56 protein-coding genes and 1 tRNA gene are annotated in these 56,587 nt (G+C 63.4%); 37 read left to right on the top strand and 20 right to left on the bottom strand.

The features are described from left to right. Window positions 1-230 precede the first annotated feature (230 nt). From ACX3OZ_RS15630 to ACX3OZ_RS15615, 4 genes are read left to right on the top strand one after another with little or no spacing between them, the layout of a single operon-like run. Window positions 231-2,102 carry an ABC-F family ATP-binding cassette domain-containing protein gene (locus ACX3OZ_RS15630; protein ID WP_459096831.1) on the top strand — a complete coding sequence of 624 codons (1,872 nt, stop codon included), beginning with the start codon at window positions 231-233 and terminating at the stop codon, window positions 2,100-2,102. Further along, window positions 2,099-2,530, top strand: coding sequence for a cupin domain-containing protein (locus tag ACX3OZ_RS15625; RefSeq protein ID WP_459096832.1), 432 nt, complete (start codon window positions 2,099-2,101; stop codon window positions 2,528-2,530). The genes ACX3OZ_RS15630 and ACX3OZ_RS15625 overlap by 4 nt, the downstream gene beginning before the upstream one ends. Window positions 2,531-2,586: 56 nt before the next feature. Beyond that, window positions 2,587-3,420 (top strand): DUF4344 domain-containing metallopeptidase, encoded by an 834-nt coding sequence (locus ACX3OZ_RS15620; protein ID WP_459104845.1) that lies wholly within the window; start codon window positions 2,587-2,589, stop codon window positions 3,418-3,420. A gap of 57 nt (window positions 3,421-3,477) precedes the next feature. Next, on the top strand, window positions 3,478-4,368 hold the full coding sequence (locus ACX3OZ_RS15615; protein ID WP_459096834.1) for a DUF4344 domain-containing metallopeptidase: 891 nt from the start codon (window positions 3,478-3,480) through the stop codon (window positions 4,366-4,368). 114 nt (window positions 4,369-4,482) lie between these two features. Here ACX3OZ_RS15615 and ACX3OZ_RS15610 read toward each other — a convergent pair whose 3' ends face one another. Further along, complete coding sequence (locus tag ACX3OZ_RS15610; protein ID WP_459104844.1) at window positions 4,483-4,929, bottom strand: DNA polymerase III subunit chi; 447 nt, start codon at window positions 4,927-4,929, stop codon at window positions 4,483-4,485. Between the two features lie 153 nt (window positions 4,930-5,082). Then, window positions 5,083-6,564, bottom strand: coding sequence for a leucyl aminopeptidase (locus ACX3OZ_RS15605; protein WP_459096836.1), 1,482 nt, complete (start codon window positions 6,562-6,564; stop codon window positions 5,083-5,085). 211 nt (window positions 6,565-6,775) lie between these two features. Between ACX3OZ_RS15605 and ACX3OZ_RS15600 the strand changes: the two genes are divergently transcribed. From ACX3OZ_RS15600 to rsmA, 6 genes are all read left to right on the top strand, one after another. Further along, window positions 6,776-7,846, top strand: coding sequence for an LptF/LptG family permease (locus ACX3OZ_RS15600; RefSeq protein WP_459096837.1), 1,071 nt, complete (start codon window positions 6,776-6,778; stop codon window positions 7,844-7,846). Continuing rightward, window positions 7,843-8,913, top strand: a complete 1,071-nt coding sequence (locus ACX3OZ_RS15595) for an LptF/LptG family permease (protein WP_459096838.1) — start codon at window positions 7,843-7,845, stop codon at window positions 8,911-8,913. The genes ACX3OZ_RS15600 and ACX3OZ_RS15595 overlap by 4 nt, the downstream gene beginning before the upstream one ends. A gap of 59 nt (window positions 8,914-8,972) precedes the next feature. Then, entirely contained in the window at window positions 8,973-11,234 is a 2,262-nt protein-coding gene (locus ACX3OZ_RS15590; protein ID WP_459104843.1) for an LPS-assembly protein LptD, read from the top strand. 96 nt (window positions 11,235-11,330) lie between these two features. Continuing rightward, window positions 11,331-12,230, top strand: coding sequence for a peptidylprolyl isomerase (locus tag ACX3OZ_RS15585; protein WP_459096840.1), 900 nt, complete (start codon window positions 11,331-11,333; stop codon window positions 12,228-12,230). Between the two features lie 52 nt (window positions 12,231-12,282). Then, the gene (gene pdxA / locus ACX3OZ_RS15580) at window positions 12,283-13,281 is read left to right on the top strand and encodes a 4-hydroxythreonine-4-phosphate dehydrogenase PdxA (protein ID WP_459096841.1); all 999 of its coding nucleotides are present in this window, start codon (window positions 12,283-12,285) and stop codon (window positions 13,279-13,281) included. Next, complete coding sequence (gene rsmA / locus ACX3OZ_RS15575) at window positions 13,278-14,126, top strand: 16S rRNA (adenine(1518)-N(6)/adenine(1519)-N(6))-dimethyltransferase RsmA (protein WP_459096842.1); 849 nt, start codon at window positions 13,278-13,280, stop codon at window positions 14,124-14,126. The genes pdxA and rsmA overlap by 4 nt, the downstream gene beginning before the upstream one ends. 158 nt (window positions 14,127-14,284) lie before the next feature. Here the strand turns inward: rsmA and ACX3OZ_RS15570 are convergent, their stop codons facing one another. The 8 genes from ACX3OZ_RS15570 to fabD all read right to left on the bottom strand — a co-directional run bounded on the left by ACX3OZ_RS15570 (window position 14,285) and on the right by fabD (window position 22,076). Next, window positions 14,285-15,517 (bottom strand): MFS transporter, encoded by a 1,233-nt coding sequence (locus ACX3OZ_RS15570; RefSeq protein ID WP_459096843.1) that lies wholly within the window; start codon window positions 15,515-15,517, stop codon window positions 14,285-14,287. A 187-nt stretch (window positions 15,518-15,704) separates the two neighbouring features. Continuing rightward, on the bottom strand, window positions 15,705-16,343 hold the full coding sequence (gene gmk / locus ACX3OZ_RS15565; RefSeq protein ID WP_459104842.1) for a guanylate kinase: 639 nt from the start codon (window positions 16,341-16,343) through the stop codon (window positions 15,705-15,707). A gap of 10 nt (window positions 16,344-16,353) precedes the next feature. Next, the gene (locus ACX3OZ_RS15560) at window positions 16,354-17,244 is read right to left on the bottom strand and encodes a YicC/YloC family endoribonuclease (protein ID WP_459096845.1); all 891 of its coding nucleotides are present in this window, start codon (window positions 17,242-17,244) and stop codon (window positions 16,354-16,356) included. Continuing rightward, entirely contained in the window at window positions 17,241-18,362 is a 1,122-nt protein-coding gene (mltG, locus tag ACX3OZ_RS15555; RefSeq protein WP_459104841.1) for an endolytic transglycosylase MltG, read from the bottom strand. The genes ACX3OZ_RS15560 and mltG overlap by 4 nt, the downstream gene beginning before the upstream one ends. A 158-nt stretch (window positions 18,363-18,520) precedes the next feature. Beyond that, on the bottom strand, window positions 18,521-19,783 hold the full coding sequence (gene fabF / locus ACX3OZ_RS15550) for a beta-ketoacyl-ACP synthase II (protein ID WP_459097023.1): 1,263 nt from the start codon (window positions 19,781-19,783) through the stop codon (window positions 18,521-18,523). Window positions 19,784-19,822: 39 nt separating this feature from the next. After that, window positions 19,823-20,059 (bottom strand): acyl carrier protein, encoded by a 237-nt coding sequence (locus tag ACX3OZ_RS15545; protein WP_046138081.1) that lies wholly within the window; start codon window positions 20,057-20,059, stop codon window positions 19,823-19,825. Between the two features lie 275 nt (window positions 20,060-20,334). Next, window positions 20,335-21,072 (bottom strand): 3-oxoacyl-[acyl-carrier-protein] reductase, encoded by a 738-nt coding sequence (fabG, locus tag ACX3OZ_RS15540; protein WP_459096847.1) that lies wholly within the window; start codon window positions 21,070-21,072, stop codon window positions 20,335-20,337. 53 nt (window positions 21,073-21,125) lie between these two features. Then, window positions 21,126-22,076 carry an ACP S-malonyltransferase gene (gene fabD / locus ACX3OZ_RS15535; protein ID WP_459104840.1) on the bottom strand — a complete coding sequence of 317 codons (951 nt, stop codon included), beginning with the start codon at window positions 22,074-22,076 and terminating at the stop codon, window positions 21,126-21,128. A gap of 234 nt (window positions 22,077-22,310) precedes the next feature. On the opposite strand from fabD, the gene ACX3OZ_RS15530 reads away from it, so the two are divergent. From ACX3OZ_RS15530 to ACX3OZ_RS15470, 13 genes are all read left to right on the top strand, one after another. Then, complete coding sequence (locus tag ACX3OZ_RS15530; protein ID WP_459096849.1) at window positions 22,311-22,691, top strand: VOC family protein; 381 nt, start codon at window positions 22,311-22,313, stop codon at window positions 22,689-22,691. 141 nt (window positions 22,692-22,832) lie between these two features. Further along, complete coding sequence (locus tag ACX3OZ_RS15525; RefSeq protein WP_459096850.1) at window positions 22,833-24,281, top strand: GGDEF domain-containing protein; 1,449 nt, start codon at window positions 22,833-22,835, stop codon at window positions 24,279-24,281. Between the two features lie 234 nt (window positions 24,282-24,515). Continuing rightward, window positions 24,516-24,917 (top strand): 30S ribosomal protein S6, encoded by a 402-nt coding sequence (rpsF, locus tag ACX3OZ_RS15520; protein ID WP_459096851.1) that lies wholly within the window; start codon window positions 24,516-24,518, stop codon window positions 24,915-24,917. Between the two features lie 18 nt (window positions 24,918-24,935). Next, a complete protein-coding gene (gene rpsR / locus ACX3OZ_RS15515; protein WP_046169334.1) occupies window positions 24,936-25,190 on the top strand; it encodes a 30S ribosomal protein S18 in 255 nt (84 codons plus the stop codon). Window positions 25,191-25,395: 205 nt separating this feature from the next. After that, entirely contained in the window at window positions 25,396-25,968 is a 573-nt protein-coding gene (rplI, locus tag ACX3OZ_RS15510; protein ID WP_459096852.1) for a 50S ribosomal protein L9, read from the top strand. A 352-nt stretch (window positions 25,969-26,320) separates the two neighbouring features. Further along, window positions 26,321-27,805 (top strand): replicative DNA helicase, encoded by a 1,485-nt coding sequence (locus ACX3OZ_RS15505; RefSeq protein WP_459096853.1) that lies wholly within the window; start codon window positions 26,321-26,323, stop codon window positions 27,803-27,805. A 2-nt stretch (window positions 27,806-27,807) separates the two neighbouring features. Continuing rightward, a complete protein-coding gene (gene alr / locus ACX3OZ_RS15500; protein WP_459096854.1) occupies window positions 27,808-28,938 on the top strand; it encodes an alanine racemase in 1,131 nt (376 codons plus the stop codon). A gap of 3 nt (window positions 28,939-28,941) precedes the next feature. Next, window positions 28,942-29,484, top strand: a complete 543-nt coding sequence (locus tag ACX3OZ_RS15495; protein WP_459096855.1) for a DUF1697 domain-containing protein — start codon at window positions 28,942-28,944, stop codon at window positions 29,482-29,484. A 76-nt stretch (window positions 29,485-29,560) separates the two neighbouring features. Beyond that, window positions 29,561-30,961: a DNA repair protein RadA gene (radA, locus tag ACX3OZ_RS15490; protein WP_459096856.1), complete on the top strand. Its 1,401-nt coding sequence runs from the start codon at window positions 29,561-29,563 to the stop codon at window positions 30,959-30,961. A gap of 133 nt (window positions 30,962-31,094) precedes the next feature. Next, entirely contained in the window at window positions 31,095-31,703 is a 609-nt protein-coding gene (locus ACX3OZ_RS15485) for a CvpA family protein (RefSeq protein WP_459096857.1), read from the top strand. Window positions 31,704-31,868: 165 nt separating this feature from the next. Then, window positions 31,869-33,359: an amidophosphoribosyltransferase gene (gene purF / locus ACX3OZ_RS15480; RefSeq protein ID WP_459096858.1), complete on the top strand. Its 1,491-nt coding sequence runs from the start codon at window positions 31,869-31,871 to the stop codon at window positions 33,357-33,359. Next, window positions 33,359-34,108, top strand: a complete 750-nt coding sequence (locus tag ACX3OZ_RS15475; protein ID WP_459096859.1) for an SDR family NAD(P)-dependent oxidoreductase — start codon at window positions 33,359-33,361, stop codon at window positions 34,106-34,108. The genes purF and ACX3OZ_RS15475 overlap by 1 nt, the downstream gene beginning before the upstream one ends. After that, window positions 34,108-34,707, top strand: coding sequence for a GNAT family N-acetyltransferase (locus ACX3OZ_RS15470; RefSeq protein ID WP_459096860.1), 600 nt, complete (start codon window positions 34,108-34,110; stop codon window positions 34,705-34,707). The genes ACX3OZ_RS15475 and ACX3OZ_RS15470 overlap by 1 nt, the downstream gene beginning before the upstream one ends. Window positions 34,708-34,833: 126 nt before the next feature. On the opposite strand, the gene ACX3OZ_RS15465 is transcribed toward ACX3OZ_RS15470, so the two are convergent. Then, window positions 34,834-36,096: a hemolysin family protein gene (locus ACX3OZ_RS15465; RefSeq protein WP_459097024.1), complete on the bottom strand. Its 1,263-nt coding sequence runs from the start codon at window positions 36,094-36,096 to the stop codon at window positions 34,834-34,836. 235 nt (window positions 36,097-36,331) lie between these two features. Between ACX3OZ_RS15465 and ACX3OZ_RS15460 the strand changes: the two genes are divergently transcribed. The 5 genes from ACX3OZ_RS15460 to ACX3OZ_RS15440 all read left to right on the top strand — a co-directional run bounded on the left by ACX3OZ_RS15460 (window position 36,332) and on the right by ACX3OZ_RS15440 (window position 41,001). Further along, window positions 36,332-37,624 (top strand): RsmB/NOP family class I SAM-dependent RNA methyltransferase, encoded by a 1,293-nt coding sequence (locus tag ACX3OZ_RS15460; protein WP_459104839.1) that lies wholly within the window; start codon window positions 36,332-36,334, stop codon window positions 37,622-37,624. After that, complete coding sequence (locus tag ACX3OZ_RS15455) at window positions 37,621-38,007, top strand: hypothetical protein (protein WP_459096862.1); 387 nt, start codon at window positions 37,621-37,623, stop codon at window positions 38,005-38,007. Before ACX3OZ_RS15460 ends, ACX3OZ_RS15455 begins: the two co-directional genes overlap by 4 nt. A gap of 62 nt (window positions 38,008-38,069) precedes the next feature. After that, a complete protein-coding gene (locus ACX3OZ_RS15450) occupies window positions 38,070-38,555 on the top strand; it encodes a TspO/MBR family protein (RefSeq protein ID WP_459096863.1) in 486 nt (161 codons plus the stop codon). A gap of 85 nt (window positions 38,556-38,640) precedes the next feature. Next, window positions 38,641-40,212 (top strand): glutamine-hydrolyzing GMP synthase, encoded by a 1,572-nt coding sequence (gene guaA / locus ACX3OZ_RS15445; RefSeq protein WP_459096864.1) that lies wholly within the window; start codon window positions 38,641-38,643, stop codon window positions 40,210-40,212. A 174-nt stretch (window positions 40,213-40,386) separates the two neighbouring features. Then, window positions 40,387-41,001 (top strand): 2'-5' RNA ligase family protein, encoded by a 615-nt coding sequence (locus tag ACX3OZ_RS15440; protein WP_459096865.1) that lies wholly within the window; start codon window positions 40,387-40,389, stop codon window positions 40,999-41,001. 3 nt (window positions 41,002-41,004) lie between these two features. On the opposite strand, the gene ACX3OZ_RS15435 is transcribed toward ACX3OZ_RS15440, so the two are convergent. Beyond that, on the bottom strand, window positions 41,005-42,168 hold the full coding sequence (locus ACX3OZ_RS15435) for an acyltransferase family protein (protein WP_459104838.1): 1,164 nt from the start codon (window positions 42,166-42,168) through the stop codon (window positions 41,005-41,007). Window positions 42,169-42,362: 194 nt separating this feature from the next. Between ACX3OZ_RS15435 and ACX3OZ_RS15430 the strand changes: the two genes are divergently transcribed. After that, on the top strand, window positions 42,363-43,160 hold the full coding sequence (locus tag ACX3OZ_RS15430) for a tetratricopeptide repeat protein (protein WP_459096867.1): 798 nt from the start codon (window positions 42,363-42,365) through the stop codon (window positions 43,158-43,160). Window positions 43,161-43,199: 39 nt separating this feature from the next. Next, window positions 43,200-44,654, top strand: coding sequence for a ribosome biogenesis GTPase Der (der, locus tag ACX3OZ_RS15425; RefSeq protein ID WP_459096868.1), 1,455 nt, complete (start codon window positions 43,200-43,202; stop codon window positions 44,652-44,654). Between the two features lie 186 nt (window positions 44,655-44,840). Here der and guaB read toward each other — a convergent pair whose 3' ends face one another. Beyond that, complete coding sequence (guaB, locus tag ACX3OZ_RS15420; protein WP_459096869.1) at window positions 44,841-46,343, bottom strand: IMP dehydrogenase; 1,503 nt, start codon at window positions 46,341-46,343, stop codon at window positions 44,841-44,843. Window positions 46,344-46,637: 294 nt separating this feature from the next. Here guaB and ACX3OZ_RS15415 point away from each other — a divergent pair, with 294 nt between their 5' ends. Together ACX3OZ_RS15415 and ACX3OZ_RS15410 are read left to right on the top strand one after the other, a co-directional pair. Then, on the top strand, window positions 46,638-48,032 hold the full coding sequence (locus ACX3OZ_RS15415) for an MFS transporter (protein WP_459097025.1): 1,395 nt from the start codon (window positions 46,638-46,640) through the stop codon (window positions 48,030-48,032). 19 nt (window positions 48,033-48,051) lie between these two features. Next, window positions 48,052-49,443, top strand: a complete 1,392-nt coding sequence (locus ACX3OZ_RS15410; RefSeq protein WP_459104837.1) for an MFS transporter — start codon at window positions 48,052-48,054, stop codon at window positions 49,441-49,443. Window positions 49,444-49,532: 89 nt separating this feature from the next. On the opposite strand, the gene ACX3OZ_RS15405 is transcribed toward ACX3OZ_RS15410, so the two are convergent. Together ACX3OZ_RS15405 and ACX3OZ_RS15400 are read right to left on the bottom strand one after the other, a co-directional pair. Next, window positions 49,533-50,273, bottom strand: a complete 741-nt coding sequence (locus ACX3OZ_RS15405; protein ID WP_459096871.1) for an RlmE family RNA methyltransferase — start codon at window positions 50,271-50,273, stop codon at window positions 49,533-49,535. Further along, complete coding sequence (locus ACX3OZ_RS15400) at window positions 50,263-51,447, bottom strand: Ppx/GppA phosphatase family protein (protein ID WP_459096872.1); 1,185 nt, start codon at window positions 51,445-51,447, stop codon at window positions 50,263-50,265. Before ACX3OZ_RS15400 ends, ACX3OZ_RS15405 begins: the two co-directional genes overlap by 11 nt. 241 nt (window positions 51,448-51,688) lie before the next feature. Here ACX3OZ_RS15400 and ACX3OZ_RS15395 point away from each other — a divergent pair. After that, window positions 51,689-51,762 (top strand) — tRNA-Gln (locus ACX3OZ_RS15395). 248 nt (window positions 51,763-52,010) lie between these two features. Here ACX3OZ_RS15395 and ACX3OZ_RS15390 read toward each other — a convergent pair. The 3 genes from ACX3OZ_RS15390 to ACX3OZ_RS15380 are packed head-to-tail and all read right to left on the bottom strand — an operon-like array spanning window position 52,011 to window position 53,312. Then, the gene (locus tag ACX3OZ_RS15390) at window positions 52,011-52,376 is read right to left on the bottom strand and encodes a hypothetical protein (RefSeq protein WP_459104836.1); all 366 of its coding nucleotides are present in this window, start codon (window positions 52,374-52,376) and stop codon (window positions 52,011-52,013) included. After that, window positions 52,373-53,113 (bottom strand): phage antirepressor KilAC domain-containing protein, encoded by a 741-nt coding sequence (locus ACX3OZ_RS15385; protein WP_459104835.1) that lies wholly within the window; start codon window positions 53,111-53,113, stop codon window positions 52,373-52,375. Before ACX3OZ_RS15385 ends, ACX3OZ_RS15390 begins: the two co-directional genes overlap by 4 nt. 10 nt (window positions 53,114-53,123) lie before the next feature. Next, on the bottom strand, window positions 53,124-53,312 hold the full coding sequence (locus tag ACX3OZ_RS15380; RefSeq protein WP_459104834.1) for a hypothetical protein: 189 nt from the start codon (window positions 53,310-53,312) through the stop codon (window positions 53,124-53,126). A gap of 152 nt (window positions 53,313-53,464) precedes the next feature. Here ACX3OZ_RS15380 and ACX3OZ_RS15375 point away from each other — a divergent pair, with 152 nt between their 5' ends. The 4 genes from ACX3OZ_RS15375 to ACX3OZ_RS15360 all read left to right on the top strand — a co-directional run bounded on the left by ACX3OZ_RS15375 (window position 53,465) and on the right by ACX3OZ_RS15360 (window position 55,564). Then, window positions 53,465-53,968, top strand: coding sequence for a hypothetical protein (locus ACX3OZ_RS15375; RefSeq protein ID WP_459104833.1), 504 nt, complete (start codon window positions 53,465-53,467; stop codon window positions 53,966-53,968). 154 nt (window positions 53,969-54,122) lie between these two features. After that, the gene (locus ACX3OZ_RS15370; RefSeq protein ID WP_459104832.1) at window positions 54,123-54,329 is read left to right on the top strand and encodes a hypothetical protein; all 207 of its coding nucleotides are present in this window, start codon (window positions 54,123-54,125) and stop codon (window positions 54,327-54,329) included. A 172-nt stretch (window positions 54,330-54,501) separates the two neighbouring features. Next, window positions 54,502-54,933, top strand: a complete 432-nt coding sequence (locus ACX3OZ_RS15365) for a hypothetical protein (RefSeq protein WP_459104831.1) — start codon at window positions 54,502-54,504, stop codon at window positions 54,931-54,933. 427 nt (window positions 54,934-55,360) lie between these two features. Then, window positions 55,361-55,564 (top strand): CsbD family protein, encoded by a 204-nt coding sequence (locus ACX3OZ_RS15360; protein ID WP_459095451.1) that lies wholly within the window; start codon window positions 55,361-55,363, stop codon window positions 55,562-55,564. A 63-nt stretch (window positions 55,565-55,627) separates the two neighbouring features. Here the strand turns inward: ACX3OZ_RS15360 and ACX3OZ_RS15355 are convergent, their stop codons facing one another. Both ACX3OZ_RS15355 and ACX3OZ_RS15350 read right to left on the bottom strand, forming a co-directional pair. Continuing rightward, window positions 55,628-56,068, bottom strand: coding sequence for a CBS domain-containing protein (locus tag ACX3OZ_RS15355; RefSeq protein ID WP_459104830.1), 441 nt, complete (start codon window positions 56,066-56,068; stop codon window positions 55,628-55,630). A gap of 89 nt (window positions 56,069-56,157) precedes the next feature. Continuing rightward, window positions 56,158-56,587: hypothetical protein (locus ACX3OZ_RS15350; RefSeq protein WP_459104829.1), on the bottom strand; the 430-nt coding region annotated here is incomplete at its 5' end.

Genomic DNA, 56,587 nt, shown 5'->3' with positions numbered 1-56,587 from the left:
GAATGGGTCTGTTGGACAGGTGGCGCCTTGTAACGTCAGAGTTTGACGGAGGCAAGACGGGGCTTTGTCGTGCCTGCCATGCGCCAAAGGGTCCCCTGGCCCGCGCGCAAAGCCGGTTGCCATGCGGACGGCTTAACTCTATCCAACCAGCAACACATTTTCGCAGTGCGTTTGCCGCGCCGGCCCGGTGTCGCCGCAGGCACCCTGCCCTCTCCAAAGATTGCCGCATCATGCTGACCATTAACAACCTTACCTATCGCATCCAGGGCCGCGAACTGTTCGAGGATGCCTCGGTGGTGCTGCCGACCGGCTCCAAGACTGGCTTTGTCGGCAAGAACGGCACCGGCAAGACCACGCTGTTCCACCTGATTCAGGGCCATATCAGCGCCGATGCCGGCTCGATGGAGCTGAACAAGAAGGCGCGCATCGGCGCGGTGGCGCAGGAAGCCCCCGCCGGCAATGAAAGCGTGCTGGAGGTGGTGATGGCCGCCGACAAGGAGCGCACGGCGCTGATGGCGGAAGCCGAAACCGCCGATGATCCAGATCGCATCAGCGAGATCTATACGCGCCTGGCCGACATCGACGCCTATTCCGCCGAGGGTCGCGCCTCATCCATTCTGAAAGGGCTGGGCTTCGAGCAGGATCGACAGAACGCGCCGACGCATGAGCTGTCGGGCGGCTGGCGCATGCGCGTGGCGCTGGCGGGCGTGCTGTTCAGCCAGCCTGACCTGCTGCTGCTGGACGAGCCAACCAACTATCTCGATCTGGAAGGCACGCTGTGGCTGGAGAAATATCTCGCCACCTATCCCTATACCGTCTTCATGATCAGCCACGACCGTGACCTGCTCAACAAGTCGGTCAGCTCGATCATCCATCTCGAGCACCGCAAGTTCACCTTCTACAAGGGCAATTACGACACGTTCGAAAGCACGCGTCGCATGCAGATGGAGCTGAACAACAAGGGCCGCGACAAGGCGCTGGACCAGGTCGCGCATATGCAGAAGTTCGTCGATCGCTTCCGCGCCTCCGCCACTAAGGCCAAGCAGGCCCAGGCGCGCATCAAGATGATCGAAAAGCTGAAGCCGCCGGCGGCGATGTTCGATGAATATTCCGCGCCCTTCACCTTCCAGCAGCCCAAGGCCGACCAGTCCACCCCGATGATCACGCTGGATGGCGTGTCGGCCGGCTATGGCGACAAGACCATTTTGCGCAATATCAATATGCGTATCGACCCGGAAGACCGCATCGCGCTGATCGGCGTCAACGGCAACGGCAAGTCGACCTTTGCCAAGCTGCTGGCCGGCGATATCGCGCCGTTGAGCGGCACTATGCGCAAGGGCAAGAAGCTCGAAATCGCCCACTTTGCCCAGCACCAGATGGACAAGCTCAAGCCCGAATGGACCCCGTTCGAGCATATCGTCGACCTTATGCCGACGGATGGCGAAGCCAAGCGCCGGTCGCGGCTCAGCCAGATGGGCCTGACCAAATCGCGCATGGATACCAAGGCCAAGAACCTGTCTGGTGGCGAGCGGGCGCGCCTGTTGATGGGGCTGATCACCTTTGGCGGGCCGGGGATGATGATCCTCGACGAGCCGACCAACCATCTCGACATCGACAGCCGCGATGCGCTGGTGCATGCGCTCAACGATTATGAAGGCGCGGTGCTGATCATCAGCCACGACCGCCATCTGATCGAGGCGACCTGCGACACGCTGTGGATCGCCGACGGCGGCGGCATCCGCGTGCTGGACGAGGATCTGGACAGCTACCAGCGCAGCATCACTTCCTCCAAGGAAGGCAAGGGCGGCGGTGGTGGTTCGAAGGCGGATCGCAAGGCCAACAAGGCTGAAGCGGCGGCCCGTCGCGCCGAGATCGCGCCGCTCAAGGCGTCGATCAAGGATGCCGAAACCAAGATTGCGCGCTTGAAGACCGAGATCAGCAAGGTCGATGCGCAGCTGGAAGACCCCAAGGTTTACAACGGCGCGCCCGACCGGGTGATTGCGCTTGGCAAGGACAAGGCGCGCTTTGCCGCCGAGCTCGAGACCACCGAGGAACAGTGGCTGGCGCTGAGTGCCGAGCTGGAGCAAGCGGAGCGCGCATGAGCAAGCTCACCGCCAAGGACGTGATCTTCACGCTCGGGATGCAGCGCCATCCCGAGGGCGGCTGGTATGCGCAAACCTTTGAGGATGAAGCGAAATCTGACGACCGCCCCCGTTCCACCGCGATTTATTACCTGCTCGAAGCCGGCGATGCGTCGCATTGGCACCGGGTTGATGCGGTTGAGGTGTGGCACTTTTACACCGGGGCGCCGCTTAAATTGCGCATCTCGGATGGCCAGTCCGTTGTTGAACATGTGCTCGGTGCGGACCTCGACAAGGCCGAGCGGCCGCAGGTGGTGGTGCCGCGCGGAGCCTGGCAAGCGGCGGCCAGCACGGGGGATTGGACGCTGGTGGGCTGCACGGTGGCGCCGGGATTTCAGTTCTCCGGCTTCGAGCTGGCGGACCCTGACTGGACACCGGGCGGCCGTTGACAGCAAGGCAGCATTGCCATTTCCTGCTGCCACGACACGCCTGGCGAAAGGGCACCATGCGCCTCCCCGGTTTCAAGCTGATATGCCTGCTATTGCTGGGCTTTTTGTGCGTTCCTGGCGCTCTGCAAGCGCAGGAGCCGGGCAAGAAACGTCTTGCAGCAAGCTGGCAGTTTTCTTCCAATAACAGCCTGTTTGCCCTCTATCACGAGATGGCGCACCTGTTGTTCCACAAACTCGACCTGCCGGTGCTGGGCAAGGAGGAGGATGCGGCCGACAATATGGCGACCTGGCTGCTGCTCAACAAGCGGACCGAGGCGGCCGATCGGGCGCTGGCGGATGCGGCGGAGGGCTGGGTGCTGTCGGGCACGGCTTACGACAGCGGCGGCGCCGAGAGCGACTATGCCGACGGCTATAGCCTCGACAAGCAACGAGCCTATCAGATCGTCTGCCTGATGGTGGGCAAGGACAAGACGGCCTATCGGCCGCTGGCCAATGAGTATCGGCTGGAGCGCGACCGGCAGGAGAGCTGCGTCTGGGACTACGATACGGTCAACCGGGCGTTCCGCGGCTTGCTGAATGAGCATGGCAAGAAGAAGAGCCGGGGCACCAAGGTGGTGGTGACCTATCACCCGGTCGGCGGGCGGCTGAAAGCGGCGGCGGATGCCTTCAAGTCGAGTGGGGTATTCGAGCAGGTGGCCGATGAGCTGCGCAAGAATTATACCCTGCGCGGGCCGGTGCAGTTCAACGCCAAGCGCTGCGGCGAGGCCAATGCCTTCTATGATCCCGAAACGGTGGAAATCATCTTCTGCTACGAGTTGATGGCCGGTTATATGGCGCTGTTCGAGGCCAATATGCCCCCGCCCGGCAAGGAAAAACCTGCAAAATTTTGACGATTGCGTGATCTAGTGGGATGAGGCGACTTCTCGCCAATATTCCCGGAGACCGTCTTGCGTGCAGTTTTTTCTGTGCCTGCCGCCCTGATCTGCGGCCTGGGCCTTGTGTGTTCCGCGACGGCGCAGGACTTGTCCGAGGCGGATGCCGAAGCGGCCATCGCCTTTGCCATGCATGACGCCAGTTTCACCATGTATCACGAGATCGGGCACCTGCTGGTCGGGGAGCTGGGCTTGCCGGTGCTGGGCAAGGAGGAGGACGCCGCCGATGCGCTGGCCGTCATCATGCTGCTCAACGATGACAGCGACGATGATAGCTATAACGCGCTCGTCGACAGTGCCGATGGCTGGTATTTCAACGCGGTGAAATCGACCGGCTCGGGCGTCGAGGATTTTTCCTATTACGACGAGCATAGCCTCGATATCCAGCGCGCCTATGCCATGGTGTGCATGATGGTCGGCAAGGACCCCGAGGCCTTTTCCGACACCGCCGATGCCTATGAACTCGATCAGGATCAGCGCGACGCATGCGCTGTTACCTATGAGCAGGCCAATGTCAGCTGGACGACGCTGCTGGAGCCGCATGCGGTCAGCGAGGCGGAAGGCGCTGCCATCTCCATCAGCTACGAAGATGCTGGCGACTATACCGAATTCGCCAATGCGCTGGAAAGCTGGCAGGTGCTGGAGCGGGCGGCGGCGCTGGTGACCAGCCGCTATGTATTGCCGGGACCGGTGACGTTCCGGGCCACATTATGCGGCGAGGCCAATGCCTATTACAGCCCCGGCGACAGCGAAATCACCTATTGCTACGAATTGGCGGCGGACATGTTCGGGCTGTATGTGAACGACATTCTGGGCGCCGGTGACGAGGGCGCGGAAGGCGACGGCGAGAGCAATTATTTCACCAAGGATGCTGATGAGGCGCCGGTGCGGCAGCGCGCCGAGTAGCCCCATCGTCACCACCCGGTTTATCCGGGTGGTCCATACAACGCTCCCGAAGATGGATTGCCGGGACAAGCCCGGCAATGACGAAGGAGGGGTTGAAGCGCTCTCGCTGATGCCTCAGGCCTTTTTGACCCAGCGGCCGCCGGCTTCCTGCTGCCAGTAGGTTATGGCATTGCTGCCTTTGAGGGCGGTCCAGGCCAGGCGGGCTTCGGCGACGGCGTCGGGGTCGTGGCCGGAAAACAGATAGACGACGCGCTCATAGCCCTCGGCCGATTGCGGCACGGCGCGATCGACGAAGAAGCGCACATTGGCAGCATTGGGATTGTCGGTGCCGGTGGTGAGCAGCACCGGCTGGTCGGCGTCCGTCTCGGCGCCGGCCAGCGCGTGGGGAATGAAGCTGTCGTCGCGCCAGGTCCAGAGCTGTCCATCGAGCAGTTCGGTCCGCTCGCTGGAGCCGATTTCGACCACGGCACGCCAGCCGCGCTCAAGCGTCTTCTCCAGCAATTGGGGAAGCACCATTTCGAGCGGTTGGGTTTCGAGGTGGTAGAAGAAGACGTCGGGCATGGGGACACTTAACCGCGTTGTGGGCTGGGGCGGAAGGGGGGATCGGCGTGCCCACGACTATAGAGCGCGCGGAGAGAACCCCTCACCCTCGCAAATCCGCTGAACGCGGATTTTCTATCCCTCTCCCGCAAGGGGAGAGGGGAAGAAAATGGGTTAGCCCTGATAGTGGTCGCGGACCAGGCGGTCGAGGAGGGCGACGCCGAAGCCGGGGGCCCAGGAGGTGTTGATTTCGGTGGTGCCGGCGCCGAAGGCGGTGCCGGCGATGTCGAGATGGGCCCAGGGCACGTCATTGACGAAGCGCTGCAGGAATTGGGCGGCCAGGATCGAGCCCCCCGGGCGGCCGGCCGAGTTGCGGATATCGGCGAATTTGGATTCGATGATCTTGTCGTAGGCCGGGCTCAGCGGCAGGCGCCACAGCTTCTCATTGGCAGTGAGGCCGGCACTGAGCAGCTGGGTCGACAGCTCGTCATTGTTGGAGAACAGGCCCGCATGCTCGTGGCCGAGGGCGACGACGATGGCGCCGGTCAGCGTTGCCAGATTGATCATGAAGCGGGGCTTGAAGCGGTCCTGCGTGTACCAGAGCGCGTCGGCCAGCACGAGGCGGCCTTCGGCGTCGGTATTGATCACTTCGATGGTGGTGCCGCTCATCGCCTTGACGATATCGCCGGGGCGGACGGCCTTGGCCGAGGGCATGTTTTCCACCAGGCCGATGACGCCGACGACATTGACCGGAGCCTTGCGGGTGGCCAGGGCCAGCATCAGGCCGGTAACGGCGGCCGCGCCGCCCATGTCGCCCTTCATGTCTTCCATGGAGGCGGCAGGCTTGATGGAAATGCCGCCGGTATCGAACACCACGCCCTTGCCGACAAAGGCCAGCGGCGCGTCATCGGCCTTGCCGCCGCGCCATTGCATGACGACGAGGCGCGCCGGACGGTCAGAGCCCTGCGCGACGCAGAGCAAGGAGGCCATGCCAAGCTGTTCCAGCGCCTCGGGTTCGAGAATTTCGATCTCGACGCCCAGCTTGGCCAGTTCGGCGGCGCGGGCGGCGAATTCGACCGGGCCGAGCACATTGGCCGGCTCGTTGATCAGGTCGCGGGCCAGCAGGGTGCCGGCGACGGTGGCGCCACGGTCGGCGATGGCAAGTTCGGCGGCAGCCGGATCGGCAACGTGGAGGGTTACGGTGAGCGCGCCGGGGGCGTCTTCGGCGCGGACGGACTTGTATTTGTCGAAGCGATAATGGCGCAGGCGCAGGCCGGCGGCGACCTCGCCAATGGCAGCGGGGCTGGCCCCGGCCTCATCAATCACCACGGCCACGGTTTCGGCGCGGGTGGCGGCGATCTTGGCCAGCAGCGAGCCGCCACGATCAGTCCAGCCATTGAGCGGCGCGTCGGCACCGGCCTTGCCGCTGCCCAGCACCAGCAGGCGCTTGCCCCCTACCCCCAGCACGTCGAGCGTCTGGCCCTGCTTGCCCTTGAAGGCGTTGCTGGCGGCGCTCTCGGCCCAATCAAGTCCGGTGGCGGCCCAGATCGCTGCCGCAGCCCCGGCAGGTGCGGCGCTTTCAGCGGCATAGATGATGGTCAGGGGGGCGGACACGCCGGAGAGCGGGGCAGTGCGAATGGTGATGGATTGGGACATTGAACAGCCTTAGTGGGCAGAGGCCGACAGGAACGGTCGGGCGGAAGGATTGGTCTTACATTGAAGGCTTTGCCGGCCGCGTCAATCCCGCAACAGGACGCTGGACAATTCCCCGCACCGGCGGTTGCGCGCTTGTGCCTGAGCACAAACTGCACCAAGGTTCGGCTTGCGGGCGGGGTGGCCCGCTCCCCGGAGACGCTGGCAAAACGGCATGAAGAGACTGACGGCCTATCTTGCACGCCTGTTTGTGACGGACGCGCTGATTCTGTTTGGCGTGGTCTGCTTTTTGCTCTGGCTGGTCAATTGCCTGCGCTCGTTCGACGTGGTGTCGGTGAAGGGGCAAAGCGTGCTCGTGCTGGGGGTGCAGGCGCTTTACACCATGCCGCCGCTGGCCATCTCCTTCTTCTATATCTGCATCGGCATCGGGCTGGCGCGGGCGCTGATCTCGTTGCAGGCCAATAAGGAACTGCACATCATCCACACCAGCTACGGGCTGGGGTCGCTGTGGCGCGCCACCGGGGTGGTGACCGGCGCCGGCGTGCTGGGCGTGCTGCTGCTGTCCAATTTCATCGAGCCCTATGCCAATCAGCGGCTCAATACGCTGAGCGCCAGCATCGCCGCGGATCTGGTGAGTTCGACGCTGCGGCCGGGGCGGTTCACCCAGGTGACGCCGGGGGTGATTCTGCTGATCGGCGGCCGTTCGGGCAGCGGCGAAATCGAGGAATTCTTTGCCGATGACCGGCGCCAACCCGGCCGGCGGCGCACCTATATTGCCGACACGGCGCGGGTTTCGACGGATGGCGAGACCTATGTCATCGAGCTGCGTGACGGCGCGATGCAATATGTCGAGGCCGATGGCCGGTTCTCGGAGATTTCCTTTGCCCGCTACGACATCAGCGTCGAAGGCCTGTCGCAGCCTTATGGCGTGACCGATCCGCTGCAGGAGCATGACAGTATCCAACTGGTGCGCGACGCCATCGCCAATGACGACTGGAGCCAGCAGCGGGTGATGCTGCTGACCAACCGGCTGGCCGAGGGGCTGCGGGTGATCGGCATGGCGATGATGGTGTTGGCGATGATGGCGTTTCCCAGTGGGCGGCGGTCGCGCATCCCCGTGCCGATGGAAGCGGCGGTGTTACTGATCGCCTTTGGCGAGCGGGGACTGAGCGCCTATAGCCCGCTGGGCACGGCGACCGGGGCGCTGGTGCTGGTGATCATCGCCGGCAGCGTGCTGCTGTGGCGGGTGCGACCGCGCCGCATTCCCGAGGCGGTGACGCCATGAGCAGGATCGACTGGCTGGTGCTCAACCGGCTCGGCAGCCGCATCGGGGTGACGGTGTTCGTGTTTTACGGGCTGATCGCGCTGGTGGAATCGCTCGACACCTGGCGCTTCAATTTCGTCGCCGAGGCGCATGGCGTGCCGATGGCCATCGTCATGGTGCTGATGAGCGCCGTGCGCTGGACCATCAAGACGCTGCCGGTGACGGTGCTGATGGGGGCGATCCTGGGGTTTATCGACCTCAAGAGCCGGCAGGAACTGACGGTGATCCATGCCAGCGGGATTTCGATCTGGCGGGCGGTGCGCGCGCCGGTGATCGTGCTGGCGCTGTTGAGTCTGGTGATCTCGCTGGGGCTGGAGACGGCCAGCACCCAGATCAACCGCGACCTGTATCCCACCCCGCCCGGACAGGCGGCGATGCTGACCCCGGCCGACGAAGTCTGGCTCGAGCAGCGCAGCGGCGAGCTGCATTATGTGCTGATGGCCAGCGGCATGCAGGGCGGCGGCGCGACGCTGGGCAATGTGACGGTGTTCCAGCTGGGTGACAGCCCGGCGCCGCGCATCGAGGCGCCGACCGCGCGGCTGGAGGATGGGCAATGGGTGTTTCCGACCGCCACCATCCTGACGCCGGAAAAGCCGCCGCAGCAGGTGACGGACTATGCCATCGCCACCAGTTCCTCCGCGGCCGAGCTGGAGCTCAAGCTGATGTCGACCGAGGACATGACTTTTTTTGAACTGGCGGACCTGTTGCGGGCCGGCGTGAGCGACCCCGCCATCCGCAATGCGGCGGCCATGCGGCTGGTTAAACTATTGGCGCTGCCGCTGGTTTTGACCGGCTCGCTGTTCATTGCTTTTGCGTTTACCGCAGGTTATCGAAGAGCCTCTAATTATGGACCTGCGGTTCTGTACGGGATCGTGCTCGGGTTTGTTGTATTCGTGATTACCGAGATGGCCGACCGTGCCGGGTCGACCGGGGTTCTCGATCCCACGTTTGCGGCAGTTGGCCCGGCATTCGTAGCCATCGTCATCGGCGTGACGGTGTTGCTGCATAGGGAAGACGGGCGCGTTTGAGGATGATGGCCAAGGCCAAGAGGGGGACACCGTCGTGGCGACTGGCCTGTGCCAGCGCAGTGTTGACGCTCGCCCTCAGCTCCGGCGCCATGGCCCAGGGGATTTTGCCCGCCAGCCTGTTCAGCGCCCCGATCGACAGCAGCGCCCCCTCGGCCATCGAGGCCGATACGCTCAGCTTCAACAGCGTCTCCAATGTCATCACCGCCGATGGCGATGTGGTGCTCAGCCAGAGCGGCTATACCCTGACCGGCCAGCATCTGGTGTATGACCGCAATACCGGAAATCTGAAATTCGTCGGCGCGGTGACGGTGCGCGATCCGTCCGGCAATCTGGCGGAAATGACCGATCTCGATGTGACCGGCGGGTTGAAGCAGGCCTTCATCAATTCGCTGACGATCACCACTTTCGACGGCTCGCGCGTCACCGCCGACAGCGCCGATTATGACGTGGCGCTGCGCACGATTCTCGAAAACGCCACCTATGCGCCGTGCGGCGACTGCATCGACGACAAGGGACGGCGCATCGGCTGGTCGATCAGCGCGGCGCGCGTGACCCAGAATGCCGAGGACGGCTCGCTCTATCTGGAGCAGCCGAGCCTGGCGCTGCTGGGGATTCCGGTGGCGTGGCTGCCGTTTTTCTGGATGCCCGACACCAGCGAGGGAGCGCTGGCCAAGCTGCGCATGCCCACCTACGACTATGGCGAGCAGACCGGGCATCGGCTGGAAGTGCCGTATTACGCCTATTCGAGCCGCTGGACCGATGTCATCCTGACCCCGACGCTGATGACACGGCAGGGCTTTTTGATGGGCGCGGAATGGCTGCAGCGGTTTGACGCCGGCTCGTTCCAGATCAAGGCTTCGGGGCTGTATCAGCTCGACCAGGATGCCTTCACCTTCACCGAAGCCCGGCGCGACTGGCGCGGCGCGGTGCAGACCTCCGGGGAATTTGTCCCGGTCAAGGACTGGAAAGCCGGCTGGAGCTATACCGCCTTTACCGATGCGGCCTATCTGACCGATTACCGGCTGACGGTGGGCAAATCCTCGATCAACGAGGTCTATGCGACGCATCTGACCGAGGACACCTATATCGACGCGCGGGTGCAGCAGTTCACTCTGCTGGGCAATTACACCATGGAATCGCAGGGCCGGCAGGGTCAGACCGTGCCAACAGTGCGGTTCGAGCATGTCGAAGAGCTGGGGCCGGGCAATGGCCGGATCGAGATCAGCGGCAAGCTGCTCGGCGTCAGGCGCGAGCTGGATGCGACCGGGCCGGTACTGACCGACGGATCCGGCAATCCGGTGCCGTATAATTTCGGCTATGCCGGCAACAAGCAGCATTTGAGCCTGCAGGCGGGCTGGCAGACGCAGTGGATCGGGGCTGGTGGCTTTGTCGCGACGCCTTATCTCGGCGGGCGCGGCGATGTGGCTTATTATGATGGCACCAGCGCCCTGTTGCCCGGGGCGACCACTTTGTGGAGCGCCACGCCGATCGCGGCGATGGATGTGCGCTTCCCGGTGGCGGCCAATGACGGCTCCACCGTGCATCTGATCGAGCCGGTGGCGCAGCTGGTCTATCGCGGCTCGAGCAGCACGGCCGTCGGCATCACCAATGACGATGCGCAGAGCTTCGTCTTCGATGACACAAATTTGTTCAGCTATAACCGCTTCTCGGGCAGTGACCGGCAGGAGACCGGGCTGCGCGCCAATATCGGTGGCCGCTATCAGGCCAGTTTCGACAATGGCGGCTATGTGGAAGTGATTGCCGGGCAGTCGTTCCAGCTGGCGGGTGACAATGCGTTTGCCGCAGCGGACCCGGCCAATACGGCGCTGGGCGCGGGACTGGGCGCCACGGCGTCCTATGCCGTGCTGGGGGTTTATGGCTCCTTCGTGCCGTGGCTGACCATAGGCGGCAAGCTGCAGCTCGATAGCGGCACCGGCGAAGTCTCCCGCGCCGGACTGGGCGCCAATGCCAGCCTGGCGGGCTATACCGGCGGCGTCGACTACACCTATCTCGCGGCCAATCCGGATGCCGGCGTGCTGAAGGACCAGCATGAGATCGGCGGGCGGATCGGCGTGCCGATTGCCGATTACTGGACCCTGTCGGGCAGCACCTATTGGGATATTGCCGGCAATAGCTGGCTGCAGGTCGGCGGCGGCGTGACCTATGATGACGGCTATCTGCAGATCGGCGCCAGTGCGACGCGGAACGGGCCGACCCACGCCACGCCCAACGAAACACGGGTCACCGCGACCTTCCGCATCAAGGCGCCGGCGGGGCTGAATGTCGGCTATAGTGGCGACGTGCCGGTGCCCGCGTTCTGAGCGATATCGGATTTTGGCCTCAATCATGGGGCAATTGACAGCGCGCCGTTCCCGCCGCATTGAGGGCGGGCAGTTGACGTGAGGCGGATGAAGATAATGGCCAAGAATTTCTGGATGCGCGCGGCGAGCGCGATGATCGTGGGTGTGGTGCTGAGCTTTGGCGCTGCCCTGCCGGCTGCTGCGCAGAATGTCGTTGCCACCGTCAATGGCACCAATGTCACCGATATGCAGGTGCAGGCGCGCCTCAAGCTGTTCGCCATCGAAGGCAACAAGACCGGGCGCAAAGGGGCGACCGAGCAGCTGATCGACGAAGCCATCCAGTTGAGCGAAGCCAAGCGGCTCGGCATCACGGTCTCGAATGCGCAGATCGATGAGGCGCTGCTGCAGATCGCCCGTAACATGAAGGTGAGCCAGGACCGCCTGGTGGCCATGCTGCAGCAGGGCGGCGTCAGCACCGAGACGCTGAAGGACCGGCTGCGCGCGGCGATTGCCTGGAATGCCGTGACCGAGCGGGCGATCATGCCGCAGGTGCAGATTTCCGAACTCGATCTCGACCAGAAGGCCGCCACGCAGGTCAAGGAATTCCAGACCTTCGATTATATCCTCAAGGAAATCATCTTTGTCGGCGCCGGCTCGAGCAACCGGTCGGGCCAGGCCAACAAGTACCGCGCCAATTTTGCCGGCTGCGATACTGCCGTGGATCTGTCGCTGGCCTATACCGATGCCGCCGTGCTCGATATCGGCCGCCGCCACGCCACCCAGATCCCCGAGGCCATCGCCAAGGAACTGGCCGGGCTCAATGTCGGCGGCATCACCAAGCCGCGCGTCGTTGAATCGGGCGTGTCGATGCTCGCCGTATGCGAGAAGACCCAGGCGGAAGACCTGACCTTCATCAAGGGCGATTTGCGTGCTACGGCCGGCAATGACGCGCTGGGTACCCAGGTGAAGGACTATTTCGCCAACCTGCGCAAGACCGCCAAGATCATCTACAACTGACACGAACGGGTCCGCTAGCCGGACCCGTTGCCTGTTGTCCGACGGGGGCGAGATGGACAAGCCGCTGGCCATCAGCATGGGCGAACCCGCCGGGGTTGGCCCCGATATCATTTTAGCACTGTATGCGCGCCGGGCCGAACTGGGGCTGGCGCCATTCTGCGTGTTCGGCCATGCCGAATTTCTCAAGGCGCGGGCGCAACGGCTGGGGCTGGACATTGAATTTGCCGATGTCGGCGCCGAGGGCGCCAACGCAGCCTTTGCCACCGCCCTGCCCGTCGCGGCGGTGGAGGGGCTGGTGCCCGACCATCCGGGGCAGATTTCGCCGGTTTCGGGCGGGGCGGTGATCCGTTCCATCGAAGCGGCGGTCGCGGCGACGCTGACCGGCGCCTGCCGGGCGCTGGTGACGGCGCCGATCCACAAGGGCGCGCTCTACAATGCCGGCTTCCGGCATCCGGGGCATACCGAATTTCTGGCCGAACTCTGCGCCAATGGCGGCACGCCACGCCTGCCGGTGATGATGCTGGCGCATGGCGGGCTGCGCGCCGTGCCGGTGACCATCCATGTGCCGCTGCGCGATGTGCCGGTGCTGCTGACCAAGGCACTGATCGTCGAGACCGTCCGCATCGTGGCCTATGACCTCAAGCACCGCTTCGGCATCGCCAATCCGCAGATCGGGCTGGCGGGGCTCAATCCGCATGCGGGTGAAGGCGGGGCCATCGGGCGGGAGGAACTCGACATTATCGGGCCGGCCGTGGCGCAATTGCAGGCGGAGGGCATCGGGGTGGACGGGCCCCTGCCCGCCGATACGCTATTTTATCCGACGCATTGGGCGCGCTATGACGCCGTGGTGGCGATGTATCACGACCAGGCGCTGATCCCGATCAAGACCGTGGCGTTTGACAGCGCCGTCAACGTAACGCTGGGCCTGCCCATCGTGCGAACCTCGCCGGATCACGGCACCGCATTTGACCTGGCCGGCACCGGCCGCGCCTCCCCCGCCAGTTTTCTGGCCGCCATTGAATTGGCCGACACGATGACAGCCAAAACATGAGCCAGATCGACAATTTACCGCCGCTCCGCGAAGTCATCGCCGAGCATGGCCTGCAGGCCAAAAAAGAACTCGGGCAGAATTTCCTGCTCGACCTGAACCTGACGTCGCGCATAGCGCGGGTGGCGGGGCCGCTGGAGGGCGTTCGCGTCATCGAAGTGGGTCCGGGCCCGGGCGGGCTGACCCGGGCGCTGCTGGCCGAGGGCGCGCGCGAAGTGATCGCCATCGAGCGCGACGCGCGGGCGCTGCCGGCGCTGGCGCAGATCGCCGAAGCCTATCCCGGACGGCTGACGGTGATCAGCGGCGACGCCATGGAAATGGATTATTCCCTGCTGGCCGATGGGCCGACGCGGATCATTGCCAATCTGCCGTATAATATCGCCACGCCGCTACTGACCGGCTGGCTGACCATGGACCCATGGCCGAATTTCTTTGAAAGCCTGACGCTGATGTTCCAGCGCGAGGTGGCCGAGCGCATCTGTGCCAAGCCGGGGGAAGACCCCTATGGCCGGCTGGGCGTACTGGCAGGCTGGCGCAGCGAGGCGCGGATTGCCTTCAATGTCGGTCGGCAGGCCTTTGTGCCCGCGCCCAAGGTGACGTCCTCGGTGGTGCATCTGGTGCCCAAGGCCGTCGACGGCGACGTGACGGTGAAGAATCTGGAGCAGATTACCCGCGCGGCGTTCGGCCAGCGGCGCAAGATGGTGCGGCAGAGCCTCAAGGCCGCAGGCGTGCCCGTGGAAGGGCTGCTGGCGGCGGCGGGGCTGCGCGGCGACGAGCGGGCCGAGGAGTTGCCGATTGAGGCGTTTCTGGCGATGGCGCGGGTGTTGCCGGGGTTGCGGCAGGGTTAGGTTGCGCTCCCCTCATCATACTCGACGTCATCCCGGCCTTGAGCCGGGATCCAGCTTGAGATGGTTGTCGACGCGAGATCTCAGGATGGGCCCCGGCTCAAGGCCGGGGTGACACGGTGGGTGGGGCTAGATCTGTAGTCTGCACCTGCGATGCCCAGTCAGACCCCGGCTGGTGGTTCGGCGGGACGTTCCGGCACGGGCAATGGTGGCAGGGAGAGCAGGCGCAGCGCGACCAGCAGGGCAGCGAGGGCGGCGCCGCCGCTGACCAGCATGACGCCGTTCCAGCCCCAGGCGACCCAGGCATAGCCGCCCAGCGTGCCCAGCACCGATGACCCCAGATAATAACTGAACAGATAGATGGCCGAGGCTTGCGCCCGGCCGATTTGCGCGCGGCGGGCGACCCAGGCGCTGGCGATGCCGTGGGCGGCGAAATAGCCGATGGTGGCAATGGCGAGACCGGCGATGATGACCGGCGTGGACGGGATCAGCGTCAGCAGCGTGCCGATGACCATGGTCAGCACCAGCGTCCAATAGACCTTGCGGCGGCCAAGGCGCTGGGCCAGACCGCCGGCCCAGGCCGAGCTGATGCTGCCGAGCAGATAGACCACGAAAATGCTGGCGATGGCGGCATGGCTGAGATCGAAGGGCGGCAGGGCCAGACGGAAGCCGGCATAATTATAGAGGGTGACGAAGCTGCCCATCAGCAGGAAGGCCGAAGCGAACAGCCAGGGCAGTCCGCGATCGGTGAACTGGACGGCGATCAGCCTTGTCAGATCGCGCAGGCCGAGGCGCGACGGGGCTGAATTATGCGGCTTGGGCAGCAGCAGCACGACCACCAAAGCGGCGGCGGCAATGGCGAGGCCCAGCACCAGCAGCGCTCCACGCCAGCCGATCAGATCGGCCAGGACGCCGGCGATCAGCCGGCCGGCCATGCCGCCAATGGCGGTGCCGCCAATATAGAGGCCCATGGAGAAGCCCAGCGCGTCGGGGTCCATCTCCTCGGCGAGATAGACCATGGCAACGGCGGGCAGGCCCGAGAGGGTCAGGCCCATCAGGGTGCGGATGGCGAGCAGCGCGCCCCAATTGGGCGCGAAGGGCAGCAGTACGCCCAGCGAGGCGGTGAGCAGGATGGCCCAGATCATCAGCGTCCTGCGACCCAGCCGGTCGGCGACCCAGGAGGCAAGCAGCAGGGCGATTGCGAGGGTTGCCGTGGTGGTGGAGAGGGCCAGCGAGGCCGCGCCGGCGTCAAGGCCGAACTCAGTGGCAAAAATCGGCAGCAGCGGCTGCACCGAATAGAGCGAGGCGAAAATGGCGAAGGCGGAGAGGAAGAAAGCAATATTGGCGCGGCGAAAGGCCGGGGTGCCGCGACGGATGACGGTGGGGGTGCTCATGCAGAGGCTGCCATGGTGGGCCGGCACCGGGCGGTACCTCCCCCTCGACGGGAAAGGCTAGGAGGGGGTGCGAGAGCCCGGATGATCGGAGCCAAACCACCCCCACCCTTGATCCCTCCCCGCAAGGGGGAGGGTGTCGACTGCAACATCGAGGCAAGGTGCGCAGTCATGGCCACGGCTCACCCTCTCAAAGAGAATCGATCTGGTCTTGTAAGTCTTTGACGAAGCTATCCAATTGGACGAGGCGCGGGCGGGCCAGGCGGGCGGCGGCGAGGATCGAGCGCACTTTCTGGGAGGAGGCCTCGAGGTCGTCATTGATGATGATGTAGTCGTATTCGCCGAAATGCTGCATTTCGAGCTTGGCGTTGCGCAGGCGCTTTTCGATGGTGCCGGCGCTGTCCTGAGCGCGGCGTTCCAGCCGGGCGCGCAATTCCTTGATGGTGGGCGGCAGGATGAACGCCGTCACCATGTCGGCGCGGCTCTTTTCGTAGAGCTGCAGGGTGCCCTGATAATCGACGTCAAACAGGATGTCGTTGCCTTCGGCGAGCTGCTCCTCGACCTTGGCGCGCGGGGTGCCATAGAAATTGTCGTGTACCTGGGCCCATTCGAGCAGGTCACCCTCGTCCTTCATGCGGTTGAAGGTAGGCACGTCGATGAAATAATAATGGACGCCCTCGACCTCGTCGCTGCGCTTGGCGCGCGTGGTCACCGATACCGACAGGCGGATATTGGGGTCCTGCTGAAACAGGGAGCGGGAGATTGACGACTTGCCGGCGCCCGACGGCGAGGCGATGACCAGCATGACGCCGCGGCGCTGAAATTCCATCAGCCAAATCCTATTCGATGTTCTGCACTTGCTCGCGTAGTTGATCGATCGCCGCCTTGAGGTCAAGGCCGATGGCGGTCAGCTCCACTGCATTGGATTTGCTGCACAGGGTATTGGCTTCGCGATTGAATTCCTGGGCGAGGAAATCCAGCCGGCGACCGACGGCGCCGCCGCCCCGGATCAGCTGGCGGGCGCTGGCGATGTGGGCGGTGAGGCGGTCGAGTTCCTCGCGGATATCGGCCTTGGTGGCGAGCAGCAGGGCTTCCTGCGCCAGCCGCTCCTCGGGGAGGGCAATATCGGCGGCAAGATCGGCCATCTGCTGGCGCAGGCGGGCGAGGATGACCTCGCGGCTGCGGCTGGGATGAGATTCGGCGCGGGCGACCAAAGCTTCGATTTCGTCGAGGCGGTCGAGCAGCACCGTCGCGATCTGGCCGCCTTCCTGGCGGCGGGATTGGACCAGATCGGTCAGGGCCTGGGCGGCGGCGGTCAGAATGGCGGCGCTCAGCGCCTCCTCGGCGTCGGCGGACATGGGGCGGTCGCGCTGTTCGAGCACGCCGCGCAGGCCGAGAATGCCGTCGAGGCTGGGTGGGGCGGCGGTGATGGTGCCGGAGAGTTCGTCGAGGGCGGACAACACGGTGGCGAGGGCCTGTCGGTTGAGCAGCAGGTCGCCCCCTGCTCCGTCGCGCTCGATGCTGAGATTGAGGGTGAGCGAGCCGCGCGCGATCTGTTTGCCGACCAGCTGGCGCAGCTCGCTTTCGAGCGCGTCAAAGCCCGGCGCGAGGCGCAGGCGGATGTCGAGGCCGCGGCCATTGACCGATTTGACCTCGCAGGCGAAGGACGCGCCGGGCACCGACCCGGCGGCGCGGGCATAGCCGGTCATGCTGGCAAGCGGCTGGCTCACGGCGTGGCCGGGGTTTCGTCGGCCGTGTCGGCTTGCTCAGCCTCCAGCGCCTCGCGGGCTTTCTCGGCGTCGGCTTCGGCCTGGGCGGCGGCTTCGGCAGCGATGCGGCGATATTGTGCAACGTTCTTCTGATGCTCGGCATAGGTTTCGGCGAAGACGTGGCCCTCGCGCGGGGACGCGCCCTTGGCGACGAAATAGAGATATTTGTGGCTGTCGGGATTGGCGACGGCCTTGAGGGCATCAATGCCCGGATTGGCGATCGGCGTCGGCGGCAAGCCGTCGATCTGATAGGTGTTGTAGGGGGTTTTCGCCTCGATCTCGGAGCGGCGCAGGCCGCGCTCGAGGGTCGATTGACCCTTGGTGATGCCATAGATGATGGTCGGATCGGACTGCAGGCGCATGCTCTGGCGCAGGCGATTGACGAAGACGGCGGCGACCTGCGGGCGCTCGCTGGCGACGCCGGTTTCCTTTTCGACGATGGAAGCCAGCACCAGCATCTGCTCGGGTGTTTCGATGGGCAGGTCGGGCTGGCGGCTCGCCCAGACGGCGGCGAGTTCGGCGGTCATGGCGGACTGCATCTTGTCGAGCACGGACTGGCGGGTGTCGCCGGGCACGTAATCATAGCTGCCGGGCAGGATCGAGCCTTCGGCCGGCAGATTGGGGACGTCGCCAACCAGATTGCCATCGCCACTGATGCGCTGGATGGCCTCCCAGGCGGTCCAGCCCTCGGGGATGGTCACCGCATAGCGGATCGGATTGCCCTCGGTCAGTTCCTTGAGGATATCGGCCATGCTGGAGCCGGCGGGAATATTGAAATCACCGGCCTTGATGACGGTGTTGGCTTCGACGCGGCCACCGAACTGGCGGAAGATCAGCGCGTTGGAAATCAGCCCCTGCTCTTCGAGGCGATTGGCGGTGGTCGAGAGCGAGCTGCCCGATTCGACGCGGAAGGTCTTGTCGGCTGTGGCGGGGCCTTCGCCGTAATATTGCGAGGCGACGAAGAACAAGCCGCCCCCGACGACGACGAGGCCAATGACCAACAGGGTCAGCAGGCCATTGAGGATATCGACAAAACCGTTGCTCGAACGGCGGCGGCGCCGGACCTTGCGATCATTCATCGTGCTGGATCACCCTCAAAGCCCATACGCATGCGACGGGACTTGTCATCGTTTTTAGGCGGCCGTGTGGCCTGCGGCATTGTTTGCACGCCGGAGCGCAAAAACAAGAGGCACATCGCGCGGCAACGCGATGTGCCTCCAATTTGAAGCGACAAAAATCAGTGGACTTTGCGCATCACCAGGGTCGCATTGGTGCCGCCAAAGCCGAAGCTGTTGGAAAGCGCCACGTTGATCTCCTTCTTGAATGCCGTTTTGGGCACCAGGTTGATCACCGTTTCGACCGATGGATTGTCGAGATTGAGCGTGGGCGGGGCAATGCTGTCCCGCATGGCCAACAGGCAGAAGATGGCTTCCACCGAACCGGCGGCGCCCAGCAAATGCCCGATGGCCGACTTGGTCGAGCTCATCACGGCCTTGGGAGCGGAATCGCCCAGCACGCGGGTAACCGCGCCCAGTTCGATTTCGTCACCCAATGGCGTCGAGGTGCCATGGGCGTTGATATAGTCGACTTCCGAGGGCGCAATGCCGGCCCGCTTGATCGCCGCGCTCATGGCGCGGAAACCGCCATCGCCATCCGGCGACGGTGCGGTGATGTGATAGGCATCGCCGGACAGGCCATAACCGATCACTTCGCCATAGATCTTGGCACCGCGAGCCTTGGCGCGCTCATAATCTTCGAGCACGACAATGCCGGCGCCTTCGCCCATGACGAAACCATCGCGATCCTTGTCGTAAGGGCGCGAGGCGGCTGCTGGATTGTCATTGAAGCCGGTCGACAGGGCCCGAGCAGCGGCAAAGCCGGCCAAAGCCAGGCGGTTGACGCAGCTTTCGGCGCCACCGGCAACCATCACGTCGGCATCGCCGAACGCGATCAGCCGGGCCGCATCGCCAATGGCGTGCGCCCCGGTGGAGCAAGCGGTCACGACCGAGTGGTTGGGCCCCTTGAGGCCAAACCGGATCGAGACATAGCCGGACGCCAGATTGATCAGGCGGCCAGGGATGAAGAAGGGGCTGATGCGGCGAGGGCCCTTTTCGTGCAGCATGATGGAGGCATCGTAGATGCCGCCGACGCCGCCGATACCCGAGCCGATCAGAACGCCTGTGCGTTCCTGATCTTCCTGGGTCTTGGGCTCAACCCCAGCATCGTCAATGGCTTGCTTGGCAGCAGCCATGGCATAGACGATGAACGGATCGACCTTGCGCTGTTCCTTGGTATCCATCCACTCATCGGGATTGTACTTGCCGTCGGCGTAGTCGCCGAGCGGCAAGCGATGAGCGATCTGGCAGGCGATATCATCGACCTGGAACTCGTCGATCCGTCTGGCGCCACTCTTGCCTGCCAGAATATTGGACCAAGTGGCTTCAACTCCGCAACCGAGGGGCGTAACAAGGCCCAGTCCGGTGACGACGACGCGACGCAATTCCATGTTCTGTTGCCTAACCCGGCGAAGCCCGGGGGCTTAGCCGACGGCCTTGGTGAGGAACGACACGGCGTCGCCAAAGGTCTGGATGCCCTCAGCAGCGTCGTCAGGGATCTCGACCGAGAATTCTTCTTCGAAGGCCATTACCAGTTCAACCTGGTCAAGGGAGTCCGCACCAAGATCGTCGATGAAGCTGGCCTTTTCGACAACCTTCTCGGCATCCACATTGAGGTGTTCCACAACGATCTTGCGGACCCGATCAGCGACATCGCTCATATTTGACTTCCCTTTTCGAAATCGAGGTTTCGTTTCGCTTCTTATTGGCGCAGTGCCAAATCTTCAAGCACCGTTTGGCTGACGAACGGGCAATGTAGGCGCGCTTTTCGACGCCTGCAAGGCAGTCCGCCATGGGTGACAGCGGCGGCGAGTATCACACTTGGTCCAGCTTCGCCATAAGCGAGTACCCTGGTTTTCAACGGCTTTCGCTTCGTTTTGCCGTTCTGACAGCGATTGATCGGCAAATCACTGACCGGTTTGCCGACCGATGCCGATCAAATCATCGCCATGCCGCCATTAATGTTGAGCGTGTGGCCGGTGATGTAGGCAGCGGCGTCGCTGGCAAGGAAAACCGTGCTGGCGGCGATTTCCTGCGCCGTTCCCAGCCGATTGGCGGGAATCGTCGACAGGATGGCTTCGCGCTGCTTGTCGTTGAGTTCGTCGGTCATCGCCGAGGCAATGAAGCCCGGGGCGATGGAATTGACGGTGATGCCACGGCTGGCCACTTCATGGGCCAGCGCCTTGTTCATGCCGATCAGGCCGGCCTTGGAGGCGGCGTAATTGCCCTGCCCCGGATTGCCCATCACCCCGACCACCGAGGAAATGCCGATGATGCGGCCAAAACGCTGCTTCATCATGCCCCGCAACACGGCGCGGTTGAGATGGAAGGCGGCGGTGAGGTTGACGGCGATAACGTCGTCCCACTCTTCGTCCTTCATGCGCATGAACAAATTGTCGCGCGTCAGGCCGGCATTGTTGACCAGGATATCGAGGCCACCCAGCGCCGCTTCGGCAGCGGGGACCAGCTTGTCGACTTCCTCAAGCTTGCTGAGGTTGGCCGGCAGAATCGGGCAGTCCTTGCCAATTTCGCTAGCCGTGGCTTCCAGCGCGCTGACGCGGGTGCCGGAAAGAGCCACGGTGGCGCCGGCCGCAGCGAGCGCCTTGGCGATCTCGCGCCCGATGCCGCCGCTGGCGCCAGTCACCAAAGCGCGTTTGCCAGTTAGATCAAACATTTAGTCGTCCTCACGGAGATAATGATTCAAGCTCTTGCCGAGCTGATTCAAGGTCAGGCGGATAGTTCAGCCACCAAGGCGTCAATGTCGGCCGGGGAGCCGATGGCGGTGCCGACGGTCTCGGGATTGATGCGTTTGGCGAGGCCAGTCAGCACCTTGCCGGTGCCCAACTCGGCCAGATGGGTCACCCCACCCTGCCCGGTCAGCCAGATGACACTCTCGGTCCAGCGGACGACGCCGGTCACCTGCTCGACCAGACGCTGGCGAATCTCGGCCGGGTCGGAAATCGGGGCGGCCAGCACATTGGCGACCAGCGGCACGACCGGGGCATGCATGGTGACTTCGCCGAGCGCCACGGCCATGGCCTCGGCGGCGGGCTGCATCAGCGAGCAATGGAACGGAGCGCTCACGGGGAGCAGCAGCGCGCGCTTGGCGCCCTTGGCCTTGGCAATTTCGACGGCGCGCTCGATGGCGCCGGTGGCGCCGGAGACGACGATCTGGCCCGGGGCATTGTCGTTGGCGACGGCACAGACTTCGCCTTGGGCGGCTTCGGCAGCGACTTCAAGCGCGGTTGCCATATCAAGGCCGAGCAGTGCGGCCATGGCGCCGTGACCGACCGGAACGGCCTTCTGCATCGCCTGACCGCGGGTCTTGAGCAGACGGGCGGTATCGCCCAGCGAGAAGGTGCCAGCAGCGCAGAGCGCGGAATATTCACCGAGCGAATGGCCGGCGACATAGGCGGCGTGATCGGCGAGTCGGATGCCCTTGGCTTCCAGCACCCGCATCACGGCCATGCTGACGGCCATCAGGGCCGGCTGGGCATTTTCGGTGAGACGCAGGATATCGTCGCTGCCCTCGAACATGATGGCCGACAGGCGCTGATCCAGCGCCTCATCGACTTCCTGAAACACGGCACGCGCTTCGGGGAAGGCGGCGGCAAGGTCCTTGCCCATGCCAACGGCCTGGCTGCCCTGCCCGGGAAAGGTGAATGCGCGTTTGGTCACGATGTGGCCTCCGATACGTCCGCGATAAGGCTGCTGTCGCCGCAGATAGCGGCGGTTTCTTGCCCGCCAAACTACGACAGGCAGCAAAGCGGGTGCAAGTTGGGAAGCCGCATGCCTGTTCCGGCGGGGTGGAGTCAAGCGAGCACATGGCACATGGACGCGTGAGCGCGTTTACATGACTGGCGGAGAGGCGTATTTTTACGAGGTCAAAGGCTCTCAGAAAGGGAGGAAGTCATGCTCGCGGACCATCGTGCTTACGCAACCATCCCGGCTGCAGACATGAACCGAGCGAAGACCTGGTACAGGGACAAGCTCGGGCTGACGCCAGCGATGGAAGACGAACTGGGCTGCATATACAAGATCGGCGGCGGCACCAGTTTCCTGCTTTATCCCACCCCGAATGCCGGCAAGGCGCCCAATACCCTGCTGTCCTTCGCCACTGACGACGTCGAAGCCGAGGTCCAGGACCTGCGCCGGCACGGCGTCATGTTTGAAGACTATGACATGCCGGGTCTCAAGACCGTCAACGGCATTGCCACGATGGGCAAATTCCACGCCGCCTGGTTCAAGGATTCGGAAGGCAATATCCTGGCGGTGGGCGACGAGCCCAACTGACCCAGCACGCGAGCCGGGCCCAGCTTCGATCCGCCCGGCTTGCCTTTATGCTCCCGCGCTTGAGGACAAAGCACGGGCCGATCTCGACGGTCCATTAACTCGCTACAGTTATGATGCTCTCTCGACTGGAGAGATATCGGTGTGGCAACACGCGCTGTAGTCAAGATCGGCTGGGACCTATTACCCGACAACCCGACCCTGCTGTCGATGCTCGTCGGCTTGCTGGTTCTGGGTGCCTGTATCGTCGGCATTCACAGTCAGGTGCTGTTTTCGCTCGCCAGCATCTGGCCCGCCAATGCCATGCTGCTTGCCATTCTCGTGCTCAAGCCGGAAACCAACCGGCCGCTGACCTGGCTGGTGTCGTCGCTTGCCTTCATTGGCGCCGATCTATTGGCCGGCAATGACCTGGCCCGCTCGACACTGCTGAACGGGGCCAATATTGCCGGCGTGGCCGGTGGCGCGCTGGTATTCAAATCCATGCCCAAGGGGGTCCTGCTGATGCAGCGCCCCACCGACGCAATCTTTATTGTCGTCACCATCGTGTTTTCCGCCACCTGCGCCGCCGTGGCCGGGATCGTTCCCGGAACCATGCTGTTCGCCATGTCGGTCACCGACAGCTTCTATCTGTGGTTTTCGACCGAGCTGGTGAATTACTCCATCGTGCTGGCGCTGGCGTTTGGCATTGCCATGCCAAAGCACCACAGCACGCTGTCGGATGACCGGTTTCGGGTGCTGTCGATGATCGCGGCGGTGGTGGGGCTGCTGGGGTCAATCGGGCTGATGCACCTGCTGGGCCGTGCCGGGAGCATCGCTTTTTCGGTGCCGGCGCTGATCTGGTGCGCGGTGATCTTTCCGCCGATGGTGTCGATGCTGCTGACGGCGCTGACCTGCGGCTGGCTGCTGATTGCGGCGCCGCTGAACCTGCTCCCCCTGCATACCGACCTGGCAGAATCGGCGTCGCTGTCGTCGCTGCGGCTGGGGGTCGCCATGGTCGCCATCGCGCCCTTCGCCGTCGCCTGCCTGACCGCGGCCTGGAACACGGCGCAGGCGCGGCTGGAATTTGCCGCCGAGCATGACGCCCTGACCGGCCTGTTCAATCGCGGGGCCTTTGTCGAACGCGCGGCGCGGCTGCTGACCAGCGGCGCGCGCAATGGCGCCTGCATGCTGATGCTCGATGTCGACCATTTCAAGCAGATCAACGATACCCATGGCCATGCCATGGGCGATGATGTGCTGGGCGCGATCGGCGTCTTGCTGCGGCGCGCCCTGCGGGAAGACGACCTGATCGGCAGAATTGGCGGCGAGGAATTTGCCGTGCTGCTGCCAGGCACCTCGATCCTGGCTGCCACCATCATTGCCGAACGCATCCGGCGCGCCATGGCAACCTGCCAGGTGCCGTGCCAGTCGGGCCAGCCCGTGCCAGTGACCGTCAGCATCGGCCTGGCCCATGGCGTTGCCGGCACGCCGCTCGGCACCCTGATGTCGGCTGCCGATACGGCGCTGTACCGGGCCAAGCGCGGCGGGCGGGACCGGGTCGAGCTGGCCGGGCAGGATGTCCCCGAAATTCCGCTGAGCGCCCGCACGCGCTGAGGCCCCTGCCAGTTCTTGCGTTCGCGAGGCTTTTCCCCTATAGCGACGCCAGCAATTCGTTTGGCCGGGGGCTGAACGGAGGGTTTGTTGATCGGCTTGTGCCGCCAGCAGATAGGGTTTCGGCCCGGCCTCCCGTGTTCCCGCTCTTTGCAAGACTGCTTTGATGCCCTTCCGGCTTCAAGGAGGCTCCGCGCCAGATATTGCTGTGTTTGAACCACGAAGGAAGGCGCATCAATGGCCCTCTACGAGCATATCTTCCTGGCGCGCCAGGACGTTTCCCAGCAGCAGGTCGAAGAACTGACCGCTGCACTGACCGAAATCCTCGCTTCCGGCGGCGGCAAGGTCACCAAGAACGAATATTGGGGCCTCAAGGGTCTCTCTTATCGCATCCGCAAGAACCGCAAGGCGCATTACACGCTGCTGAACATCGACGCATCGGCTCCGGCCATTGCCGAAATGGAACGCCAGATGCGCATCAATGAAGACATCCTGCGCTTCATGACCATCCGCGTGGACGAGCATGAAGAAGGCCCGTCGGCAATGATGCAGAAGCGCGACCGTGATGACCGCGATGGCGGCCGTCCCGGCGGCGACCGTGGTGGCTTCAGCGGCGAACGCCGCCCGCGCCGTTTCTAAGATAAGGACCTAACAGCTATGGCAATCAAAGACCTCACCACCGCCCAGGCCCGCCGTCCGTTCCAGCGCCGCCGCAAGACCTGCCCGTTCTCGGGCGAGGGCGCGCCCAAGATCGACTACAAGGACGTGCGCCTGCTGTCGCGTTACGTGTCGGAGCGCGGCAAGATCGTGCCGAGCCGCATCACCGCCGTTTCGGCCAAGAAGCAGCGCGAACTGGCCCAGGCCATCAAGCGTGCCCGCTTCATCGGCATCATGCCTTACGCTGTCCAGTAAGTCCGCTGGGCTGGCGATCTAGCGGCGGTTTTTGCGAATCGCCGCTATCTCATCCGGCCCAACGACTTCCTGTCCGCGTAAGCGCCAGACTACCAGCCTGCCCTGCATGGGCGGGCTGCGTGCCTTCTAGGCACATCGTTGGGGTTTCGGATGGTCCGGGGACCCTAACCGTCATCGAGACGGGACAGCTACAAGGAATATTCAGATGAAAGTCATTCTGCTCGAGCGTATCGGCCGCACCGGCGCGATCGGCGAAGAAGTCACCGTCAAGGACGGCTTTGCCCGTAACTTCCTGCTGCCGCAGGGCAAGGCGCTCCGCGCCACCGAAGCCAACCGCAAGAAGTTCGAAGCCGAACGCGCCCATATCGAAAAGCGCAACGACGACCGTCGTAACGCTGCCGCCGGCATTGCCGAAGGCATCAATGGTCGTGAAGTCATCATCATCCGCCAGGCCGGCGAAACCGGTCTGCTCTACGGTTCGGTCGCCTCGCGCGATATCGTGGAAGCCCTGGCTGCCGATGGTTTCACCATCCAGCGTTCGCAGGTCGACCTGACCGATCCGATCAAGTCGGTTGGCGTGCACTCCGTGCCGCTGAACCTGCATGCCGAAGTGGCCGTGACCATCTCGGTCAACGTTGCCCGTTCGGAAGACGAAGCCGGTCGCCAGAGCCTTGGTGAAGACGTCACCGTCACCCATTACGAAGATGACGTGGATGGCGATTTCGCCGCCGGTCAGAAGGACGCCCAGCAGGACGACCGCTTCGACGACGAACTCTAAGGCTCCGCCTTATGGATTGAAGAGGCCGGGCCATGTGCCCGGCCTTTTTGTTTGTTTGCGCGCGATGCCGCCCCGCCACTGGCCGTCACCCTCGGGCTTGACCCGAGGGTGCTGCGCTCTCTAAACCCGGCAAGTAAAGAGCCCTCGGGTCAAGCCCGAGGGTGACGGTCGAGGTTGGCTGCGACTCATGCCATTCTGCTGCCTTGCTCACATGCAACACAGGATCGTCATGATCCCCGTTGTCCACAAAGTTCACAGGGGCGAAAGGGCTGCATTAACCCCTCACCAGATAGGCCAAGACTCACGCCCGAGTCGCGTGATTAAGACACATTAACGTTTCTTCAGAGGCACCATGGCAGAGATCGCGCGGCTCCATCCGGTCGAAGACAAGTCCTTCCGTCTGGCCCCCCATAACGTGGAGGCCGAGCAGGCCTTGCTGGGCGCGCTGCTGCTGAACAATGACGCCTTCTACCGCGTCTCGGACTTCCTTGAGCCGATCCATTTCTACGAGCCGATCCACCGCGATATCTATGAGCTGGCCGGCAAGATCATTCGCGCCGGAAAATCGGCCGACCCCACCACCATCAAGACGCATTTGCCCGATCAACTGCTGCCGGATGTGACCATGGCGCAGTATCTGGCGCGCCTGGCGGCGGAAGCGACCACGGTGCTGAACGCTGCCGATTATGGGCAGGCGATCTACGACCTGGCGATTCGGCGCAACCTGATCCTGGTCGGCGAGGAGATGGTTCAGGTCGCCTATGAGTCGGACGTCGAGATGACGCCGAACAAGCAGATCGAAAAGGTCGAAGGCGAGCTGTTCCAGCTGGCCGAAAAGGGCCGCTATGATGGCGGCTTCCTCAATTTCTCCACGGCGCTCAGCGCTTCGATCCAGATGGCCGGCGAAGCCTATCAGCGCGATGGCGGCCTGTCGGGCATTTCGACCGGGCTGGATGACATGGACCGCCAGATGGGCGGCTTGCAGCGCTCCGACTTGATCGTGCTGGCCGGCCGCCCCGCCATGGGCAAGACCTCGCTGGTTACCAATATCGCTTTCAACATCGCCAAGGCTTACGCGAATGAAGTGCAGGCGGACGGCCACAACAAGACCACCAATGGCGGCATTGTCGGCTTCTTCAGCCTGGAAATGAGTTCCGAGCAGCTGGCCACGCGTATTCTTGCCGAGCAGGCCGAGATTTCCTCGTCGGACATTCGCCGTGGCCGCATCCATGACAGCCAGTTTTCCAAGCTGGTCGACGTCTCCAACATGATGAGCAAGCTGCCGCTCTATATCGACGATACTGGCGGCATCAGCGTGGCGCAGCTGGCGGCGCGGGCGCGGCGGCTAAAGCGGCAGAAGGGGCTCGACTGCGTGATCGTCGACTATTTGCAGCTGTTGAGTGGCTCGTCCAAGGCCTCGAGCCAGAACCGCGTGCAGGAACTGACCGAAATCACCACCACGCTCAAGGCGCTGGCCAAGGAACTTGAAGTTCCGGTGATCGCGCTGTCCCAGCTGTCGCGTCAGGTGGAAAACCGTGACGACAAGCATCCGCAGCTGTCAGACTTGCGCGAATCGGGCTCTATCGAGCAGGACGCCGACGTGGTGCTGTTCGTGTATCGCGAAGAGTATTATCTGAAAAACAAAGAGCCCAAAGAGGGCACGCCAGAGCACATGACCTGGCAGGGGGAAATGGAACAGGTACACGGCAAGGCCGAAGTCATCATCGCCAAGCAGCGCCACGGGCCGACCGGCACGGTGCAGCTTAGCTTCGAGGCGCAGTTCACCCGCTTCGGCAATTTGGCGCGGGCTGAATACCTGCCGGAGCGCATGGAATAGGCATGGCGTTGACGTCCGGGCTTGGGGGCCAACTCAGTATCGATCTCGGGGCATTGGCCCGCAACTGGCGCGCACTCGACAAGGTGAGCGCCGGCGCGCTGACCGGCGCCGTGGTGAAAGCGGATGCCTATGGCACCGGCATCACCATGGCCAGCAAGGCGCTGCATGCGGCCGGAGCCCGCTTCTTTTTTGTTGCCACGCCCGATGAAGGCATGGCGGTGCGCGCGGCGGTGCCCGATGCGCATATCTTCGTGCTCAACGGGCTCTATCCGGGGGCAGCCAACCTTTATATCCGGCAGAATCTGATGCCGGTGATCGCCTCGATGGCGATGCTGGAGGAATGGCTGGCCAAATGCATGGAGCGCAACGAGGCCTATCCTTCCGCTTTCCATTTCGACACCGGCCTCAACCGCTTCGGCTTCCGCCTCAATGAGGCGAGCCTGGTGCGCGAACGCATCCAGGCGCTGGGCTATGCGCCGCAGATGATCATGAGCCATTTGGCCTGCGCCGATCAGCCCAACCACGAGAAGAACCGCACCCAGCTGGCGCTGTTCGGCTCGGTGATGAACCAGTTCCCCGGCATTCCGGCATCGCTGTCCAATTCGGCGGGGATGATGACGGGGCGCGACTATCACTTCCAGATGGTGCGGCCCGGCATCGCGCTGTATGGCGGGCGGGCAGTCAATGGGCGCAAGAACCCGATGGCGCCGGTGGTGACGCTGCATGTGCCGATCCTGCAGGTCAAGGAAGCGCGCACCGGGGAAACCGTGGGCTATGGCGCCAATTATTCGCTGTCGCGCGACAGCCGGCTGGCCATCCTCGGGCATGGCTATGCCGATGGGTTTTTCCGCTCGCTGTCAGGCAATAATATGCGGCCGGGCGGCAAGGTGGCGATCCGGGGCAAGCTCTGCCCGGTAATTGGCCGGGTGTCGATGGACCAGATCACGGTGGATATCACCGAACTGGGCCCTGACCTGCCGAGCCCAGGTGAAGGCGCGGAAATCCTCGGCAATCTGATCAGCATCGATGATCAGGCCGATGCCGCCGGCACCATCGGCTATGAAATCCTGACCTCGCTCAAGGGGCGCTATAGCCGCAATTATGTCGGCGACGGCAATCTGCCGACGGAGTAGCGCATGGCCCTGTTCGTCGTGCTGCTGCGCGCTATCGGCCCCATCACCCATAAGGTGATGTCGATGCAGCAGTGGCGCGATGGCGTGGCGGCGGCGGGCTATGACAATCCGCAGACCTATGTGGCGACCGGCAATATGATTGTCGGTGGTGATGGCGCGCTGAGCGCGGTCACCGAGGATATGAACGCGGTGGTGCGCGGGCTGGGGCTCGGTCCGGGCAATATCGCGGTGGTAAGGACGCCGGCGCAATTGCGGGCGCTGTTCGCCGCCAATCCCTTTCCTGAAGCCAGCGCCGAGCGCCCCAGCGAAGTGGCGATATATTGCTTTGCCGGCGACAGGCCGGATTTTGCGTGGGTGGCCGATTATGACGGGCCGGAGCGCATCCACATCGCGGGCGAGCATCTGATTGTCGATTATTCCGGGCAGCTTTCGGCGAGTCCGCGGCTGCCGGGGCTGATCGAGAAGCGGTCGGGCGCGGTGACGGCGCGGAACTGGAATACGCTGCGCGGGCTGGTCGAGCGGGCCAATGCGCGCGAGAGCAACTAGCGCAGGTTCCTCATTTGTTCTTGCCAGCCTAATGAGGCTCGGCTACACCGACTGAGAGTCTAACCGAGAGCGTCGCGTGGCCAAATCCCGATCATCCTTCATCTGTCAGTCCTGTGGCGCCATCACCACCCAATGGCAGGGACGGTGCGATGCCTGTGGCGAATGGAACTCCATCGTCGAGGAAATCACCGATAGCGGGGTGGGCGCAGGGCCGAAATCGGCCAAGGCCGGGGGGCGGCCAACCAATCTGGTGCCGCTATCGGGCGAAACCGAGAGCGCCGCGCGCGTGGTGACCGGGCTGGCGGAGCTGGACCGGGTGACCGGCGGCGGCTTCGTCAAAGGCTCGGCATTGCTGGTGGGCGGCGATCCGGGCATCGGCAAATCGACCTTGCTGCTGCAGTCGGCGGCGGCGCTGGCCAATAAGGGCAAGCGCGTCGTCTATGTGTCGGGCGAAGAAGCGGTGGCGCAGGTGCGGCTGCGGGCGCAGCGGCTGGGGCTGGGCGAAGCCAATGTGCTGCTGGCGGCCGAGACCAATGTGGAGATCATTCTCGCCACGCTGGAAAACGGCCCTGCCCCCGATCTGGTGATCATCGATTCGATCCAGACGCTGTGGACCGACCGGGTGGACAGCGCCCCCGGCACGGTGACGCAGGTGCGCACCTCGGCGCAGGCGCTGACGCGCTTTGCCAAAAAGAGCGGCGCGGCGGTGGTGCTGGTCGGGCACGTGACCAAGGACGGCCAGATCGCCGGGCCGCGTGTGGTGGAGCACATGGTCGACGCGGTGCTGTATTTCGAAGGCGACAGCAGCCACACCTTCCGCATTTTGCGCGGGGTGAAGAACCGTTATGGCGCGACCGACGAAATCGGCGTGTTCGCCATGACCGAGCGGGGCCTCGAGCAGGTGGCCAACCCATCGGCACTGTTTCTCGATCAGCGCGACGAAGGCGCGGCGGGCTCGGCGGTGTTTGCCGGCATGGAGGGCACGCGGCCGATTCTCATCGAAATCCAGGCGCTGGTGGCCCCTTCCCCGCTGGGCACGCCACGCCGCGCCGTGGTGGGCTGGGATAGTTCGCGGCTGTCGATGGTGCTGGCGGTGCTGGAAACCCGCTGCGGGGTGCGGATCGGGGCCAATGATATTTATCTCAATGTCGCGGGTGGGCTGAAGATCAACGAGCCGGCGGCGGATCTCGCGGTGGCGGCGGCGCTGATTTCCTCGCTGACCAATTCGCCGCTGCCCTCCGAGTCGGTGTATTTCGGCGAAATCTCGCTGGCGGGCGGGGTGCGGCCGGTGGTGCATGGCTCGCTGCGGCTGCGCGAGGCGCAAAAGCTGGGCTTCAAATCGGTGTCGACCGGCAAGCTGAGCCAGGCCGACCGCAATTCGGGGATGGAGGTGGCTGAATACACCGCTCTGTCCGAACTGGTCGGGCGGATTGCGGCGGCAGGAACGCCGCGCGAGCCCGAGCGGGACGAGTGGTAGCGGGCGGCGTTCTCAGAAGAGAGGTGAAGTGGCCGGTTTCTTGGGAGATCGCGCCGTTACCCTTGGCATCGCGACACAAAGCGGATAAACGAACCGACAAAGCCGGGGCGGCAACTGGAGCTAGCGAAGACATATGCTGACAGCGTTTGACGTTGGTGTTGGTGTTCTAGTGCTGATTTCGGCAATTCTTGCCACGGCGCGCGGCTTGACCCGCGAAGTGCTGTCGCTGGCGACTTGGGCCGGTTCAGCCGCGATCGCCATCTATATGTGGCAATATCATCCCGAAATCGCGCGGCAATATATCGCCGAGCAGATCGTGGCCGACATCGCCACCGTGGTGGTGACGTTCATCGTCGCGCTGATCGTGCTGCATCTGTTGACCATGCGCATTGCCGATTTCGTCGTCGACAGCCGCATCGGGCCGATCGACCGGACGCTGGGCTTTGTGTTCGGCGTGCTGCGCGGCGTTCTGATCGCCATCGTCATCACCATTTTCGGGACCTGGCTGCTGCCAACCAATTTGCCGAGCTGGGCTGCTGAATCGCAGTCGCTGCCGCATTTGCGCAATATGGGCCAGACGCTGATCTCCATGCTGCCTGAAGGCCTGGAACAGCAGGTGACCGACATGCTCAAGGGCGGCACCGGCCTCACCGAGGACCCGGAGGCCGTAGTGCCGCTCGAAGAGGGCACGGACGCCACGGAAGACGGCACGGTGGAACCGGCGCCCGCCACCCAGACCTGATCATTTTCCGGTGAGCGCCGAGCGCTCGCCACAACCCTGACCGCCCAGTATGGCATTGGTCGGGATCGACAAAATGGGCTATGGCGTAAGCCCTTAGTTTTTAGCCCAGCCGTCACAGCGACACGCAATCAATGCGGTTGAGGCAGCATTGGCATGGAGAACCCGGTGAACCATCCAAGCGATGACAATTTCAGTCTCGATGGCGACACGCTGCATGAAGAATGCGGCGTGTTTGGCATTTTGGGGCATAGCGACGCCGCGACGCTAACCGCTCTGGGGCTGCATGCCCTGCAGCATCGTGGCCAGGAAGCGGCAGGCATCGTCAGCTTCGACGGCCGCCAGTTCTATACCGAAAAGCGCATGGGGCTGGTGGGCGACCACTATACCGACCCGGCTTTGCTGGCGAAGTTGCCCGGCTCGATCGCCATCGGCCACACCCGCTATTCGACCACCGGCGAAGTGGCGCTGCGCAATGTGCAGCCGCTATTTGCCGAGCTGGAAGATGGCGGCATCGCCATTGCTCACAACGGCAATTTCACCAATGGGCTGACGCTGCGCCGGCAGATCATCGCCACCGGCGCCATCTGCCAGTCGACTTCGGACACCGAAGTGGTGCTGCATCTGGTGGCGCGCTCGCGGCACAGCTCCAGCACCGACCGCTTCATCGACGCCATCCGGCAGATGGAAGGCGGCTACGCCATGCTGGCGGTGACCCGCACCAAGCTGATCGCGGCGCGCGACCCGGTCGGCATCCGGCCGCTGGTGATGGGCGAACTCGACGGCAAGCCGATTTTCTGCTCGGAAACCTGTGCGCTCGACATTATCGGCGCGAAATATATCCGCGACGTCGAGAATGGCGAAGTCATCATCTGCGAATTGCAGCCGGATGGCTCGATCACCATCGAGGCGCGCAAGCCGGCCCGGCCGCAGCCGGAACGGCCATGCCTCTTCGAATATGTCTATTTCGCCCGCCCCGATTCCATTGTCGCCGGCCGCAGCGTTTATTCGGCGCGCAAGCGCATGGGGATGAACCTGGCCAAGGAAGCTCCGGTGGAAGCCGATGTGGTGGTGCCGGTGCCCGATGGCGGCACGCCGGCGGCAATCGGCTTTGCCCAAGCGAGCGGCATTCCGTTCGAGCTGGGTATTATCCGCAACCACTATGTGGGCCGCACCTTCATCGAGCCGACCCAGTCGATCCGGGCCTTTGGCGTCAAGCTCAAGCATTCGGCCAACCGCGCCGAAATCGCCGGCAAGCGCGTGGTGCTGATCGACGATTCCATCGTGCGTGGCACCACCTCGGTCAAGATCGTGCAGATGATGCGAGATGCCGGGGCGACCGAGGTGCATATCCGCGTCGCCAGCCCGATGATCTATTATTCGGACTATTACGGCATCGACACGCCGGACCCGGAAAAGCTGCTGGCCAACCAGCACAAGGATCTGGAGTCGATGTGCAAATTCATCGGCGCCGACTCGCTGGCCTTCCTGTCGATCGATGGTCTCTACGACGCCGTGGGCGGGGAACCGCGCAACGCCAAGGCGCCGCAGTTTACCGACCATTATTTCACGGGCGACTATCCGACGCAGTTGACCGATCTCAACGGCCGCGCCAAGAACGGGCCGAAACGTATTTCTCTGCTCAAAGAGGCCGGTTAATGGCTGGAAAACAGGATCGCGCTGGACAGGATCTGGCCGGTAAAGTCGTCCTCGTCACCGGCGCTTCGCGGGGCATCGGCTATGCCGCCGCCATCGAAGCGGCGAAACGCGGCGCCCATGTGGTGGCCGTGGCCCGCACTGTTGGCGGGCTGGAAGAGCTGGACGACGAAATCCAGGACCTGGGCTCGGCGGCAACGCTGGTGCCGCTCGACCTGCGCGATGGCGACGCCATCGACCGGCTTGGCGCAGCGATCTTCGAGCGCTGGGGCGCGCTGGATGGCCTGGTGGCCAATGCCGGCCAGCTCGGCGTACTCAGCCCCCTGCCCCATGTGAAGCCGGAAGATTTCGACAAGGTGATGGCGGTCAACGTCACTGCCAATTATCGCCTGCTGCGCGCCACCGACCTGCTGCTGCGGCAGTCGACGGCCGGCCGGGCGGTGTTCGTGTCGTCGTCCTCTGCGCGTTCGGCGCGGCCATTCTGGGGGCTCTACGCCGCCACCAAAGCCGCCGTAGACGCCATGGCAAAATCCTATGCCGGGGAAATCGCCCAGACCAAGGTCCGGGTCAACGTGTTCTATCCCGGCGCGGTGCGCACGGCGATGCGCGCCAAGGCTATGCCGGGCGAGAACCCGGATACGCTGCCCACGCCGGCTGAAATCGCGCCGAAGCTGATCGACCTGATCACGCCTGCGGTGAGCGAAAATGGCCGGTTGTTCAATGTCGAAACGGGTGCTTTCGAGGACATCTGATGGTCGAGCTGCGGCCCTATCGTGCCGAGGACCTGGACGCGCTCTACGAGATTTGTCTCGTTACCGGCGATTCCGGGCAGGACGCGAGCAGGCTGCATCATGACCGCAAGGTGATCGGGCACCTCTATTCGGCGCCCTATGGGGTGCTGGAGCCCGAGCAGGTGTTTGTCGCCGAGGATGACCAGGGCGTCGCCGGCTATATTGTCGGCACAAATGACAGCACGGCGTTTGCCGCGCGGCAGGAACGCGAATGGTGGCCGGCGCTGCGCCGGCATTATGCGACCATTCCCGCCGATCAACTGACGGCAGCTGATCGGCAGCGCATCACGGCGATCACCCAGCCAGAGAGCAATCCGGCCGATATCGTCGCCCGCTATCCAGCCCATATTCATATGAACCTGCTGCCGCGCCTGCGCGGACAGCGCGTCGGCACCGGGCTGCTGCAGCTGTGGATCGCACAGGCGCGGGCGGCTGGGGTCAGCGGCATCCATCTTGGCGCCAATGCCGGCAATACGGGCGCCGTGGCGTTCTGGACCCGGAGCGGATTTGAACCCGTGCAGACCATTGGGCGGACGGTGTGGTTCGGGATGGCGCTGTAGGACGAGGCTTCCGCTAGCATCGCGCTCGCGGAGAGAACCCCTCACAACCTGATCTGCTGCTGAACGCGTCAGGTCTGCCCCTCTCCCGCAAGGGGAGAGGGTCGCTCCACTCTTGGGGCCCTGCCCCTAGTCCAGCTTGGTCATCAGAATCTTGTCGATGCGGCGGCCGTCGAGGTCCATGACTTCGAATTTCCAGCCATTATGCTCAAAGGTTTCGCCAACGGCCGGCAGGCGGTTGATGATGGAGAGCACGTAGCCGGCGACAGTTTCGTATTTGCCGTCGCGGGCGATGGACAGCTTGAGGCGGTCGCCGAATTCGTCGACGGGCATCCAGCCGGCCACCAGATAGGACCCGTCTTCGCGGCGGACCAAAGCCGGGTCATCACCGGTTTCTTCCTGGAACACGCCGGTGATGACTTCAAGGATATCGCCCGAGGTGACGATGCCTTCGAAATGGCCGTATTCATCGACCACCAGCGCCATATGCACGGTGGAATTGCGGATGGCGCGCACCACGTCCAGCGCATCGGCATGGTCCATCACCACCGGCACCGGCTGGACGAATTTGCGAATTTCGAGCGGCAGGCCATTGGCGAAGACGCCGATAATGTCCTTGATCGCCACCACGCCGATGATGGAATCGGCATCGCCGTCCTGCACCAAGAGGCGTGAGCGATGGGTGTCGAGAATGGTGCGGCGCAGCTCATCGCTATCGTCGGAGAGGTCGATGACGTCGACATCGAGGCGCGGCGTCATCAGGCCACGGGCCGAACGGTCGGCCAGACGCATGACGCCCGAGATCATCGAATGTTCGTCACTCTCGATCACGCCGGCCGTGGTGGCCTCGGCAATGATGGTCTTGACCTCTTCTTCGGTGACCTTCTCATCGGACTCGCCGTGCTGGCCCAAGAGGCGCAACACGCCCTTGCCGGAAACATCGAGCACCCAGACCACCGGCGAGCCAACGGCGGCCAGCAGTTTCATCGACGGGGCGACGCGGGCGGCAACGCCTTCGGCATCGCGCAGGGCAATCTGCTTGGGGACCAGTTCGCCGATGATCAGCGAGATATAGGTGATCAGCAGCACCACGACGCCGACGCCCAGCACATCGGCGACATTGTTCGCCACGCCGACCGTTTGCAGCCAATTGGTGAGGCGCAGGCCCAGCGTGGCGCCCGAGAAGGCGCCGGACAGGATGCCCACCAGGGTAATGCCGATTTGAACGGAAGACAGGAACTTGCCCGGGTCTTCAGCGAGGGCGATGGCGATGGCGGCGCCCTTGTTGCCCTGGTCGGCCATGCCGCGCAGGCGGGCCGGTCGGGCGGAAACGACGGCCAGTTCCGACATTGCCAACAGGCCGTTGACGATGGTCAGAACGACGACGATCAATATTTCTACGTACAAGGTGTTTTCATATGGATGCGGCCCCGCTCTCAGCATCGGGTCGCTTGTGCCGGTGCAATATAAGGGTAAAGCGCCCGCTTACACCATGGGTCTGGAAAATTAGTCGCGGCCAGTCGGCGGCGGGCATTTCCGCCCTGCGGCAGCAGGTCTTGTGGTGCGGGCGCTTCTGCGGCTATGGCTCGTATTGCCTAGTGTTTTCCGTAACTCGCGAGTGTCCCAAATGCGTCTTCCCGGTCGCCTGTCTGCTGCCATTGCTGTGCTGACCGACGTGGAAACGCGCAAGCGTCCAGTGTCGGAAGCGCTCAAAGCCTGGGGAATCAATAACCGCTTTGCCGGGGCCGGCGACCGCGCCGCCATCGGCAATCTGGTCTATGACGCGCTGCGCCGCCGCGCCTCGCACGCCGCGCTGATGGGCAGCGACAGCCCGCGTGCGCTGGTGCTGGCCGTCGCGGTGCGCGACTGGAATGAAGACCCGGCGGCGCTGAATGAGAGTTTTGCCAGCGACAGCCATGCGCCCGAGGCGCTGAGCGAAGATGAAATGGCCCGCGCGGTGGGCGAGTTGAATGACGATACGCCGGGCTGGGTGCTGGCCGATGTTCCGGAATGGCTGACGCCATCGCTGCAGCGGGCGTTTGGCGACAACTGGATTGCCGAGGGACAGGACATGGCCGGGCGGCCATCGCTGGATTTGCGGGCCAATAGCCTCAAGGCCAGTCGCGAGCGGGTGATGAAGTCGCTGGCGCGGTTCAATCCGCAGGAGACGGCGATTTCGCCGGTGGGCGTGACTATGCCGGCCGGGCCGCGCGATGCGCGGACGCCCAATGTCACCACCGATGAGGGCTACCTCAAGGGCTGGTTCGAGGTGCAGGACCAGGGCAGCCAGATCGTGGCGGCACTGGCCGGGGCCAAGCCGGGCGAGCAGGTGCTGGACCTCTGCGCCGGCGCGGGCGGCAAGAGTTTGGCGCTGGCGGCGGCCATGGCCAATAAGGGCCAGATTTTTGCTTTTGACAGCGACCGTAACCGGCTGGCGCCGATCTATGACCGGCTCAAGCGCAATGGCGCGCGCAATGTGCAGGTGCGGGCGCCGCAGCCGGGCGCGCTGGATGATCTGGTGGGCAAAATGGACCGGGTGGTGATCGACGCGCCCTGCACCGGCACCGGAACCTGGCGGCGGCGGCCGGACACAAAATGGAAACTGTCGCCGGAACTGTTGGCGCAGCGGATCGGTGAACAGGCGGCAATCCTTGCCGAGGCGCAGCGCTTTCTCAAGCCGGGCGGCACGCTGGTCTATATCACCTGCTCGATCCTGCCCGAGGAGAATGATGATCAGGTCGCGGCTTTCATCGCCGCCCATCCGGGCTTTGCCTCGGTGGCACCGGAAGAATTGTGGCAGGCGGCGTTTGGCGCCGAATTGCCGGCCGAGCTGGCGACCGCGCAGTCGGGCATTGCGCTGACGCCGCGACTGACCGGCACCGACGGGTTTTATGTGAACGCCTTGCGGCAGGTGGCATGACCACCGACACGCAGGAAACCGGCATTCCCCTATGGGGGTTTGTGGCGGGGGCGGCGCTGCTGATTGTGGCAGCGCTGGCCGCCGTGTGGTTCATGTTCCCTGCCCCCGATACGCGACATGATCTGGTCTCGCCCTCCGGCGCGGTGCGGCTGGAGCTGGGCGAGCTATGTGGCGAGACTGGCTGCACGCGTGTGGCGATCCTCGATGTTGGCGGCCAGCGTCAAGGTTGTCAGCTGGCGCTGGAGGGCAATCAGCCGCTGTTTGAGGCGGTGACGGCGGCCTGGGCGGCGGATGAAAGCAGCGTGGAGCTGAGCTATGTCGCGGCCGATGGGACCAAGGGCGCGCTGAGCATCGCGCAGGCGGACTGCAGCCCGACGCAATAGGTGAACTCTACGGCGTGTGGCGCGTTGATGGAGCAGTGCTCTCTCCATCGAGTTTTTGACCCATGACCACGCCCTCGCTTGCCGACTACAAGACACCCCGCCCCTGGCTCACCCTGGGGGTTTTTCTCGTCGTGGTGATCGGCGTTGGCGCGCTGATCGGGACGCAATCGGTGCCGGGCGAATGGTATGCCGGGCTGACCAAGCCGCCCTTCAATCCGCCGAACTGGATTTTCGCGCCGGTGTGGTTCGCGCTCTATGTGATGATCGCGGTGGCGGGCTGGCGCATCTGGATGATCGACGCCGGCAGCAAGGCGATGAAAATCTGGTTCGCCCAGATGGCGCTCAACTGGGCGTGGTCGCCGATCTGGTTCATCGGGCAAATGCTGTGGCCGGCGGCTGTCGTGATCGTGGCGCTGCTGGCGCTGATCCTGGCGTTTATCCTGACGGCGCGGGACGATGATCCCACCGCAGCCTGGTTGTTCGTGCCCTATGCGGCCTGGGTCGGCTTTGCGACGCTGCTGAACCTGTCGATCGCGATCCTGAACTAGCGCCAGCGCCACCAAAGACCAATCGCAAGCCTGTGTTGCACGCGTGAGGCTTGCGGAATCTACGCCACGGCGATAATGGCTCGCCATGCAAAACCCTGACCCCTCCGCCCGCCCGCAATCAATCCTCATCGTCGACTTTGGTTCGCAAGTCACTCAGCTGATTGCGCGTCGAATTCGCGAGACCGGGGTATATTGCGAAATCCATCCGTTCCAGAACGCTGCAGCGGCCATGGAAGCGATGCAGCCCAAGGGCGTCGTGCTCTCGGGCGGCCCGGCGTCGACGCTGGACGAGCACGCGCCGACCATCGATCAGTCGATCCTGGACGCCAATGTGCCGATCCTGGGCATCTGCTATGGCCAGCAGGCACTCTGCGTGGCGCTGGGCGGCACGGTTGAGGCCGGCCATCACCGCGAATTCGGCCGCGCCGAGGTCAAGGTCGACAAGGCTAGCGCGCTGTATGACGGCGTGTGGGAGCTGGGCAGCGAGCATCAGGTGTGGATGAGCCATGGCGACCGCGTCGTGGCCCTGCCCGAGGGCTTTGAGGTCGTCGGCACCTCGGCCAACGCGCCTTATGCCATGATCGCCAATGAGGCGCGCCGCATTTGGGCGGTGCAGTTCCACCCCGAAGTGGTGCACACCCCGGACGGCGGCAAGCTCTACGCCAATTTCGTCCACCAGATTTGCGGCATCGAGTCCAACTGGACCATGTCGGCCTATCGCAGCAAGATGGTCGAGAAGATCCGCGCCCAGGTCGGCAGCAACAAGGTGATTTGCGGGCTGTCGGGCGGGGTCGATTCCTCGGTCGCTGCCGTGCTGATCCACGAAGCCATCGGCGACCAGCTGACCTGCATCTATGTCGACCACGGCTTGATGCGGCTCAATGAGAGCGAACAGGTCGTCACCATGTTCCGCGACCAGTACAATATCCCGCTGGTGCATGTGGACGCGTCCAAGGTGTTTTTGAGCGAGCTGGAGGGCCAGTCGGACCCCGAGACCAAGCGCAAGATCATCGGCCGGCTGTTCATCGAAACCTTCGAGGCGGAAGCCAAGAAGCTCGGCGGCGCCAAGTTCCTGGCCCAGGGGACGCTCTATCCCGACGTGATCGAATCGGTGTCGTTCACCGGCGGTCCCTCGGTGACCATCAAGAGCCACCACAATGTGGGTGGCCTGCCCGAGCGCATGAATATGGAACTGGTCGAGCCGCTGCGCGAGCTGTTCAAGGATGAAGTGCGGGCGCTGGGCCGTGAGCTGGGCCTGCCCGAGAGCTTTATCGGCCGCCACCCCTTCCCCGGTCCGGGCCTCGCCATCCGTTGCCCCGGCGGCATCACCCCGGAAAAACTCGACCTGCTGCGCCGGGCCGACGCCATCTATCTCGATGAAATCCGCAAGTCGGGCCAGTATGACAAGATCTGGCAGGCCTTTGCCGTGCTGCTGCCGGTGCAGACCGTCGGCGTCATGGGCGACGGGCGGACCTATGAGTTCGTCTGCGCGCTGCGCGCGGTGACCTCGGTCGATGGTATGACTGCCGATTTCTACCAGTTCGACATGAACTTTCTCGGCAAGACCGCCACCCGCATCATCAACGAAGTGCGCGGCATCAATCGCGTCGTCTATGACGTGACCAGCAAGCCGCCCGGCACCATCGAGTGGGAATAAGCCGCAGCTAGTTTAGCTGAGACGTCCCAGCTTCCCGCGCAGGCGGGAAGCGCCAGCCTGCCCTAACCACATGCCGATCCCGCCCTCGCGGGATCAGATCGTGATCTATGACACGATTGACGCTCCATTGCGGCCGCTCTATTTTAGAACAAATAGAGAACAAACGGTGCCATCATGGATATGCAGTTGGAGCTTTTCGGCGGCGCGCCGCCTCAAGATGCAGCGACCCAGCGGGCGCTGGACCATCGCTATTATTTCACCCTGGTGCCGCCGCCGGCCGTGGCGCAGGACATTGAACGCGGCGCGATGCTGCTGGCACGGCGTGTTGGGGCGCGCAATCTGGTACGAGCCGATCGGCTGCATGTCTCGCTCCACTGTGTGCAGCAAGGCCGGGAAATTACGCAGGATCGGCTGGACGAAGCGCTTGAGGCTGGCGGGGCCGTGCGGCGGCCGGGGTTCACCGTCAGTTTTGACCAGGTGCTGAGCTTGTCCGGCAAGCGAGCCGGAACGGGCGGGCGAAGGCAATTTCCAACCGTGCTGACCTGCAGTAATGGCGCGCATGATTTGCTGGGGCTCTATGGCGACATTCGGCAACAGCTGCAGCGGCTCGGCCTGCCGGTTGGGCCGCGCAAGGTCGTGCCGCATCTGACGATCTGGTACAGCCCCGAGCGGCTGCCAGAGACACCGCTACGGCGGGCCTATCGTTGGCCGGTGCGGGCATTCTGGCTGGTGCACACCACGCCGGGAATGCGACGGCCGGACTATCTGGGAGAGTGGGTGCTGGGCTAATGCCTATTCAGCCGCTGCGGGTGCAACGGCCAGCGGGGCGTTGCGCAGGAGGCTCAGGCCGCGGCCTTGGTTGCCTAGCCAATCCAGAATGGTCATGGCCAGTTTTTCGACGGGCTTGCGGAAGCGGTGTTCGACCAGATGGGCGAAGACCACGGCAATGCAGAAGGTCGAGATCATCGCCAGCACCAGAGCGATTTGGGCCGGCAGATAGATATCCAGCGTGGTCAGGAAGCTGATGCCGATATTTTCGTGGATCAGATACCAGGAGAAGCTGAGCAGCCCGACCTTGGCCACGGCCGAGGACAGGCCGGGCACATGCGGGATCGAGCCGCCCGAGACAAAGCGGACGAACAGCAGGGTCAGGCCAAGATAGGCCAGTGCGCAGACGCTGGCGCTGAGACCGCCATCATGCAGTTCGAAGGAATAGGCCTCGATCCAGACCACGGCGGTGGACAGCACCAGATTGGCCAGCAGCAGGTTGCGGACCTGCGGGGCGCCGTTCTCCAGTTGCCGGCCGAGAATGCCGACGGCGAAGAAGGTCAGATAGGGCGCGATGGCGAGGAATTTCAGCATGGATTGCGGCGTCACCGGACCGCTGCCCAGATGGGAAAACAGGGTCGAGACTGCCCAGATTGGGGCCATAACGATGGCCAGCCAGGCAAACACCGTGGTGAAGCGGGCTCGATCGGTGAAGACGCCGGCCAGAATCGCCACCAGCAGGTAGAATTTCACTTCCACGGCGATGGACCAGAACGAACCATCGACCCACTCGCCAATCTCCCCGATGAAGAACAGATTCATCAGCACATCGAGCAGATTGGGCGGGATGACATGGAAGTGAGCTTCGGGAACGCTGGGAATATAGGCGACCAGCCCGAAGACGAAGAGCAGCAGTCCGGCGGCAAAAAAGGCGGGATAAATGCGCGAAAAGCGCCGCGCCAGGAATATTCCGACCGTCGCCGAGCGCTCCAGCGTCATGAAGATGCAGTAGCCCGAGATGATGAAGAAGAAATACACCCCGACCCAGCCGAAAAACACCGGCAATGGCGCGCCTTCGGTGATGTTGAGGGAATAGGCCGGCAGGCGGGCGGTAAAATGAAACATCACCACCATCAGGATGGCGATACCGCGAAAGACGTCGATGGTTTCGACCCGGCCTTTGGTCATGCTGGTTTACTCTGGTGTCCGCGGCCTGATTATAGCGGCGATTGCCGGTCACGGCAGGCGATCCTCAGCCTAAGCTTAATAGATAAAGCTTTAGCCAAGCGAATTGGCCGGGAACCCATGCCCTGGGCGCATTTGCTTTCGCCCGACAGCGTGCTAAACGTGCGCCCAATTCAGCCAGTGACTTTAGGCAGGCCATGTCCCAGGACAATATCTTCCAAGAAATCGACGAGGAGCTGCGCAGCGATCGTATGCGCGCCCTGTGGCGTCGGTTTGCTCCCTATGTGATCGGCGCTGCCGTGGGCGTCGTGGCGCTTGTCGCGGTCAATGAAGGCTGGACCTGGTATCACGCCAACAATGCCGCGCAGTCGTCCGACGAGTTGTACAGCGCTTTCGAGCTGATCGATGGCGGTGATCTCGTCGCGGCCCAGACGCAGCTCGATACGCTGATGGCCGATGGCTCGGGCAGCTATCCGGTGCTGGCGCAGTTCCGCAAGGCCGGCGTGCTGGCCCGCGAGGGCAACACCGCCGACGCCGTGGCCGCTTATGACGCGCTGGCCAATAGCCAGTCCAACGCCCGCCTGCGTGAGCTGGCGCTGGTGCTGGGCGGCACGCTGATGGTCGATACCGGCACCCTGGCCGATGTCGAATCGCGCGTCGGCAGCATCGCCGTCGAGGGCAATGCGCTGCGCAATGCGGCGCGCGAAACCCTGGGATTGGCACAGTACAAGGCCGGCGACTTCGCCGCCGCGCAGGCCAGCTTCGAGGCCGTGATCAACGACCCGCTGACCCAGAATTCAGTGCGCAACCGCATGGGTTACTACCTCGCCCAGCTGCTGTCGCAGGGTGTGCTGACCGAAACGCCGGCCGATGCCGACGCCGAAGCAGCCGCTACCGCCATTGATGCCATCGTCAGCGACGAGACGCCTGCCGCCGAATCCCCGGCTGCCGACGCCCCCGCTGCCACCACCGAGGCCGCGCCAGCCGCGCAATAGCGGCTGTCTCGCCTCCCGCCGGATCGGAACCTTACTCGCATGACCGTCACCGTCGCCATTGTCGGTCGCCCGAACGTCGGCAAATCCACTCTGTTCAACCGCCTCGTCGGGCGCAAAATTGCGCTGGTCGATGACACGCCCGGTGTCACCCGCGACCGCCGCGAAGCCGAGGGCCGCATCGCGGACCTGACCTTCCGCATTCTCGATACCGCCGGCTACGAAGACGTGACCGATGGGAGTCTGGAAGACCGCATGCGCCAGCAGACCGAGCTGGCGATTCGGGAAGCCGATGTCATCCTGTTCATGATCGACGCCCGCGTCGGCGTGATGCCGCTGGACCAGCGCTTTGCGCAGGTGCTGCGCAAAGCCGGCAAGGACGTGCATCTGGTCGGCAACAAGGCCGAGAGCGGCGCGGCCGAGGCCGGGCTGGTCGAGGCCTATAAGCTGGGCTTCGGCGAAGCCATCGCGCTGTCGGCGGAACACGGGCTGGGCCTGTCGGAACTCTATTCGATCGTTTCGTCCACCATCGACCGCATGGCGGCCGAAAAGGAAGCGACCGAGATCGGCGATCTCGACGCGATGCCGGAAACCGACATCGACATCACCGAGGACATGCTGGAAGGCGAAGGCGACGAAGCGACCCTGCGCTGGAACCCCAATCGCTATCTCAACGTCGCCATTGTCGGCCGTCCCAATGCGGGCAAGTCGACGCTGATCAACCGCATGGTCGGCGAAGAGCGCGTGCTGGTCGGTCCCGAGGCCGGTATCACCCGCGACTCGATTCTGGTGCCGTGGGAATGGGAAGGCCGGGTGATCAACCTTGTCGATACCGCCGGTATCCGCCGCCGCGCCCGCGTCACCGAGAAGCTGGAAAAGCTGGCCGTGGGCGACAGCCTGCGCTCGATCCAATATGCCGAAGTCGTCGTGCTGATGCTCGACGCCACCATCCCCTTCGAAAAGCAGGACTTGGCGCTGGCCGATCTGGTGGAGCGCGAAGGTCGCGCCCTGGTGATCGCGCTCAACAAATGGGACCTGATCGAAGACAAGAACGAAACGCTGGCGCATCTGCGCGAAGCCTGCAACCGCCTGCTGCCGCAGCTGCGCGGCGTGCCGCTGGTGACGCTGTCGGGCCTCACCGGCAAGAATATCGACAAGCTGATGGACGCGATTTTCACCATCGAGCGCAGCTGGAACTCGCACGTCTCGACGGCGCGACTGAATCGCTGGCTGGCCGGCATGATCGATGGACATCCGCCCCCGGCCGTGTCGGGCCGTCGCCTCAAGCTGCGCTACATGACGCAGGCCAAGACGCGGCCGCCGAGCTTCATCATCTTCGCCTCGCGGCCGGAAGCGCTGCCGATGGCCTATCAGCGCTATCTGATCAACGGGATGCGGGAAGCCTTTGACATAAAGGGTACGCCGATCCGGCTGTGGATCCGCGCCGGCAGTGAAAAGAACCCGTATGACGACAAGCGCAAGCGTCGACTGGGTTAAGCCAATCAAAATAAGAAAAACCCGCGGAGCGATCCGCGGGTTTTGTTTTGACCGTCACCGTGCGCCGCGCTGCAATTCACGCGATTGAATGTTCAATCCCTTGCGGGCGGCCGCCCTATCTCAGGATGGGCCCCGGCTCCAAGGCCGGGGTGACACCGTGGGTGGGGAGAGACGAAAGCGGGCTGCTTAGCGGCCGCTGCGGTAGTTGGGGGCTTCGCGGGTGATGATGACGTCGTGGACGTGGCTTTCGCTGAGCGCAGCGCCGGAGATTTTCACGAACACCGAATTGTCGCGGAAGTCCTTGAGATTGTGGGCGCCGGTATAACCCATCGAGGCGCGCAAGCCGCCGGCGAGCTGATGCAGCACGGCACCGGCCGAACCCTTGTAGGGCACCTGGCCTTCGATGCCTTCAGGCACCAGCTTCATCTGATCGCGCACATCCTGCTGGAAGTAGCGATCGGCCGAACCGGAGCCCATGGCGCCGACCGAACCCATGCCGCGATACGACTTATAGGAGCGGCCCTGGTAGAGATAAACCTCACCGGGGCTCTCGTCGGTGCCGGCCAGAAGTGAGCCGACCATGACGCAAGAAGCACCACCGGCCAATGCCTTAGCCATATCGCCTGAGTATTTGATTCCGCCGTCGGCGATGATCGGGATGCCGTGACGGGCCCCCTCCTCGGCGCAGGCCATGACGGCTGCGAGCTGGGGAACGCCGACGCCGGCGACGATGCGGGTGGTGCAGATCGAGCCGGGGCCGATACCAACCTTGATCGAATCCGCGCCGGCATCAATCAGCGCCTTGACTGCCTCGGCGGTGGCGACGTTGCCGGCGACGATGCGAGTGGAATTGCTCTCGCGCTTGACGCGCTCGACGGCCTCGGCGACGCGCACCGAGTGTCCGTGGGCGGTGTCGATGACCAGAAGGTCCACCCCGGCGTCAATCAGGGCCATGGAGCGCTCAAAGCCCTGGTCGCCGACCGTAGAGGCGGCGGCGACGCGCAGGCGCCCCTGCTCGTCCTTGACGGCGTCTGGGTTGAGCTGGGCCTTTTCGATATCCTTGACGGTGATCAGGCCGGTGCAGCGATAACCGGCGTCGACCACCAGCAGCTTTTCGATGCGGTGCGTGTGCAGCAGCACCTTGGCTTCTTCCTTGGAGATGCCGTCGCGCACGGTGACCAGATTCTGGTGGGTCATCAGCTCGCTGACCGGCTGCGCCGGATGGGAGGCGAAGCGCACGTCGCGGTGGGTAAGGATGCCGACCAGCTTGCCGATGGCGCGACCGCCCTTGCCGCCGTTTTCGACGACCGGAATGCCGGAAATGCGGTTGACCTGCATCAGCGACAGCGCATCGGCCAGCGTGGCGTCGGGGCCGATGGTGATCGGATTGACCACCATGCCGGATTCGAACGACTTGACCTGACGGACCTGCTCGGCCTGCTCGGCGGTGGTGAGGTTCTTGTGGATGACGCCCAAGCCGCCGGCCTGCGCCATGGCAATGGCCATGCCGCTCTCGGTGACGGTATCCATGGCTGAACTGATGATGGGAAGATTGAGCGCTATGTCCTTGGTGACATAGGTGGAAATGTCGGTTTCCGTGGGCAGGATGTCAGAGCGCGCCGGCTGCAGCAGCACGTCATCGAAGGTTAGCGCCGCATCGCCGGTGATGGTGGTAATAATCTTCGCCAAGGCCAGACCTTTCCTGCCTTCTGATATGATCAGAAATGTTGGAGTGTGAACCGGGCCGACGTTTGCGGCGGGTTCAGGTTGGCGAGGGTCAATAGCACCGGGGGGCCGGCTTGCATAGGGGGCGGCCACCGCGTGCAAGGCGGGGCGGCCCAGCGGCGAACGCATGCCTCGACGAGGACGGGGCAAATGTGGACGGAAGGACTAGGGCAAATAGCCTTTCCAGCCTCTGGTCCACAGTCCATATTATGCCTGCCACATATTGGCGCATCCCGATTCCTTGCCGGTCCCAGTGTCCTGATCCGCGTCACCCCCCTCATTCTTGCGGTCGCCCTGTTCATGGAACAGATGGATTCGACCGTCATTGCCACCTCGCTGCCGGCGATTGCGGCCGATATCGGCACGGACCCGATTGCGCTGAAGCTGGCGCTGACCGCCTATTTCGTGTCGCTGGCGATTTTCATTCCGATCAGCGGCTGGATGGCCGACCGCTTCGGTGCCAAGACTATTTTCCGGCTGGCCATCGTGGTGTTCATGCTCGGCTCGCTGGCCTGCTCCTTCTCGTTTTCGCTGGAGAGCTTCGTGCTGTCCCGTTTCTTTCAGGGCATTGGCAGCTCGATGATGACGCCGGTGGGCCGGCTGCTGCTGGTGCGCTCGACGCCGCGCAGCGAGCTGGTGTCGGCCATGGCGTGGCTGACCGTGCCGGGCCTGCTGGGGCCGCTGACCGGGCCGCTGATCGGCGGTTTTCTCACCACCTATCTCAGCTGGCACTGGATTTTCTGGATCAATATTCCCATCGGCATTGCCGGGGTGATCCTGGCCGGGATTTTCCTTAAGGTCCCCGATGCGCGCAATCCGCGCCCCATCGACGTCACCGGCTTCCTGCTGGCCGCCATCGCCTTTTCCGGCACGGTGTTCGGGCTGTCAGTTGTGAGCCTGCCGGCGCTGCCAATCGCCTATGGCTATCTGACCATTGCCGTCGGCGTGGCCGCTGGCCTGTTATATCTGTCGCATGCCAAGCGGACGGCATTTCCGCTGCTCGACCCGCAATTGTTCCGCCACAAGCTGTTTCGCGCCTCGATTACCGGGGGCTCGCTGTTCCGCATCGGCGTCGGGGCGCTGCCGTTTCTGCTGCCGCTGATGTTGCAGCTCGGCTTTGGCCTCAATCCGTTCCAGTCCGGCGCCATCACCTTCGTTTCCGCCTTTGGCGCGATCATGAGCAAGTTCGTCGCCGAGCGGGTGTTCAAGCGGTTCGGCTTTCCGCTGATACTGGGCATAGCGGCCGTCGGTGGCGGGGCGCTGATCGCGGCGCAGGGGTTTTTTAATGCCGCCACGCCCGTCCCGGTGATCATGGCCGTGCTGCTGCTGGGCGGCGTGCTGCGCTCCGTGCTGTTCACCGGCTCCAACGCGATGGGCTATGCCGATGTCGACGACGAAGACGCCAGCCAGGCCACGGCCATCGTTGCCGTGTGCCAGCAGCTGAGCATCGCATTCGGGGTGGCCATGGCCGGCGGCGTGCTCGAAGTCAGCATGCGGCTGCGCGGCAGCGCGCTCGACCTCATCGATTTCCAGATCGCGTTTTTCGTGGTCGGCGGCCTCAGCATCCTGGCCGGTCTGATTTATTTCCGATTGCCGCCCAATGCCGGCAACAATGTTTCGGGCCATCAGGGCGCCGTCATCCACAGGGAGTGACCGGGATAATCCCGGCAATATGGCTGTGTCGCGTATCGTTCCCCTCATCCTCGCCACGGCGCTGTTCATGGAAAACATGGACGCGACCGTCATTGCCACCTCGCTGGCGGCCATTGCCGACGATCTGGGCACCGATCCGATTTCGCTCAAGCTGGCGCTGACCGCCTATCTGGTGGCGCTGGCCATCTTCGTGCCGATTTCGAGCTGGATGGCCGACCGCTTCGGCTCGCGCAACGTGTTCCGCATCGCCATGGTGGTGTTCGTGCTGGGCTCGATTGCCTGTGCCTTCTCCGATTCGCTGCTGGCCTTCGTGGTCGCCCGCTTCATTCAGGGCATGGGCGGCGCCATGATGACGCCGATTGCCCGGCTGGTGCTGGTGCGGGCCACGCCGCGCCACCAGCTGGTCCATGCCATGGCCTGGCTGACCATTCCCGGGCTGATCGGCCCGATTGCCGGGCCGCCGTTTGGCGGCTTTCTCACCACCTATCTGAGCTGGCACTGGATCTTCCTGATCAATGTGCCGATCGGCATTGTCGGGGTGGTGCTGGTGGGGCTGTTTTTGCCGGAAACCCAGCGCAATGCGCCGCGCGCCATTGATTTGCCAGGCTTTTTCCTGGCGGGAACCGCCTTCGCGCTGTTTGCCTTCGGCACGGCGGTGATCAGCCTGCCGGCGCTGCCGCCGATTATCGGGGTGATCGCCACCGCGATTGGCATCGGCATTGGCGTTCTCTATGCCCGCCATGCGCTGACCGGCGACAATCCGCTGCTCGATCTGCGGCTGTTCCGCCTGCCCTATTTCCGCAGTGCGGTGGTGGCCGGCGCGGCCTTCCGGCTGGGTCAGGGCGCGACGCCGTTCCTGTTTCCGCTGATGCTGCAGCTGGCTTTCGGCATGACGCCGTTTGACTCCGGCATGGTGACCTTTGCCGGCGCCGTCGGCGCGATCATCGCCAAATTCTTTGCCACCTGGATTTTCAAATCCATCGGCTTCAAGACCTCGCTGGTGATTTCCACCGCCGTCTCGGCCCTCGGCATCCTTGCCATGGGGCTCTACACCCCCGAAACGCCGATACCGCTGATCCTGTCGGTGCTGGTCTTTACCGGCTTCTGGAACTCGACCTTCTGGACCGGCTCCAGCGCTTTCGTGTTCGCCGATGTCGAGGACAAGGATGCCGGCCAGGCCAATGTGATCAACCAGGTGAGCGGGCAGCTGACCATGGCGCTGGGCATTGCCGTGGGCGGCGGGGTGCTGGAAGCCGCCAATGCGCTACGCGGCGGGGGCGAGCTGATCCTGTCGGATTTCCACGCCGCCTTCTTCGTCGTCGGCGCTATCTGCGCCATTTCGACGGTGATGTTCTTGCGCCTGCCCAAGGATGCCGGACAGGCGCTAACCCGTGGTCCGCACGCGCATTAGCCGGGATATAGCCCCCATAACCGCGCAAGCAAAAGCCGCCAGCATGCTGACGGCTTTCTTGTGGTTTTCAGCCTGTTGCCGCCGAGCGACTAGCGGTCGTATTCGCCTTCGCCGGGCACGGTATCGTTGGTGCCCTTGAAACCCTTGGCGATGAGATAGGCCTCGGCCGAATTGGAGCGGCTGGAAGGCGGCTTGGCGTGGAAGGTCGATTTGAAGTGGCGCTTGAGCATATGCAGCAGCTCATGCTCGGTGCCGCCCTGGAACACCTTGGCGACAAACGAGCCGCCCGGCGCCAGCACGTCGAGCGCGAAGGCGGCGGCGATCTCGATCAGCTGCACGATGCGCAGGTGGTCGGTCGGGCGGTGGCCAGTGGTCGGCCAGGCCATGTCGCTCATCACCAGATCGGCCTTCTTGCCACCCATGGCAGCAATCAGCGCCGCCGGCGCGTCCTCATCGGTGAAATCCTTCATCAGCAGGGTGACACCGGGGATGGGGTCCATCTCCAGATAGTCGATGCCGACGATCAGCGGATTGGCCTCGGTGGAGCCGATGGCCTTGGCCGCCACCTGCGACCAGCCGCCCGGCGCGGCGCCCAGATCGACGATGCGCATGCCCTTGCGGAACAGGTGATGCTTTTCGTCCATCTCCTTGATCTTGAAGGCGGCGCGCGAGCGATAGCCTTCCGAGCGAGCCCGCGCCACATAGGGGTCGTTGAGCTGGCGTTCGAGCCAGATCGTCGACGACACCTTGCGACCCTTGGCCGTCTTCACCCGAATCTTGAGGTCCCGTTCGGACTTGCGTCCGCCAGTACCGAGAGCTTTATCCACCATTGCCAGTCCTCCGCGGGTACCGCGACGCCCGATTATGGGCGCGGTCCGCGTCCATCAGCGAAATTAAAATACCTTCACGCAAGCCACGATCGGCCACGCGAACACGCTCCGTCGGCCATTCCCGCCGGATCGCCTCGAAAATAGCGCAGCCCGGCAGCACCAGATCAGCCCGGTCCCGGCCAATGCAGGGATGGGCCATGCGGCGCTCATAGGACATGGCCAGTAGCACCTTCATCGTATCATCGACTTCGGCGCGCTTCATCCACAAGCCGTCCACCTTCTGGCGCTCATAGCGTTCCAGGCCCAGATGCAGCCCGGCCAGCGTGGTCACGGTACCCGAGGTGCCGATCAGATGCACCGGATGATTAGCAATCATCTGGCGCAGCTTTTCACGGCCGCGGAACTGGCGCAGATGCTCGGAGACATGGGCCACCATCGCCTCGAACACCGCCGGCGTCACATCGATGCCGCCGAATTTTTCGGCAATCGACACCACGCCGACCGGCAGCGACTGCCAGGAGCGGATCGACGCCGACATGCGGCCCTGCGCCTTGGGCCGGCCACCGCGAAAATCGAGCCAGGCCAATTCGGAGGAACCGCCGCCAATATCGAACATCAGGGCGCCGGCAGCGCCCCCCTCGATGAGGTCGGCACAGCCGGTCACCGCCAGCTCGGCCTCGGTACGGCGATCAACGATCTCCAGCTCCAAGCCCAGCTCATGCTTGACCCGGGCCAGAAAGGCCAGGCCATTCTCGGCGGCGCGGCAGGCTTCGGTGGAGATCAGCCGCATGCGAATGGGCTGATGCTCGCGCAGCTTGTTGCGGCACTGGCGCAGCGCATCCATGGTGCGGTCCATGGCGGCTTCGCTCAGCCGTCCGGTGACCGAAACCCCCTCGCCCAGCCGGACGATTCGGGTAAAGCCATCGAGCACGCGAAAGCCATGGTCATGCGGGCGGGCGATCAGCAGGCGGCAATTATTGGTGCCAAGATCGAGCGCGGCGTAAACCGGCCCGCGGTGTCGGCGCGGAGTGGTGGCGTTGGACGTCCGCCTGTCCGCGGCGGGTGAGAGCATGTCGCCCCCTACCCTCCCCGCCGGTCCGGGACTGGACGGGGCACGGATTGCCGGTTCGTCGAGCGACGAATAGCCGGCAGCGGACCGATCGGAATCGGTCACAGAAAGTCTCCTGTCGTGCGCGGTCGCCGGAACCGGCCTAGCCGGCAGCGCCCGGCGCACTGTTTATAACGTGTCGAGAACGACGGTAGTGCAAGGGGCGGGCAAGCGCAATGGCGACAAGCTATCCACAGCTTGCGTCAGAGGCGCTTGCAATCTGTTCGGGCATTGTCTATGCAGTGCCCGCGCCGGACGCTTTACCCGCCTCCCGCCAAATACCGCCGGCCTCGCCGGAAACCCTTGCTGGGGAATAGTTCAACGGTAGAACAGCGGACTCTGACTCCGTCAATCTTGGTTCGAATCCAGGTTCCCCAGCCAATCTTTTTCCAAACGAAATCAAATACATAAGCGGTCAGCGCCGCCAATTCTCGTGCGCACCATGTGCCATTTGTGTGCCGTGCGATACCGAGGATTTCCGGGGGTTTCCAAAGGGGCCCGGCTGGTCCGTGGCACATGAAATGGCACATGGCACATAAAAAAGCCCCGGCGTTTCCACCGGGGCTATCATGGGTAGCGTCAACACCCCACGACGGGGAGTGAACGCGAGTAACGGGTGAACGTTCCGGCTATGCCGCCAAAGGCGCCGACTGTGCCGCGGCCATCGCCAGCAGGTTCGTCACCGATTCACCCGACGGGCCAAAGTCCGCGTAATAGATCAGCAGCAGGCGGATACGCCGGTCGTCATGTTCGGCGTCGTCGAACCGGATCACCTCGAGCCGCTTCACCAAGCTGTCGATGATACTGGCGCACCAGTCCTCCCCCACCTGCACAATGAAGTCTGCGCCGGGATGATAATTGCTTCGCTTGCTGTCATAGCTGCGGGGCTGGTTCTGCATCCAGAGCGATGCGTTGCTCAGGTGGCGGATGCCATCGAAAGCCAGCTCGAAGTCGATGATCGACCAGTCGGCCATGTTGAGGGTGGGAAGGTTCATGCGGCTGCCCTGCTCACCAACTCACCCAGGCGCGCCATGCCCTTTGCGGTGATGCGAACCTGCTCCGTGATTTTGCTAGAACCATCGGCTCGGGTCACCTCTTCAACTCGGTGATCGAGTAAGCCGGACTGGATCTTGTCTTGATATCCGACCCAGTGGCCATTGCCGGCCCGCCGATAGATCCACTTCTGCTGCTGCAGCCAGGCAAACAAATCCTTGGGGCGCTTCTCCAAGGCCTTCGCCGCGTCTGTGATGCACATCGTGCCATCAGCCCGGGTCAGGAAATCGTAGGAATCCGCTTTCGGTTGGAGCCCGACCACCTCGGCCTCTAGGGCCAGTACCTTTTCGACATTCTCCAGCAGCAGGTGCCGGAGCGTTGCGGGGTTGTTGAGCGCTGCCGACGGATCAGGCTGCCTGCGTTCCAGCTCATTCAGCCGGTCGATGACCTTCTTGCGAAGCGGAATGCTGTAGCCGGTGACGAGGGTCATAGTCAGATCGCGGGGCAGATTGTAGAGCGGCAATGACTTGCCGTTGTCCCCGATATAGGAGCCCTCAAAACTGAGGGCTGACATTTCGAGGGCGTCAAACATCGCCTTCGTGTCGCGCATCACGTTATCATGACGCTTCTCGACCAGATCAGAGATGTCGCGGGTCGTCATGGTAGTGCCAGTCGGCACGTTCCCGGTTTGGACGGGTAGACCTGGAGGCTCTCGCGGAATATAGTTTTTCTCGTTCATATTCGTTTCCTTAGCGGGGATCGTTGGAACCATGGCTCGGAGAGGTTGCCGCCTCTGCCGGGCCTTTTTCATTTTCGGCCTGCGCCGCCGTCATGAGAGCTCCGGCAATAAGTTGCCGGGCAGCCTCCGAAAGCGTGCCTATTTTATGATGGTGTCGGTAGTCATTGAGGGCCCTGCCCTCGATCTCGGTCAGCATCATTGTGAACCGTCTGGTTCGCATTATCGCCTCCTGCTTCAAAATCGGCACAAAAAGCGCCGATTTGCTATTCGCACATTGGTAAGGTTAAAAGTCAACGCCGCTTGTGCTTTTTGTGCCGATTTTACACAACCACAGCGATAATGGAGGCAGCAATGGCCAAAGCTCCGCGAGAAAACCGCATTCCAATAATGATGTCGAATGAGGAATTGACGGCCATCGATGACTGGCGTTTTGCGAACCGAGTAGCCACACGCTCCGAAGCAGTCAGACGGCTGTGCAAGATCGGGCTGATTTTTGATGATGCATCAGATGACGTTTCCCAGCAGGTGTTTCAGCTGTTCTTGGTGACGTCTGTACTGGGCGAAACTTTAGCGAATTGGCGTGACAGCCTCCCGAACGAAGCTCAAGAGGCTTTTGAGCCGTCTGTTCGGATCATGGCAGAGCAGATGGATAGGATCGCTCATCTGTACGCGGACTTCGAGCAAGCGGCTAACTCAGCTCAACCCTATAGATCGTCGCCTGATATGGACCAAGCCGCCAGAGACGCCGCACTGGCAAAGGTTGAGGCGTCGAATTGGCGCGATGAACTGTTTTCGGGAACAGATGCGCCCGTGGGATCGATACTTGACGATCTGGAGACGGACGAAAAGAAATGAGCGTCTGCAAGCGCATCGCCCGCCAAGGGCGTGGAAAACGGCATGGGTCGTTGACTGCACCGAGGGCCAGGGCGTGTGCACTCCTTTGTTCCAGAGCCCAGCGGCCTAGCTGGCCCCTTTGCCCCCGCTACTGATCCAAGCCCAGAAGCCGGTCATGATGATGGCGCCGACGATGGCGAATGCCGCAATGACACGAGTTTTCACAGTGCTGGTGCTGCTCCTGGTCAGCACGCTACCCACCTTCGCCCAGCCCGCCCAACTGACCATGTGCGGCAACCGGCCCAGCACCGCCGACAAAACCTGCGTGGTCGACGGCTGGCAACCATTCGGATTGATGTCCCCAACGTTGGGGACATCCTGATCGCCGAGGGCTTGGTCCGGCGTTGGCCAGACGGCGATGACTGGTGGTGCAGGTTGAAGTGACGCTCGCACTCTAGCGGGAACCCACCCAAACATTGTGATCACCCTACATTTGAACCGCAGAACCCTGGGTGCTATTCTGCACGCTTGAGTATCTCTGAAAGGAGGAACTTATGAAGTACCAAAACCCCCAAGAAATGCGCGCCGCCGATCTGGTCCAGTCGCTCGATGGCATCCAGCCGATGTCGCGTCACGAGCGCCTGACCCGCTGGGCTGACGCGCTAGAAAGCCATGCTGGGCCCCTCAACGCCCTCCGGAGGATCGAGTATCTGTCGGCCGATGAACAGCGTCAGTACAGCGGCATCAACACGCCGTTGACCGTAGCGTTCAACGAACCATCCCTTAGCGCCGAAGGGCTGGCAAGTGACCGTCTTGGTGACACAATGGACTTTTTCGGAATGACTGCCGACGAGGCCCATCACCTGTTTTGCGATTGCCACTATATGGGGTCAATGACCGGGGCAGGTCTGGCCCGACGCTTACGAAGCTACGCAGAGGATCGTGGCCCCAGCGTTTGGCGCCGGCTCGGGGCGATGCTAGCTTAGGCCCAGTGCCTGCCCAACCGCTGGCTTTTTGTTGGGGAACTGCACGTACCTAGCGGCGTTAATATGCCGAACCTGCGGCATAATGCACCCCGTCGCAGGTTTACCTTCAATCTTCGGTCACTTGCCCTGCCAACACTCGGCGGGGCTTTTTTGTTGACCTGCAGGCCCTCCGCGCGGGAAACTCAGTCTAGGAACTCTTTCCGCGATATCTCGTTTGCATGACGAGGCGTAGCGCGCGTCAACCGGACGTGGTGGCATAGGGAATAGTTTGGTTTTTCCGGTTTCCCATACTAGCCAACGAAGTGGCAGCCGAGCCCTTATCCCACCCGCGCAGCGCCTCTGCTTGCTGTTTGGGCCCGAACCCCGCCCCGGGAACCCCTGACGTACCCCGTTCGTTGTCTTTTCACAACTGCAACAGGAGATTCCGATGGATTGGAACCGTGTCGAAGGTAACTGGAAGCAGATGACGGGCAAGATCAAAGCGCAGTGGGGTAAACTCACCGACGACGATCTAGCCCAGATCAATGGCAACCGTGAGCAGCTCGAAGGCAAAATCCAGGAGCGCTACGGCAAGGCCAAGGACGAGGTGCGCAAGGACATCGATGACTGGTATGGCCGGCAGCGCTGGTAGCCTCAAACGACGAAGCGAAGGCCCCATATCAGTGGGGCCTTTGTCACGGTGGTCCCAGCGAATTTAACGGTATCCGACGCCCATCACATAGTCCCGCATCATCGATTCTTCATTGACCGACTGGCTGAGCAGCGCCTGCAGCATGTCGCGGGCATTGAGAACTCCTATTGGCGCATCGGCGGCGTCAACTACCGGAATATTTTTCAAACCCCGAGCATTCATGTCAAGCCACAGGGTTTCCAACACGTCCCCTGCCCTGCATAACAAGACATCTCGCGTCATCGCGAATCCCAACGGCGTCGTACAGCCAGCGCCCTGACATTGCCCGATCTGCCTCACCACGTCGGTTTTTGTAATAACGCCGACAAGGCGGCCTGCCTCACCGCACACCACCAACAGATCAGTGCCGCTACCTAGCAGCCGCGCCGCATCCAATAGGGGTGCTTCCGCCGAGATGGTCACCAGCCGCTCACGCGCCCCGGGCAAAATTGCTTCAACAAACATCTGCGCCCCTATCATCGGCCCCGTTCTGAGCGAGCGTCCGACTGTATCACGGTTGATATGTGGGACGTGAGCATGAACCATCCGCACCCCTATAGGCCCCTCCAAGCGTTCAGCCCCGCGGTGACCAGCCAGATCACCGCACCGAAAACGGCAGCGATAACCAGCCAGCCGATCTTGCCGGCCAGACCGTTCACCGCTCGGCGGAAGGCTCGCAGGAACATGAAGTCCCGCCGAGCCTCATCCTGCTGCTCGGCAGCGTCGACGCGGAGCCCGGCGTCAGCCAGAACGTCCGTCATGATCGACCTCAGTTGAGCCATCTGCTCTGGGGTGAAGCTCTTGCTGCCGTCGACAAGAGCCGTGAGGACGCGCGACTGCTGCGCCCGGTCGCGCTCCAGCTGAGAGCGGCGGTGCAAAATTAGTCCACGGTAGCGGCGGGATAGTCCCGCTTCGGGCGGCGTAAAAGTCGGCCACCTATCTTCCTTCTGCGACGCTTGCAGGAGGGTTGGGGATCTATACCGT

This window comes from Devosia sp. A369 (assembly GCF_054489345.1).
Note: the sequence above shows the minus strand (reverse complement) of the source record. Positions and strands in the feature narration are given on the sequence as shown.

Coding starts and splice junctions, on each gene's coding strand:
- ACX3OZ_RS15630 (WP_459096831.1), top strand. CDS start 231: ATGCTGACCATTAACAACCTTACCTATCGCATCCAGGGCCGCGAACTG.
- ACX3OZ_RS15625 (WP_459096832.1), top strand. CDS start 2,099: ATGAGCAAGCTCACCGCCAAGGACGTGATCTTCACGCTCGGGATGCAG.
- ACX3OZ_RS15620 (WP_459104845.1), top strand. CDS start 2,587: ATGCGCCTCCCCGGTTTCAAGCTGATATGCCTGCTATTGCTGGGCTTT.
- ACX3OZ_RS15610 (WP_459104844.1), bottom strand. CDS start 4,929: ATGCCCGACGTCTTCTTCTACCACCTCGAAACCCAACCGCTCGAAATG.
- ACX3OZ_RS15605 (WP_459096836.1), bottom strand. CDS start 6,564: ATGTCCCAATCCATCACCATTCGCACTGCCCCGCTCTCCGGCGTGTCC.
- ACX3OZ_RS15600 (WP_459096837.1), top strand. CDS start 6,776: ATGAAGAGACTGACGGCCTATCTTGCACGCCTGTTTGTGACGGACGCG.
- ACX3OZ_RS15595 (WP_459096838.1), top strand. CDS start 7,843: ATGAGCAGGATCGACTGGCTGGTGCTCAACCGGCTCGGCAGCCGCATC.
- ACX3OZ_RS15585 (WP_459096840.1), top strand. CDS start 11,331: ATGGCCAAGAATTTCTGGATGCGCGCGGCGAGCGCGATGATCGTGGGT.
- pdxA (WP_459096841.1), top strand. CDS start 12,283: ATGGACAAGCCGCTGGCCATCAGCATGGGCGAACCCGCCGGGGTTGGC.
- rsmA (WP_459096842.1), top strand. CDS start 13,278: ATGAGCCAGATCGACAATTTACCGCCGCTCCGCGAAGTCATCGCCGAG.
- ACX3OZ_RS15570 (WP_459096843.1), bottom strand. CDS start 15,517: ATGAGCACCCCCACCGTCATCCGTCGCGGCACCCCGGCCTTTCGCCGC.
- gmk (WP_459104842.1), bottom strand. CDS start 16,343: ATGGAATTTCAGCGCCGCGGCGTCATGCTGGTCATCGCCTCGCCGTCG.
- mltG (WP_459104841.1), bottom strand. CDS start 18,362: ATGAATGATCGCAAGGTCCGGCGCCGCCGCCGTTCGAGCAACGGTTTT.
- ACX3OZ_RS15545 (WP_046138081.1), bottom strand. CDS start 20,059: ATGAGCGATGTCGCTGATCGGGTCCGCAAGATCGTTGTGGAACACCTC.
- fabG (WP_459096847.1), bottom strand. CDS start 21,072: ATGTTTGATCTAACTGGCAAACGCGCTTTGGTGACTGGCGCCAGCGGC.
- ACX3OZ_RS15530 (WP_459096849.1), top strand. CDS start 22,311: ATGCTCGCGGACCATCGTGCTTACGCAACCATCCCGGCTGCAGACATG.
- rpsF (WP_459096851.1), top strand. CDS start 24,516: ATGGCCCTCTACGAGCATATCTTCCTGGCGCGCCAGGACGTTTCCCAG.
- rpsR (WP_046169334.1), top strand. CDS start 24,936: ATGGCAATCAAAGACCTCACCACCGCCCAGGCCCGCCGTCCGTTCCAG.
- rplI (WP_459096852.1), top strand. CDS start 25,396: ATGAAAGTCATTCTGCTCGAGCGTATCGGCCGCACCGGCGCGATCGGC.
- ACX3OZ_RS15505 (WP_459096853.1), top strand. CDS start 26,321: ATGGCAGAGATCGCGCGGCTCCATCCGGTCGAAGACAAGTCCTTCCGT.
- alr (WP_459096854.1), top strand. CDS start 27,808: ATGGCGTTGACGTCCGGGCTTGGGGGCCAACTCAGTATCGATCTCGGG.
- ACX3OZ_RS15495 (WP_459096855.1), top strand. CDS start 28,942: ATGGCCCTGTTCGTCGTGCTGCTGCGCGCTATCGGCCCCATCACCCAT.
- ACX3OZ_RS15485 (WP_459096857.1), top strand. CDS start 31,095: ATGCTGACAGCGTTTGACGTTGGTGTTGGTGTTCTAGTGCTGATTTCG.
- ACX3OZ_RS15475 (WP_459096859.1), top strand. CDS start 33,359: ATGGCTGGAAAACAGGATCGCGCTGGACAGGATCTGGCCGGTAAAGTC.
- ACX3OZ_RS15470 (WP_459096860.1), top strand. CDS start 34,108: ATGGTCGAGCTGCGGCCCTATCGTGCCGAGGACCTGGACGCGCTCTAC.
- ACX3OZ_RS15460 (WP_459104839.1), top strand. CDS start 36,332: ATGCGTCTTCCCGGTCGCCTGTCTGCTGCCATTGCTGTGCTGACCGAC.
- ACX3OZ_RS15455 (WP_459096862.1), top strand. CDS start 37,621: ATGACCACCGACACGCAGGAAACCGGCATTCCCCTATGGGGGTTTGTG.
- ACX3OZ_RS15450 (WP_459096863.1), top strand. CDS start 38,070: ATGACCACGCCCTCGCTTGCCGACTACAAGACACCCCGCCCCTGGCTC.
- guaA (WP_459096864.1), top strand. CDS start 38,641: ATGCAAAACCCTGACCCCTCCGCCCGCCCGCAATCAATCCTCATCGTC.
- ACX3OZ_RS15440 (WP_459096865.1), top strand. CDS start 40,387: ATGGATATGCAGTTGGAGCTTTTCGGCGGCGCGCCGCCTCAAGATGCA.
- ACX3OZ_RS15435 (WP_459104838.1), bottom strand. CDS start 42,168: ATGACCAAAGGCCGGGTCGAAACCATCGACGTCTTTCGCGGTATCGCC.
- ACX3OZ_RS15430 (WP_459096867.1), top strand. CDS start 42,363: ATGTCCCAGGACAATATCTTCCAAGAAATCGACGAGGAGCTGCGCAGC.
- der (WP_459096868.1), top strand. CDS start 43,200: ATGACCGTCACCGTCGCCATTGTCGGTCGCCCGAACGTCGGCAAATCC.
- ACX3OZ_RS15410 (WP_459104837.1), top strand. CDS start 48,052: ATGGCTGTGTCGCGTATCGTTCCCCTCATCCTCGCCACGGCGCTGTTC.
- ACX3OZ_RS15405 (WP_459096871.1), bottom strand. CDS start 50,273: ATGGTGGATAAAGCTCTCGGTACTGGCGGACGCAAGTCCGAACGGGAC.
- ACX3OZ_RS15390 (WP_459104836.1), bottom strand. CDS start 52,376: ATGAACCTTCCCACCCTCAACATGGCCGACTGGTCGATCATCGACTTC.
- ACX3OZ_RS15385 (WP_459104835.1), bottom strand. CDS start 53,113: ATGAACGAGAAAAACTATATTCCGCGAGAGCCTCCAGGTCTACCCGTC.
- ACX3OZ_RS15380 (WP_459104834.1), bottom strand. CDS start 53,312: ATGATGCTGACCGAGATCGAGGGCAGGGCCCTCAATGACTACCGACAC.
- ACX3OZ_RS15375 (WP_459104833.1), top strand. CDS start 53,465: ATGGCCAAAGCTCCGCGAGAAAACCGCATTCCAATAATGATGTCGAAT.
- ACX3OZ_RS15370 (WP_459104832.1), top strand. CDS start 54,123: ATGATGATGGCGCCGACGATGGCGAATGCCGCAATGACACGAGTTTTC.
- ACX3OZ_RS15365 (WP_459104831.1), top strand. CDS start 54,502: ATGAAGTACCAAAACCCCCAAGAAATGCGCGCCGCCGATCTGGTCCAG.
- ACX3OZ_RS15360 (WP_459095451.1), top strand. CDS start 55,361: ATGGATTGGAACCGTGTCGAAGGTAACTGGAAGCAGATGACGGGCAAG.
- ACX3OZ_RS15355 (WP_459104830.1), bottom strand. CDS start 56,068: ATGTTTGTTGAAGCAATTTTGCCCGGGGCGCGTGAGCGGCTGGTGACC.